50 protein-coding genes, 3 tRNA genes, 1 pseudogene and 1 riboswitch (2 of these 55 running past the window's edge) are annotated in these 57,421 nt (G+C 71.9%); of the genes and pseudogenes, 16 read left to right on the top strand and 38 right to left on the bottom strand.

The genetic code is table 11. The features are described 5' to 3' along the window. Positions 1-681, top strand: partial view of a response regulator gene (locus Q343_RS0107930; RefSeq protein WP_081829713.1) — the 3' portion only. 48 nt of this gene lie to the left of the window's left edge; the window shows 681 of its 729 coding nt (coding positions 49-729); the start codon falls outside the window, past its left edge; it ends in the stop codon at positions 679-681. A gap of 101 nt (positions 682-782) precedes the next feature. Here Q343_RS0107930 and Q343_RS0107925 read toward each other — a convergent pair whose 3' ends face one another. The 3 genes from Q343_RS0107925 to Q343_RS0107915 all read right to left on the bottom strand — a co-directional run bounded on the left by Q343_RS0107925 (position 783) and on the right by Q343_RS0107915 (position 5,339). Then, positions 783-1,493, bottom strand: coding sequence for a DUF4396 domain-containing protein (locus Q343_RS0107925; RefSeq protein ID WP_248616780.1), 711 nt, complete (start codon positions 1,491-1,493; stop codon positions 783-785). A 90-nt stretch (positions 1,494-1,583) separates the two neighbouring features. After that, positions 1,584-4,739 carry an efflux RND transporter permease subunit gene (locus Q343_RS0107920; RefSeq protein WP_029253045.1) on the bottom strand — a complete coding sequence of 1,052 codons (3,156 nt, stop codon included), beginning with the start codon at positions 4,737-4,739 and terminating at the stop codon, positions 1,584-1,586. Positions 4,740-4,862: 123 nt separating this feature from the next. Continuing rightward, positions 4,863-5,339: a GbsR/MarR family transcriptional regulator gene (locus Q343_RS0107915; RefSeq protein ID WP_052367003.1), complete on the bottom strand. Its 477-nt coding sequence runs from the start codon at positions 5,337-5,339 to the stop codon at positions 4,863-4,865. 112 nt (positions 5,340-5,451) lie between these two features. On the opposite strand from Q343_RS0107915, the gene Q343_RS14525 reads away from it, so the two are divergent. Beyond that, positions 5,452-5,967, top strand: a complete 516-nt coding sequence (locus Q343_RS14525) for a MarR family winged helix-turn-helix transcriptional regulator (RefSeq protein WP_155990680.1) — start codon at positions 5,452-5,454, stop codon at positions 5,965-5,967. 10 nt (positions 5,968-5,977) lie between these two features. After that, positions 5,978-7,189: a glycoside hydrolase family 3 N-terminal domain-containing protein gene (locus Q343_RS0107905; RefSeq protein ID WP_043109786.1), complete on the top strand. Its 1,212-nt coding sequence runs from the start codon at positions 5,978-5,980 to the stop codon at positions 7,187-7,189. Between the two features lie 2 nt (positions 7,190-7,191). On the opposite strand, the gene Q343_RS0107900 is transcribed toward Q343_RS0107905, so the two are convergent. From Q343_RS0107900 to Q343_RS0107880, 5 genes are all read right to left on the bottom strand, one after another. Continuing rightward, positions 7,192-8,064 carry an oxygenase MpaB family protein gene (locus tag Q343_RS0107900; RefSeq protein ID WP_029253041.1) on the bottom strand — a complete coding sequence of 291 codons (873 nt, stop codon included), beginning with the start codon at positions 8,062-8,064 and terminating at the stop codon, positions 7,192-7,194. A gap of 54 nt (positions 8,065-8,118) precedes the next feature. After that, complete coding sequence (gene tenA / locus Q343_RS0107895; protein ID WP_052367001.1) at positions 8,119-8,832, bottom strand: thiaminase II; 714 nt, start codon at positions 8,830-8,832, stop codon at positions 8,119-8,121. Next, positions 8,822-8,945: riboswitch (TPP riboswitch) on the bottom strand. It overlaps the preceding gene by 11 nt. Positions 8,946-9,003: 58 nt before the next feature. Next, a complete protein-coding gene (locus Q343_RS0107890; protein ID WP_248616779.1) occupies positions 9,004-9,426 on the bottom strand; it encodes an ACT domain-containing protein in 423 nt (140 codons plus the stop codon). A gap of 92 nt (positions 9,427-9,518) precedes the next feature. Continuing rightward, positions 9,519-9,592: transfer RNA gene (locus Q343_RS0107885), tRNA-Leu, on the bottom strand. Positions 9,593-9,692: 100 nt separating this feature from the next. After that, positions 9,693-11,114 (bottom strand): NAD(P)/FAD-dependent oxidoreductase, encoded by a 1,422-nt coding sequence (locus Q343_RS0107880; RefSeq protein WP_052367000.1) that lies wholly within the window; start codon positions 11,112-11,114, stop codon positions 9,693-9,695. Positions 11,115-11,293: 179 nt separating this feature from the next. Here Q343_RS0107880 and Q343_RS0107875 point away from each other — a divergent pair, with 179 nt between their 5' ends. Continuing rightward, complete coding sequence (locus Q343_RS0107875) at positions 11,294-12,220, top strand: glycoside hydrolase family 6 protein (protein WP_043109784.1); 927 nt, start codon at positions 11,294-11,296, stop codon at positions 12,218-12,220. Here Q343_RS0107875 and Q343_RS0107870 read toward each other — a convergent pair. From Q343_RS0107870 to Q343_RS14520, 3 genes are read right to left on the bottom strand one after another with little or no spacing between them, the layout of a single operon-like run. After that, positions 12,217-13,158, bottom strand: coding sequence for a Ppx/GppA phosphatase family protein (locus Q343_RS0107870; RefSeq protein ID WP_029253036.1), 942 nt, complete (start codon positions 13,156-13,158; stop codon positions 12,217-12,219). The genes Q343_RS0107875 and Q343_RS0107870 overlap by 4 nt on opposite strands. A 43-nt stretch (positions 13,159-13,201) precedes the next feature. Then, positions 13,202-13,741, bottom strand: coding sequence for a DUF501 domain-containing protein (locus Q343_RS0107865; RefSeq protein WP_029253035.1), 540 nt, complete (start codon positions 13,739-13,741; stop codon positions 13,202-13,204). A 30-nt stretch (positions 13,742-13,771) separates the two neighbouring features. Next, complete coding sequence (locus Q343_RS14520) at positions 13,772-14,260, bottom strand: FtsB family cell division protein (RefSeq protein WP_052366999.1); 489 nt, start codon at positions 14,258-14,260, stop codon at positions 13,772-13,774. Here Q343_RS14520 and Q343_RS13960 point away from each other — a divergent pair. Then, positions 14,259-14,570, top strand: a complete 312-nt coding sequence (locus Q343_RS13960; protein ID WP_043109781.1) for a hypothetical protein — start codon at positions 14,259-14,261, stop codon at positions 14,568-14,570. The genes Q343_RS14520 and Q343_RS13960 overlap by 2 nt on opposite strands. An 89-nt stretch (positions 14,571-14,659) precedes the next feature. Here Q343_RS13960 and eno read toward each other — a convergent pair whose 3' ends face one another. Next, positions 14,660-15,943: a phosphopyruvate hydratase gene (eno, locus tag Q343_RS0107855; protein WP_029253033.1), complete on the bottom strand. Its 1,284-nt coding sequence runs from the start codon at positions 15,941-15,943 to the stop codon at positions 14,660-14,662. Between the two features lie 117 nt (positions 15,944-16,060). Beyond that, positions 16,061-16,741, bottom strand: coding sequence for a nucleoside triphosphate pyrophosphohydrolase (locus Q343_RS0107850; protein WP_043109779.1), 681 nt, complete (start codon positions 16,739-16,741; stop codon positions 16,061-16,063). A 116-nt stretch (positions 16,742-16,857) separates the two neighbouring features. Here Q343_RS0107850 and Q343_RS0107845 point away from each other — a divergent pair, with 116 nt between their 5' ends. Next, the gene (locus Q343_RS0107845) at positions 16,858-18,429 is read left to right on the top strand and encodes an ABC transporter permease (protein WP_029253031.1); all 1,572 of its coding nucleotides are present in this window, start codon (positions 16,858-16,860) and stop codon (positions 18,427-18,429) included. 32 nt (positions 18,430-18,461) lie between these two features. After that, positions 18,462-19,145, top strand: coding sequence for an ABC transporter ATP-binding protein (locus Q343_RS0107840; RefSeq protein ID WP_029253030.1), 684 nt, complete (start codon positions 18,462-18,464; stop codon positions 19,143-19,145). Positions 19,146-19,157: 12 nt separating this feature from the next. Here the strand turns inward: Q343_RS0107840 and Q343_RS0107835 are convergent, their stop codons facing one another. The 8 genes from Q343_RS0107835 to Q343_RS0107800 form a co-directional block, all read right to left on the bottom strand. Continuing rightward, positions 19,158-20,879, bottom strand: coding sequence for a GAF domain-containing SpoIIE family protein phosphatase (locus Q343_RS0107835; protein WP_029253029.1), 1,722 nt, complete (start codon positions 20,877-20,879; stop codon positions 19,158-19,160). A 10-nt stretch (positions 20,880-20,889) separates the two neighbouring features. Then, positions 20,890-24,594 (bottom strand): transcription-repair coupling factor, encoded by a 3,705-nt coding sequence (gene mfd / locus Q343_RS0107830; RefSeq protein WP_029253028.1) that lies wholly within the window; start codon positions 24,592-24,594, stop codon positions 20,890-20,892. A gap of 1 nt (position 24,595) precedes the next feature. Continuing rightward, on the bottom strand, positions 24,596-25,192 hold the full coding sequence (gene pth, locus Q343_RS0107825; protein ID WP_029253027.1) for an aminoacyl-tRNA hydrolase: 597 nt from the start codon (positions 25,190-25,192) through the stop codon (positions 24,596-24,598). A gap of 94 nt (positions 25,193-25,286) precedes the next feature. Further along, on the bottom strand, positions 25,287-25,886 hold the full coding sequence (locus Q343_RS0107820) for a 50S ribosomal protein L25/general stress protein Ctc (protein ID WP_029253026.1): 600 nt from the start codon (positions 25,884-25,886) through the stop codon (positions 25,287-25,289). Positions 25,887-26,159: 273 nt separating this feature from the next. Next, positions 26,160-27,305 carry a glycosyltransferase gene (locus Q343_RS0107815; protein WP_029253025.1) on the bottom strand — a complete coding sequence of 382 codons (1,146 nt, stop codon included), beginning with the start codon at positions 27,303-27,305 and terminating at the stop codon, positions 26,160-26,162. A gap of 123 nt (positions 27,306-27,428) precedes the next feature. Continuing rightward, a complete protein-coding gene (locus Q343_RS0107810) occupies positions 27,429-28,412 on the bottom strand; it encodes a ribose-phosphate diphosphokinase (protein ID WP_029253024.1) in 984 nt (327 codons plus the stop codon). Continuing rightward, the gene (glmU, locus tag Q343_RS0107805; protein ID WP_043109777.1) at positions 28,409-30,085 is read right to left on the bottom strand and encodes a bifunctional UDP-N-acetylglucosamine diphosphorylase/glucosamine-1-phosphate N-acetyltransferase GlmU; all 1,677 of its coding nucleotides are present in this window, start codon (positions 30,083-30,085) and stop codon (positions 28,409-28,411) included. The genes Q343_RS0107810 and glmU overlap by 4 nt, the downstream gene beginning before the upstream one ends. Positions 30,086-30,103: 18 nt before the next feature. Continuing rightward, a tRNA-Gln gene (locus Q343_RS0107800) sits at positions 30,104-30,175 on the bottom strand. A gap of 130 nt (positions 30,176-30,305) precedes the next feature. On the opposite strand from Q343_RS0107800, the gene Q343_RS0107795 reads away from it, so the two are divergent. The 6 genes from Q343_RS0107795 (at position 30,306) to Q343_RS0107770 (ending at position 35,362) form a co-directional block, all read left to right on the top strand. Next, positions 30,306-30,926, top strand: coding sequence for a TetR/AcrR family transcriptional regulator (locus Q343_RS0107795; RefSeq protein ID WP_043109775.1), 621 nt, complete (start codon positions 30,306-30,308; stop codon positions 30,924-30,926). Positions 30,927-30,987: 61 nt separating this feature from the next. After that, complete coding sequence (locus Q343_RS0107790; RefSeq protein ID WP_029253021.1) at positions 30,988-31,935, top strand: ABC transporter ATP-binding protein; 948 nt, start codon at positions 30,988-30,990, stop codon at positions 31,933-31,935. Further along, positions 31,932-33,125, top strand: coding sequence for an ABC transporter permease (locus Q343_RS0107785; protein ID WP_029253020.1), 1,194 nt, complete (start codon positions 31,932-31,934; stop codon positions 33,123-33,125). The genes Q343_RS0107790 and Q343_RS0107785 overlap by 4 nt, the downstream gene beginning before the upstream one ends. Positions 33,126-33,174: 49 nt before the next feature. Next, positions 33,175-33,681: a MarR family winged helix-turn-helix transcriptional regulator gene (locus tag Q343_RS0107780; protein WP_029253019.1), complete on the top strand. Its 507-nt coding sequence runs from the start codon at positions 33,175-33,177 to the stop codon at positions 33,679-33,681. 28 nt (positions 33,682-33,709) lie between these two features. Continuing rightward, a complete protein-coding gene (locus Q343_RS0107775; protein WP_029253018.1) occupies positions 33,710-34,897 on the top strand; it encodes an MFS transporter in 1,188 nt (395 codons plus the stop codon). A 51-nt stretch (positions 34,898-34,948) separates the two neighbouring features. After that, positions 34,949-35,362, top strand: a complete 414-nt coding sequence (locus tag Q343_RS0107770) for a hypothetical protein (RefSeq protein WP_029253017.1) — start codon at positions 34,949-34,951, stop codon at positions 35,360-35,362. 34 nt (positions 35,363-35,396) lie between these two features. Here Q343_RS0107770 and Q343_RS0107765 read toward each other — a convergent pair whose 3' ends face one another. From Q343_RS0107765 to metG, 10 genes and pseudogenes are all read right to left on the bottom strand, one after another. After that, positions 35,397-35,894 carry a hypothetical protein gene (locus Q343_RS0107765; protein WP_155990679.1) on the bottom strand — a complete coding sequence of 166 codons (498 nt, stop codon included), beginning with the start codon at positions 35,892-35,894 and terminating at the stop codon, positions 35,397-35,399. A gap of 42 nt (positions 35,895-35,936) precedes the next feature. Beyond that, positions 35,937-37,283, bottom strand: a complete 1,347-nt coding sequence (locus tag Q343_RS0107760) for an ABC-F family ATP-binding cassette domain-containing protein (protein ID WP_428829344.1) — start codon at positions 37,281-37,283, stop codon at positions 35,937-35,939. Next, positions 37,284-37,775 (bottom strand): annotated as a pseudogene (locus Q343_RS15745) (ATP-binding cassette domain-containing protein); the annotation flags it as partial. A 46-nt stretch (positions 37,776-37,821) separates the two neighbouring features. Next, on the bottom strand, positions 37,822-38,754 hold the full coding sequence (locus tag Q343_RS0107755) for a 4-(cytidine 5'-diphospho)-2-C-methyl-D-erythritol kinase (RefSeq protein ID WP_029253014.1): 933 nt from the start codon (positions 38,752-38,754) through the stop codon (positions 37,822-37,824). Further along, positions 38,751-39,605 carry a 16S rRNA (adenine(1518)-N(6)/adenine(1519)-N(6))-dimethyltransferase RsmA gene (gene rsmA, locus Q343_RS0107750; protein ID WP_029253013.1) on the bottom strand — a complete coding sequence of 285 codons (855 nt, stop codon included), beginning with the start codon at positions 39,603-39,605 and terminating at the stop codon, positions 38,751-38,753. The genes Q343_RS0107755 and rsmA overlap by 4 nt, the downstream gene beginning before the upstream one ends. A 119-nt stretch (positions 39,606-39,724) precedes the next feature. After that, complete coding sequence (locus Q343_RS0107745; protein ID WP_081829708.1) at positions 39,725-41,026, bottom strand: resuscitation-promoting factor; 1,302 nt, start codon at positions 41,024-41,026, stop codon at positions 39,725-39,727. A 215-nt stretch (positions 41,027-41,241) separates the two neighbouring features. Then, entirely contained in the window at positions 41,242-42,489 is a 1,248-nt protein-coding gene (locus Q343_RS0107740) for a resuscitation-promoting factor (protein WP_052366998.1), read from the bottom strand. A 250-nt stretch (positions 42,490-42,739) separates the two neighbouring features. Continuing rightward, positions 42,740-43,957 (bottom strand): resuscitation-promoting factor, encoded by a 1,218-nt coding sequence (locus Q343_RS0107735; protein WP_248616777.1) that lies wholly within the window; start codon positions 43,955-43,957, stop codon positions 42,740-42,742. A 35-nt stretch (positions 43,958-43,992) separates the two neighbouring features. After that, the gene (locus tag Q343_RS0107730; RefSeq protein ID WP_029253009.1) at positions 43,993-45,030 is read right to left on the bottom strand and encodes a TatD family hydrolase; all 1,038 of its coding nucleotides are present in this window, start codon (positions 45,028-45,030) and stop codon (positions 43,993-43,995) included. 137 nt (positions 45,031-45,167) lie between these two features. Continuing rightward, positions 45,168-46,781, bottom strand: a complete 1,614-nt coding sequence (gene metG, locus Q343_RS0107725; protein WP_029253008.1) for a methionine--tRNA ligase — start codon at positions 46,779-46,781, stop codon at positions 45,168-45,170. Between the two features lie 106 nt (positions 46,782-46,887). Here metG and Q343_RS0107720 point away from each other — a divergent pair, with 106 nt between their 5' ends. After that, positions 46,888-47,493 (top strand): isochorismatase family protein, encoded by a 606-nt coding sequence (locus tag Q343_RS0107720; protein ID WP_029253007.1) that lies wholly within the window; start codon positions 46,888-46,890, stop codon positions 47,491-47,493. Between the two features lie 19 nt (positions 47,494-47,512). Here the strand turns inward: Q343_RS0107720 and rsmI are convergent, their stop codons facing one another. Next, positions 47,513-48,421, bottom strand: a complete 909-nt coding sequence (rsmI, locus tag Q343_RS0107715; RefSeq protein ID WP_169738966.1) for a 16S rRNA (cytidine(1402)-2'-O)-methyltransferase — start codon at positions 48,419-48,421, stop codon at positions 47,513-47,515. Positions 48,422-48,529: 108 nt separating this feature from the next. On the opposite strand from rsmI, the gene Q343_RS0107710 reads away from it, so the two are divergent. Then, positions 48,530-50,164 carry a dolichyl-phosphate-mannose--protein mannosyltransferase gene (locus Q343_RS0107710; RefSeq protein ID WP_248616776.1) on the top strand — a complete coding sequence of 545 codons (1,635 nt, stop codon included), beginning with the start codon at positions 48,530-48,532 and terminating at the stop codon, positions 50,162-50,164. A gap of 1 nt (position 50,165) precedes the next feature. On the opposite strand, the gene Q343_RS0107705 is transcribed toward Q343_RS0107710, so the two are convergent. The 5 genes from Q343_RS0107705 to Q343_RS0107685 all read right to left on the bottom strand — a co-directional run bounded on the left by Q343_RS0107705 (position 50,166) and on the right by Q343_RS0107685 (position 55,672). Then, the gene (locus Q343_RS0107705; RefSeq protein WP_043109772.1) at positions 50,166-51,677 is read right to left on the bottom strand and encodes a family 20 glycosylhydrolase; all 1,512 of its coding nucleotides are present in this window, start codon (positions 51,675-51,677) and stop codon (positions 50,166-50,168) included. 165 nt (positions 51,678-51,842) lie between these two features. Further along, positions 51,843-53,402, bottom strand: a complete 1,560-nt coding sequence (locus Q343_RS0107700; RefSeq protein WP_155990678.1) for a hypothetical protein — start codon at positions 53,400-53,402, stop codon at positions 51,843-51,845. 140 nt (positions 53,403-53,542) lie between these two features. Next, a tRNA-Ala gene (locus Q343_RS0107695) sits at positions 53,543-53,615 on the bottom strand. A 51-nt stretch (positions 53,616-53,666) separates the two neighbouring features. Continuing rightward, a complete protein-coding gene (locus Q343_RS13955) occupies positions 53,667-54,992 on the bottom strand; it encodes a hypothetical protein (protein WP_043109770.1) in 1,326 nt (441 codons plus the stop codon). 53 nt (positions 54,993-55,045) lie between these two features. After that, positions 55,046-55,672 (bottom strand): GNAT family N-acetyltransferase, encoded by a 627-nt coding sequence (locus Q343_RS0107685; RefSeq protein ID WP_029253002.1) that lies wholly within the window; start codon positions 55,670-55,672, stop codon positions 55,046-55,048. Positions 55,673-55,814: 142 nt separating this feature from the next. On the opposite strand from Q343_RS0107685, the gene Q343_RS0107680 reads away from it, so the two are divergent. Next, on the top strand, positions 55,815-56,447 hold the full coding sequence (locus tag Q343_RS0107680) for a 5-formyltetrahydrofolate cyclo-ligase (protein WP_029253001.1): 633 nt from the start codon (positions 55,815-55,817) through the stop codon (positions 56,445-56,447). Positions 56,448-56,465: 18 nt separating this feature from the next. Here the strand turns inward: Q343_RS0107680 and Q343_RS0107675 are convergent, their stop codons facing one another. Beyond that, on the bottom strand, positions 56,466-57,421 hold the 3' end of the coding sequence (locus tag Q343_RS0107675) for a penicillin acylase family protein (RefSeq protein ID WP_428829342.1). 1,702 nt of this gene lie beyond the right edge of the window; only the last 956 of its 2,658 coding nucleotides appear in the window; its start codon lies beyond the right edge, outside the window; the stop codon is at positions 56,466-56,468.

The following is a 57,421-nucleotide window of genomic DNA, read 5'->3' as shown; positions in this document are numbered from 1 at the left end:
CGGTCGACACGCGTGCTCCTGGTCGACGACCAGGCACTGCTGCGGATGGGCTTCCGGATGGTCCTGACGGCCGAGGAGGACCTCGAGGTCGTCGGCGAGGCGTCCGACGGCGCGGCCGCCCTCGCCCAGGCTGCGGCACTCTCGCCCGACGTCGTCGTCATGGACGTCCGCATGCCCGGGATGGACGGCATCGAGGCGACGACGCACCTCCTCGCGGCGCACCCCGGCCTGCGTGTCCTCGTCGTGACGACGTTCGACCTCGACGAGTACGCGTTCGCGGCGCTCAAGGCCGGGGCCAGCGGGTTCCTGCTCAAGGACGCACCGCCCGCCGAGCTGGTCAGCGCGATCCGAGCGGTCGCCGACGGCGACGCCGTGGTCGCGCCCCGGGTCACCCGCCGGATGCTCGAGATGTTCGCCGCCCGGCTCCCGGCCGAGGACGGCGCAGCCGTGGCCACAGGAGCCACGGATCCGCGCCTGTCCCCTCTGACGGCTCGCGAGCACGAGATCTTCGCCGCGCTCGGGGAAGGACTCACCAACGCGGAGATCGCCCGGCGGTTCGTCCTGTCCGAGGCCACGGTCAAGACCCACGTGGGCCGCGTGCTCGGCAAGCTCGGACTCCGCGACCGCGTCCAGGCCGTCGTCCTCGCGTACGAGACGGGCGTCGCGACCCCGGGGACCTAGCTGCCGTGGTCTCGACAGGCTCGGCCACCGTGGTCCGAGCCCGCCGGTCGAGCCCGTCGAGACCCCCGCCGGACGAGCCCGTCGGTCGAGCCCGTCGAGACCTACATCTTCTCCTTCACACCCCGGCGGATCAGCCACCAGTTGACCGGGTAGCTCGTGCAGAAGCCGGCGATCATCGCGAGCTGCATCGCGAACCAGAACTCCGGACTGTCGACCGGAGCAGTCCCGTCGTAGGCCGGGCGGAACCAGGCGAGCTGAAAGAGTGCCATGACCGCGTACATCCCCACCTGCCAGGCGAGGATCGACGCGGCATCCGCCTTGACCGCCTCGCGAAGCCCGTCACGTACCCCGAGCCCGCGCATCGGCGCGATCGTGAAGTACTGGAAGACCACGCCGAACCCGAAGGCGAGGACGAGGTCGAGGATCCAGACGGCGAACATCTCCTCGGCGAAGAGCGTCCCGTATCCCAGCCACACGGCGATCACGGGGAACCCGAACGCCAGCCACTCCGCAACGAGATCACCGAGCGCGCAGCCTGCGCCGCAGTGCGACGTGCCCTTGGCGACCGCGACCGGCATCCCTGCGTCGCCCGGACCGTCGTCCGAGCCGCGACGTGGCCCCCGCCCCCAGCGCAGGTAGCCGGCGAGCCAGAGCACGCTCCCGAAGAGTGCCGTGAGCGGCCACACGAGATTCATGATCCACATCGGCTGTGGTCGTCGGACCTGGTCGACGACCATGACGAGCGCGCAGAGGCCCGCGACGGTCAGAGACACGACAGCGATCTGGTGCAGGGCGACGGGAAACACGGGCACGGGCAGCCTCCTCGGTGACGACAGACGGCGACTCCGCCCCATCATGAGGATGACGGGGCGGAGTCGCAGGTCGAGCCGGTGCTGCGGCGATTAGTCGGCGGCCGGCTCCTCGGCCGCGTGCTTCGCCTCGTGCCCGGCCTCACGCCCACCCGCACGCTTGGCCTCGCGCTTGGCGGCACGCTTCTCCTTGCGCTGCTCCGCCAGGGTGTAGAGCACCGGGACGACGATCAGCGTCAGGGCCGTCGAGGTGACGAGCCCGCCGATCACCACGAGCGCCAACGGCTGCGAGATGAACGACCCGCCGCCGGTGATGCCGAAGGCCATCGGCGTCAGGGCGAAGATCGTCGCGAGCGCCGTCATCACGATCGGGCGAAGTCGCTTGCGCGAGCCCTCGACGACCGCGTCCTCCAACGAGCGCCCGCGTTCGCGGTACTGGTTGATCAGGTCGATCAGGACGATCGCGTTCGAGACGACGATGCCGACGAGCATCAGCATGCCGATCAGGGACGGCACACCCAGCGGCGTGGACGTGGCGAGCAGCAGGAGCAGGGCCCCCGTCGCGGCGAACGGGATCGAGACGAGCAGGATGAACGGCTGCAGCAGGCTGCGGAACGTCGCCACCATGACGAGGTAGACGATCGCGATCGCGGCGAGCAGCGCCAGACCGAGGTCGCCGAACGCGTCGGCCTGGTCGGCCGCGACGCCCCCGATCTCGACGTCCGCACCCGGCGGCAGGTCCAGCTCGTCCATGGCCGTGGTCAGCTCGGTGGTCAGCCCGCTGAGGTCCTGACCGGCAGGGGTCACCGAGACCGTCGCGGAACGCACCCCGTCGACACGGGTCACCGACGTCGGCGCCTCGACCTCCGAGATCGTGGCGACCTCGGAGAGCGGCACCGGACCGGCGGCGGACGGGAGCACGGTCTGCTCGAGGGCCTCGACCGACGCGGGCACCTCGCCGGCGCTGACGGTCACGGAGACGGGTCCGTCACCGAGGTCTACGTCCCCGATCGGTCGAGGAGACATCGTGCTGGAGACGATCCCGGCGACCTGCGTCTCTGTCAGTCCTGCGGCAGCGGCGGCGTCACGGTCGACGTCCACCTCGAGCACGCTCTGCGCGGCGGCGAGGTTGTTGGTGACCTCCTCGGCGTCGGCCGCTCCCTGGGCGGCCTCCTCCACCTGCAGGGCCGCGGCCTCGAGCGTCTCGCCATCGGGCGCGCTGACGAGCAGGTCGACCGTCGAGCTGCCGAACCCGGAGTCTCCCGCGGAGACGCTGACGTCCGTGGTGCGGTCCCCGCCGAGGTCCTCGACGGCGTCCTCGATCTCCTCGGTCGCGGCGACGCCGTCGGCGTCCTCGTCGAGGGTGAGCGCGAACGTCGCGCTCGGCGCACCGCCCCCGCCGAAGAGCGCGGCCTCGGGGCCGCCGGCCTGGCCCACGGTGGTCTGGACCGTGGCGACGTCGTCGAGGCCCATGAGGGCCTCCTCGATCTCGCGGGCGCCGGAGTCCTGCGCCGCCAAGGAGGTCCCGTTCTCGAACTCCTGGGTGACGGTGATGGTGTCCTGCCCGGAGTCGCCGATGAAGTTGGTCTCCAGGCGCGGGACGAGCGCCAGGGTTCCGGCGAGCACGGCGACGGCGATCGAGACGCTGATCACCGGATGCCGCAGGGCGGCCATCAGCGTCGGCATGTATGCACGCTGCCAGAGGCCCCGGCGTTCCTTCTCCTCGGCGGCCGCCCGCTGAGCGTCGGCCTCCTCGGGATCCTCGGCGACGTGCGGCGAGCGGATGAACCAGTACGCGAGCACCGGCACGATCGTCAGGGCGACGAAGAGGGAGGCCAGCAGGGCGATGGTGATCGTCATCGCGAAGGGCTGGAAGAGCTCCCCGACAGACCCGCCGACGAACGCGATCGGGAGGAAGACGGCGACGGTCGCGATCGTCGAGGACGTGATCGCGCCACCGACCTCACGAACCCCGCCCAGGATCGCCTGCTTCTTGTCCTCACCGTAGGAGAGGTGCCGCTTGATGTTCTCGATGACCACGATCGAGTCGTCGACGACGCGCCCGATGGCGATGGTCATCGCGCCGAGCGTCAGGATGTTCAGGGTGTAGCCGGACAGGTCCATGACAAGGAACGTCACGAAGAGCGAGAGCGGGATCGAGACCGCCGAGACCAACGTGGACCTTACGGACATGAGGAACACGAGGATGATCAGGACGGCGAAGATCAGGCCGAGCCCGCCCTCGGTCGCCAGACCCTCGATCGACTCCTCGATGAAGGGCGCCTGGTCGAACACGACCTCGACGCGGACACCGGCAGCCTCCAGGGCGTCGGCCTGCTCGTCGAGCACCTCCTGCACGGCGTGCGAGACGTCGATGGTGTTGCCCGCCGGGGTCTTGGTGATCGCGAGCGCCAGGGAGTCCTCGCCGTCGAGCCGGGAGTACGACGTCGCGGGCGCGGGCCCGGCGGTGACGGTCGCGATCTCGGAGAGGGGGACGGTCTGGCCGTCCGATGTCGCGATCGGGAGGGCCTCGATCTCGTCGACGGAGCTGATCGGCGACCCGACCTGCACGGAGAGGGTGGTCTCGCCCTCCGTGATGGTCCCTGCCGGGAGGCGTACGCCGTTGTCGTCGAGCACCGACTGGACGTCGGCGGCGCTGAGTCCGGCTGCTGCGGTCGCTGCGAGGTCGAGGTCGATCGTGATCTCGGTGTCGGCGACGCCGCTGATGGCGACCGAGCGCACGTCGTCGATCTTCTCCAGGGCGGGGACGAGCACCGTGTCGATCGTGTTGGCCAGGTCTTCCTGGCTCTCACCGCCGGCTGCCGAGAGCTGGATGACGGGGAGATCGTCGATCGAGCCGGTGACGACCTGCGGGTCGACGTCCTCGGGCAGCTGCGTCTGGACGCGCGTGACCGCGGTCTGCATCTGCTGCGCCGCGAGGTCCATGTTGGTGCCGTAGGCGAACTCGACGGTCGTCACCGACATCCCTGTCGAGGCGGTCGAGGAGATCGACTCGACCCCGTCGACGGCCTTGGCGGCCTCCTCGACGACCTCGGTGACCTGGTCCTCGACGACCTCCGGCGAGGCTCCGGGGTAGACGCCCACGACCGCGGCCGCGGGGAAGGAGATCGACGGGATGAGCTCTTGCTTGAGCGACGTCAGGCTCAGGTAGCCGAAGAGCGCGACGGCGATGGTGAACAGGGCGATCAGGGCTCTGTTCGCGAGGGAGAATCTAGCTAGGCGGTCCACGATGCCTCCGGCGATCGTCAGGCGGGGTCAGGTCGGTGCAGGTCGGTGCAGGTCAGAGCAGGTCGGAGCAGGTCCGTGCAGGGTGATGCGGCCCGGACGGGCGCGCTCCGACCGGGGACGGGATCAGGGGCTCGAGGCACCCTCTTCCTGGATGAAGCGCTCCCAGAGTTGTGGGATCTCGCGTTCGAGGAAGGCGAAGAACTGCCGGGCGCGGTGGAGCCGCGCGAGGTCGACGGGTGCGTCGTCGGCAGTGAGGCAGTCGTCCAGCAACGCGCGGAAGGACGTCACGAAGCGGAGCTGGTCACCTTCCATCGCCTCCCACGCGGTCGGCGACACCCGGTAGTAGGCGCGCCGGTCCCCCGACCGCGCGGTGCGCTCGACGAAGCCCCCGCGCTGCAGGGCGCGCAGCGTGGTGCTGATGCCTCCTGCGCTGGCCTCGAGCGCCTCGCTCAGGTCCTGGGCGCTCTGCTCCGGCGGGTCGCACGCGAGCAACCAGCCGACGAGGCGTCCACCCGTGCGCGTGAATCCTGCCTCCTCGAGAAGCAGACCGGTGTCCTCGACGAAGCGACTGACGCCGGGAGCGATCTCTGCTTCTTTCACAACTTTCACACTAGTCTGAAACTTCTATCGCACCAAAATCGCCGACATCTGTTTTCCACACCGCCAACAGATGTGACAGACAGGGCATAGCGGACTCGACTATGGTTATAGCGTGATTACTCCAGACCCGGCCGCACCGTCCGTCGACGATGCCGAACGCCGTGAATCGCTCGTGCGGGAGTACCTCGATGTCCAAGAAGCCGTGCGCGACACCCTCGTGACGCAGCGTCTCACCTCGCTCGTCAGCACGCGGCTCACCGTGCAGCAGCTACGAGCGATCGCCGTCCTCATGCTCGACGAGGGCCTCAGTGCACATCAGCTCGCCAAGGCGCTCGGGGTATCCCCCGCGACCGTCTCCGGAATCCTCGACCGCCTGGAGGCGGGGGGCCTCGTCCGACGCCGCACCGACGAGAAGGACGGTCGGGTCCGACGGATCGCCGTGACCGACCAGGGAGTCACTGCCGTCCGCCGGATCGTCGCCGACGACACCGCCCCCGGGCCGGAGACGCTGCACCAGCTCAGCACTGAGGACCTCGAGAGGTCGATCCCGTTCGCGATCTCGATGCTCCGGGCCGCGCAGGCCAATGCGACCGTGGCCTCGGCGGAAGACCTCCCGCGCAGCGAGTAACGTCGAGCACGTGAGTGTCCGAGCCTGGATCCGTGCGGCGGCCGTGTCGACCGCCGTGCTCGCGCTGACCGCCTGCTCGGGCGGCGCGTCCGAGCAGGAGCCGTCGTCGACGGATCCCTCGACGCCGTCCGGTACCGCGACGTCCGCGACGCCCGACCCCACCGGGACGCCGGAACAGACGACGGAGAACCCCCTCGAGGGGATGACGGCGGAACAACGTGCGGGCCAGCTCGTCATGGTCGGGCTGGAGGCCGACGACCCGGCCGAGGCCAGTCTCGCCGCGGTCCGGGACGACCACGTGGGCAACATCTTCCTCGCCGGACGCTCGACGGAGGGCGTCGAGGCGACGGCCGACGTCGTCGACCGGTTCACCGCACTGGTCGACGACGAGACGACCGCCGGCGTTCCGCTCCTCGTCGCGAGCGACCAGGAGGGCGGATCCGTGCAGGTGCTGCGGGGCGACGGGTTCTCCGACATCCCCTCGGCCGTCGACCAGGCGACGTGGGGCACCGAAACGCTCGTCGACCGCGCCACCACCTGGGGCCAGGAGCTGGCCGCGGCCGGCGTGAACTTCAACCTCGCCCCCGTGGTCGACGTCGTGCCGGAGGCGACCGCCGCCTCGAACGCGCCGATCGGCGCGTTCGACCGCCAGTACGGCGCGACGGCCGAGGACGCCGCCCGGGGTGCCGGTGCGTTCGCCACGGGCATGGAGGCCGCCGGCGTCGGCGTGAGCCTCAAGCACTTCCCGGGCCTCGGCCTCGTCACCCAGAACACCGACACGACGGCGGGCGTCACCGACACCGAGACCGACGCCGACTCCGCGTCGGTCGCTGCGTTCCGGGCGCTGATCGAGGAGGGCCCGGCGTCCGTGATGGTCGCGACAGCGGTCTACGAACGGCTCGACCCGGACAACCCGGCCGCGTTCTCCTCCGCCGTCGTCACGGACCTGCTCCGGGCCGACCTCGGCTACGACGGCATGGTGATCACCGACGACCTCTCCGCAGCCGCGCAGGTCCAGTCCGTCGACCCCGCGGAACGCGCGATCCGGGCGATCGAGGCCGGGTGCGACGTGGTCCTCGCCTCCGCCGTCCCCGAGGACGCGTCGATCATGGTGTCCGCGATCGCCGACCGCGCCGCCGAAGACCCGGACTTCGCCGAGCGCGTGGACGAGTCGGCTGCTCGGGTCCTGGCAGCCAAGGAGCAGATCGCCGCCACGGGCTGAGGTCAGTCGACGGGTCGAGCCGGCGGCGGGTCCCCCGCGAGCGCCCACCGGATCGCCCGGGTCGCGACGTGCCCGCCCGCCCGCACCACGGTCGGGTCGCCCCGTACGGGCCAGGGTGCCGTGATCTCCCGCTGGGCCCATCGGGGCAGCGAGCCGTACGCGGCTGCACCCAGGAGCGCGTAAGGTCCGCGCGCCGCGCGAGGCAGCGGGGGCTCCGCGAGCAAGAACCGGGCGACGTCGTCGGACTCCTGGGTCGCACCCAGCTCCGGGCCGAACTCCTGCCAGGCGATACGGACCTCCGCGCGGGACCGGGGCGGGTCGACGGCCCCCAGGCGGAGTGCGACGTCCGCGGCCTGGGCGAGGTACGCGTCGCACCCGGCGGCGTCCAACGGACGGAGCCCGAAACGTTGGTGCGCCGTGAGAAAGCTGTCGACCTCGGCCAGGTGCACCCAGCGCAGCAGCCACGGGTCGTCGGCGGCGTAGGCACGTCCGTCCGGCGCCGTGCCGCGCACCCGCGCGTGGACCGAGCGGACGACGTCGATGCTCTGCCGGGCGTACTCGACCGTGCCGAACGTCGTCGCCGCCAGGAACGTGCTCGTCCGGGCCAGGCGCCCCCACGGGTCGCCACGGTATCCGGAGTGCGCGGCGACCGCGGCCATGGCCAGCGGGTGCAGCGACTGCAGGAGCAGGGCGCGGACACCGCCGACGAACATCGAGGCGTCGCCGTGGACGCGCGCGATCTCCGAGTCCTGCGCGAACTGCCGCGGTCCGGCCGTGGCGTGGATGCGCTCGCGCTCCTCGTGGCCGTCCGGGCCGCCGACCCGGGCGAAGAGGGCGCGTCCGGAGGTCCTGCGCAGCGTCTCGACGGGGCTCATCCCCCTAGTCTGCCTCGGCGGGGACCGTTCGCGGGTCCCCGCCGAGGCACCGGGTCACCAGGTCTCGAGGGACCAGGCCATCTGCCAGAACCGGATCTCGTGGCGCACGCTCAGCTCGAAGGCGAGCTCCATGCGTGCGCGCTCCTCGGGCCCGGCCTGAGCCGCCACCGCGTCGAGCTTGGCCCGCATCTCCTCGAGCATCTGCAGGCACGAGTCGTCGGCATAGAACCGCCACCACCCGGCGAACGGGTGGTCGTCCTGGATCGGCTCCGCGTGCGCGTAGCGGTCCGCGGCCCAGATGTACGTCCACGGGCAGGGCAGCAGCGCGGCGAGGAGGGTGCCGAGCGTGTCGCGGCCCGCCTCCATCATGTGGTCGACGTAGGCCTTGGCGCTCGGCGCGAGACGCTCCACCTGCGCGTCCTCGTAGGTCACCCCGAGACGCGCGCAGAGCGCGAGGTGCGCCTCGGACTCGTCGTCCAGCAGGAATCCGGTGCGCTCGTGGAAGTAGCGCATCCACTCGCGGTCGGGAGCAAGGGTCAGCCCCAGGCCGTAGCAGCGGACGTACGCGCTCAGGTACTGGTGGTCCTGGCCCACGTAGTGCTGCACCTTCTCGGGGGCGAGCGTGCCGTCACGCAGGCCCGACAGGAAGGGATGCTGGTAGAAGTCCTCGAACAGGTGCGCGTACCGGCGCCCCAGCTCTGCGGTGAATCCGGACTCCGACGCCGCTACCGGCGTCGTCTGGTCGTTCTCAAGGGTCACGGCAGTCATGCCACGTTCCTCCGCTCGTTCTGGCGAGATCAGGTTCAACGGGTCCGGACGGTTCTCCCGCCCATCTCAGTCCCGGCCGACGGTGTCGGACAGGGATTCCCCGCGTGGTGTGTCTCGACCGTAGCAAGAGGCGCCCGTGGCGGACGCACCGGTCGCATCGTGGGACGCCGCCTACGCGTCGCCCGCGGCCAGTCGTTGGAGGAGCGTCAGTGCCCTCGGCCCGTCGCGGTGCGGGACGAGCACGTGGTCGTGGTGGAACCCGGCGAGCACGTTGCAGGGGACCCCGTGCGCGGCGAGCCGTCCCGCCACGGCCGCCGTCAGGCCGACGCCGTCGAGGGCCGAGCGGACGTGCAGCGTGATCCACGCCAGCACGAGGTCGTAGGGCAGTCCGTGCGCGTCGGCGGTCCCGCGCCGCAGGACGAGCGTGGTCCCCTCGGCCTCCCGGACCGTTGCCTCCGCGCGGACGCCCGTGGCGTCGAGATCGGCCGCGCGCTCGTCGGAGACGCAGACGAGGACGTACTCCCCGTCGCGCGCTCCCGGGCGCATCCCGGCGATCATGGCGTCGGTGTCACGGACCGGGCCGCCGTCGCTCACCGGCGACCGCCCCGGCTGCGGGAGAGATCCATCCCTCGAGTCTATGCGGGGCGGCCCGACCGGTGGCCGAGCTCTCGGGCGGAGCCTGGCGGTGCCCCCACCGGGGTTCGAACCCGGACTGGGCCGATTTTAAGTCGGCTGCCTCTGCCAGTTGGGCTACGGGGGCCTTGCTCGTCGTGAGACTAACGCACGACGGCGGGGACGGACCCGTCCAGGTCCGCCCCCGCCGTCGTGCGTGCGTGCGTGGGCGTCACGCCCACCGAGGACTACTTGCCCGCGCCGACCGCGTCCTTGTCGGACTTCGGAGCCGCGTCGTCCTTCGGCTTCGGCGGGAGCGACGCGTTGCGGAACGCCGCACGGGGGTCGTGGATCGACCCGAGCGAGACGGTCTTGCGGCGCATGACGAACTGGTCGAACCAGCCCATGAAGATGCGGATCTTACGGTTCCAGGTCGGCATCGCGTAGCCGTGGTACGTGCGGTGCACGGCCCAGGCCGGGAAGCCCTTGAACTTGAAGACGCCGAAGAGCTCGGCGACGCCCTTGTACAGGCCGAGCGACGCGACGACGCCGACGCTCTTGTGCTTGTACTGGACCAGCGGGCGGTCCTCGACCGACGCGACCAGGTTGTCACCGAGCTGGGTGGCCTGACGAATCGCGTGCTGCGCGTTGGGCGGGCAGAACGCGCCGGGGTTCAGCAGGTCGGGAACCGCGGCGCAGTCGCCGGCGCCCCAGGCGGCGGGGACGACGACGCCGTCCTCGTCGACGACCTGCAGGTTGGCGTTGACGGTCAGGCGGCCCATCTTGTCCGTCGGCAGGTCAGACTCCCCGATCACCGGGTTGGCCTTGACACCGGCCGTCCAGACGATGGTGTTGGAGTCGAACTCGACACCCGTGGACGTCACCACGTGGCCGTCGACGCAGGAGCTGAGAAAGGTCGAGAGGTGGAACTCGATGCCCCGCTCCTTCAGCTGCTCGAGGGCGTACTCCGCCATCGGCTCGCTGAGCTCGGGCAGGATCCGCCCGGCGCCCTCGATCATGACGAAGCGCAGGTCGGCCTGGTCGATGGACTCGTACTGGCTCAGCGCGGCGCGGGCCATGTCCTCGACCTCGGCGAGCGCCTCGATGCCGGCGAAGCCGCCACCGATGAAGGTGAACGTGAGCATCCGGCGCCGCTCGTCCGCGTCCCAGCAGCTTGACGCGAGGTCGAGCTGGTGCACCACGTGGTTGCGGACGGACACGGCCTCCTCGACGTTCTTGAAGCCGATCGCCTGCTCCGCGAGCCCCGGGATGGGCAGCGTGCGCGAGACCGAGCCGAGGCTCACGACGAGCTCGTCGTAGCTGATCTCGTACGCGTCGCCGATCTCGGGCGTGATCTCGACCTTGTGCTCGCCGTGCTTGATCGCGGTGACCTTGCCCTGCAGCACGTCGACGCCCTTGAGGGCGGAGCGCAGCGGGGCGACGACGTTGCGGCCGTCGATCGAGCCGGCCGCGACCTCGGGCAGGAACGGTGCGTACGTCATGTACGGACGCGGGTCGACGACGACGATCGCGGCGTCCTTCTTGCCGAGCCGCTTGCGGATCCGGCGCGCCGAGTAGAGCCCGACGGAACCGCCGCCGAGCACCACGATGCGCGGCGTCTTGCGCGGGCTCGAAACGGTCCCGGCCGTGGTCGATACATTCGAAGACATGCCGTCAGAATAGTTGGCTGCACGCGAACTCGGTACCGCGCAGGGCGTCGTGTGAACAGGCTCACGCGCATCCCGCATGGCGGACACGGACGAGCACGCCGCGTCGATCGCGTCAGATTCACCCGGCAGGCGGAACGAACCACCCGTGGAAGACCACCTCGACCGACCGAAGGAGCCCAGTGCGCCGAGCTCTGGCCGCGGCGTGCGCGGCACTCGTCCTTGCCGCGGGATGCTCCGGCCCCTCGGGCCCCGCGCCGACCACGGAGCCGTCCGAGACCGCCGACCCGGTCCCGCGCCTCGGCGATCCCGTGCTCGCCCGGACGACGTCCGCCGAGGACGACTCGCGGCTGACCGGGACGCCTCACGCCGTCTGGCTCACGGGCGAGGCGTCGGCGGCCCGGACCGTGCGCGAGACGACGAGCCGGGCGGCCGAGAACGGTCAGGTCGCCCAGCTCGTCGTCTACGCCGTCCCCGGACGCGACTGCGGCCTCCACTCCGCCGGGGGCCTGACCGTCGAGAGCTACGGGCCGTGGGTGGAGGGCCTGGCGGACGCCGTCGTCGGCTCACCCCTCGTCGTCCTTGAGCCCGACGCTCTCGCGCAGCTCGACGACTGCGGCGATCCCGCGACCCGCAGCCGCCTGCTCGCAGGCGCCGCGCGGACGCTGAGCGACGCGGGCGCACGCGTCTACGTCGACGTGGGGAACTCCGCGTGGCTCGGCCCCGAGGAGGCGGCCTCACGACTGCTGTCCCTGGGCCCGACCGGCGCCCGCGGGTTCGCGGTGAACGTCTCGAACTACCGCACGACCGAGGAGAGCGTCGCGTGGGCCGACGAGGTGTCACGCCTGACGGACGGGCTCCACTACGTCGTCGACACGTCGCGCAACGGGAACGGACCGAACGGGCAGTGGTGCAACGCCCGCGGGCGCGCGCTCGGCGACCCGCCTCGCCTCGTCGACGACGGGACGCGCCTCGACGCACTGCTGTGGGTCAAGGTGCCGGGCGAGTCGGACGGCCCGTGCGGCGGCGGCCCGCCGGCGGGCACCTGGTGGCCGGAGATCGCCGAGGAGCTCGCCGCCAACGACCCGTGGGCCGAGGCTCCCGGCTAGCCGAGCGACAGCGCGATGCCGTCCAGGATGTCGTGCTCGCTCGTCACGACGGACGTGAGGCGACCTCCGGCCGCGGCGACGTCGTCGCGGACACGCCGGACGATCTCGGACCACACCAGGGCCCCCGCGCCGATCACGTCGACCCGGCCCGGGTGCATGAATCCGAGGGCCTCCCGCTCGGCCCGTGTCCGCGCGAGCAGGTCCTCGCACGTGGCGAGTACCTCGTCGACCCCCAGCTCGGCACCGTTGATCCGCTCGCGGTCGTAGCGCTCGAGCCCGAGAGCGTGCGCCGTGACGGTGGTGACCGACCCCGCGAGCCCCACGAGGGTGCGGGTCGCGCCCAGGTCGACCGTCTCCGTGGCGACGTCGAGGGCCGCACGCACGTCGGCCCGGGCCGCGTCGATCTCGGCGACCGTCGGCGGATCCGTCACGAGGTGCCGCTCGGTCATCCGCACGCAGCCGACGTCCATCGACCGTGCGGCACGGGGCTCGTTCTCACCGAGAACGAGCTCCGTCGACCCGCCGCCGAGGTCGACGACGAGGTACGGGGCCGCGTGCGCCGCCGCGACGACGGTGGCTCCGCGGAACGACAGCGCCGCCTCCGCGTCACCGGAGACCACCTCGGGCTCGACACCCAGGATCTCGCGAATCCCGTCGACGAACTCCTGCCTGTTCTCCGCGTCGCGCGTGGCCGACGTCGCGACGAACCGGACGCGGGTCGCGCCGAGCTCGCCGATGATCGCCGCGTACCGGCGCGCGGCGTCGAACGTCCGCGCGAGCGCCTCGTCGGCCAGACGGCCCGTGCGGTCGACACCCTGGCCGAGCCTGACGACCTCCATCCGGCGGTCGATCTCGGTCAGCACCCCACCGTCGACGTCGGCGACGAGAAGGCGGATGGAGTTGGTGCCGCAGTCGATCGCGGCCACGCGTGAAGTCATGGGCACAGCGTGCCAGTCACCGCCGACACGGTGCGAGTCGAGATCAGCAGGTGCAGCGTGTGCGGTCCCACAGTCCGTCGGCGGCCATCCGGGCGATCGCCTCGTCCCCCAGCGGCTGGACCCCCGGCCCCGCGGCCAGCGCGTGCGCGACCAGGACGTGCAGGCACTTGACCCGCGTCGGCATCCCGCCGGCCGAGATGCCGTCGATCTCGTCGACGTGGCCCAGGGCCTCGCGCTCCGCCAGATAGTGCTCGTGCGCGCGCCGGTACGCGGCGGCGAGCTCCTCGTCGACGGTCAGCCGTTCCGTCATCTCGCGCATCACGCCGTTGGCCTCGAGCGTCGAGGAGGCGGCGACGACGCTCGGCCCGGTGAGGTAGAACACGGTCGGGAACGGCGTCCCGTCGTCGAGACGCGGCAGGGTCCGCACCACGAGCGGGTGACCGGCCGGGCACCGTGCGGCGATCCCCACGACGCCGCGCGGCGTTCGTCCCAGCTGCGTGGCGAGGACGGCGAGGTCGCCGTCGGTGACGGTCTCGTCGGCAGCGTCAGGGGTGTCGGGGGTGTCGGGCCGGGGGTCGTTCACGTGAGGTCCATCCGTCGGGCGAGCAGGTCGTCACCCATTGTCCTCGCTCGCGCGAGCACCTGCCTCACCCGCGATCGTCACCGAGCCCGCGAGGGACTCGTACCAGGCCACGTCCTCGGAGAATCCCGACTCGACGGCGCCCGTGCCCACCGCCTGCCCCGTCTCCGGGTTGCGGGTGTCGACCACCGTGTCCGGGTCGAGCACCCGGTAGGAACGTTCGCCCGGCAGCACGAAGCTCAGCCGCTCCCGGGCCTGCGCGACGACGTACGCGTCGTCGCTCCACCGGTCCAGCTCGACCTGCAGGTCGTCACGCGTCTGCGTCGCCGCAGAGAGCTCGTTGCGCAGCTCGCGCAGCTCCGTCGTCTGCTCGACGTACGCGCGCCCGGTCGGGATCAGGACCACGAGGGCCACGAGGACGACGCCCGCGAGCACGATCCCGCGCAGGGTGAACGCCTCGGGCAGGATCGTGCGTCCGCCGGTCGCCGGCGCGCTGCCCGTCCGGGCGGGAGCGCTGCGCATGGCCGCCGTCGTACGAGCCGTCGAGGACCGTCCGCCCGACTTCTTGGCCGCGGGCTTCGTCGAGGCGGGCTTGGCCGAGGCCGGCTTCGACGCCGTCGACCTGGCAGCCGGCTTCTTCGCGGCGGGCTTCGCGGTCCGCGGCGTCGCAGGACGTCGCGCCGCGCCCGACGCACGCCCGTTCGACCGGGGGGTCCTGCCCGGTGACGAGGGTCGGCGGTTCGTCGGCACAGGTCGATTGTGCCCCCGGCGGACGGCCGAGCACGACAGGCGTCCACGGCGAGCCGCCGCCCGATGCGTGTCGCCGGGGTGAGGAACGTCTCAGGACGACGAACGACCGAGGGCCCGGCACCAGGACGGTGCCGGACCCTCGGTCGTCGGTGCGGGTCTACCCCGCGACGATCAGGCCTTCTTCGCGCGCGGGAACGCCGACGCACCCGCGTACACGGCCGAGTCGCCGAGGTCCTCCTCGATGCGCAGCAGCTGGTTGTACTTGTTGATGCGCTCGCCACGGGCGGGCGCACCGGTCTTGATCTGACCGGAGTTCGTCGCGACGGCGAGGTCGGCGATCGTCGTGTCCTCGGTCTCGCCGGAACGGTGCGACGTCATCGTGGTGAACCCGGCACGGTGCGCCAGGTCGACGGCGTCGAGCGTCTCGGTGAGCGTGCCGATCTGGTTGAGCTTGACCAGCAGCGAGTTGGCGGACTTCTCGTCGATCCCGCGGGCGAGGCGCTCGGGGTTGGTGACGAACAGGTCGTCGCCGACGATCTGCACCTTGTCGCCGATCTCGGCGACGAGCTTGCTCCAGGCGGCCCACTCGTCCTCGGACAGCGGGTCCTCGATGGAGACGAGCGGGTAGTCCTCGACGAGCTGGGCGTAGTAGGCGACCATCTCGTCCGAGGTCTTGGTGCCACCCTCCCACTCGTAGACGCCGTCCTTGAAGAACTCGGTCGCGGCGACGTCGAGGGCGAGCGCCACGTCGACGCCCGGCGTGTAGCCGGCCTTCTCGATCGCGACGAGGATCAGGTCGAGCGCGGCGCGGTTCGACTCGAGGTTCGGGGCGAAGCCGCCCTCGTCCCCGAGGCCCGTGGCCAGGCCCTTCTCCTTCAGCACCGACTTCAGCGCGTGGTAGACCTCGGCGCCCGTGCGCAGGGCCTCCTTGAAGGTCTTCGCGCCGATCGGGGCGATCATGAACTCCTGGATGTCGACGTTCGAGTCGGCGTGGGAGCCACCGTTGAGGATGTTCATCATCGGCACGGGCAGGACGTGCGCGCCGGCACCGCCGACGTAGCGGTAGAGCTCGAGGCCGGCCGAGATGGCGGAGGCCTTCGCGACGGCGAGCGAGACGCCGAGGATGGCGTTCGCGCCGAAGTTGCCCTTGTTCGCGGTCCCGTCGAGCTCGATGAGCTTCGCGTCGATCTCGCGCTGGTCCGCGGCGTCGTAGCCGATGAGCTCCGGGGCGATGTCCTCGATCACCGAGGTCACAGCACCGACGACGCCCTTGCCGAGGTAGCGGCTCTTGTCGCCGTCACGGCGCTCGACAGCCTCGAACGCACCGGTCGACGCACCGGAGGGCACGCCTGCACGGGCGAACGTGCCGTCGTCCAGGACGATCTCGACCTCGACCGTGGGGTTTCCGCGCGAGTCGAGGATTTCACGTGCTCCGAGGGCTTCGATGATGGCCACAGGTGCTCCTTCAAGACAGGGTGATGGGCTAACCACTCCAGCGTAGTCCCGATGCCTGGTGGGTGCGGCATCGTCCGGCCAGTGACCCCCAAGCGTTCACGCCTGGTCACGAGAGGTTCACAGGGGACCCGCGGCACGGCCCGCATCTGTCCTCTCGCGCTCGCGCACGTGAGCCTCGGTCTCGCGGATCCTGGCACGCAGCGCGCCCTCGAGATCGACCCCGTCGGCCTCCGCCCGTCGGACGAGCTCCATCAGCTCGTCAGCGTACGCGGCAGCATCCGTCCGCCCGCCCGACGACGTGCGCTCCTGGTCCTCGACCGCCGTCGTGCCCAGGGGGAGTCCGGCCCGACGGGCCCGCCCCACGACCTTCTGCGCGCGCGCCAGCGCACCCTGCGCGGCCGGGATGCCGTCGAGGACGCTCGCCCGCTGCTTCTCCGTGCGCTTGATCGCGTCCCACTGCGCGTGGAGGTCCTCGACCGGCGCGTCGCCGAAGACGTGCGGGTGGCGCCGGACGAGCTTGTCCGTGAGATCGCGTGCCACGTCGTCGAACGTGAACGGGTCGTCCGCGTCGTCCGCGGCGATCCGCGCGTGGAAGACGACCTGGAGCAGGACGTCGCCCAGCTCCTCCCGCATCCCCGGCCTGTCCCCAGTCTCGATCGCCTCGGCGAGCTCGTACGACTCCTCGAGCAGGTACCGCACGAGGCTCTCGTGCGTCTGCTCGGCGTCCCAGGGGCAACCGCCCGGCGAGTAGAGGCGATCCATCGCGGCCAGCAGGTCGGGCATCCCGGTCGTCGTCATCCGCCCACGGTAGCGACGCCGGCCCCGCACGCGCCCCGCCACACCGCGGTCAGATCCACAGCGTCCGCACAGCATCGCGACAGCATGGGTTCAGGACCTCTCCCTACGTTCTGCACATGTTCTTCACCTACCTCCGGCGCGAGCTGCGCCACCGCCGTCGTCAGACGGCCGTCGTCGCGATCGGGATGGCCGTGGCTGTCGCGCTCGTCATGGTCGTCAACTCCGTGTCCACCGGCGTGAGCGACGCCCAGGACGACGTCCTCGACTCCGTGTACGGGATCGGGACCGACATCACCGTCACCCAGACCGGCGCTCCGGGCGACCGCGCGCCGGGCCGTTTCGAGGTCGGTGCCGAGGACGGCGAGGTCGGCGAGGACGGCTCGCGCGCCTTCGCCCAGAACAACGTCGCCGTCGAGCGCGGCACGGCGTCTTTCGACGACGACGCGCTGACCACCGTCGCGCAGATCGACGACGTCGCCGCCACGACCGGGACGTTGACCCTCTCCAGCACGACGTTCTCCGGGGAGGTCCCCGACACGGCCGCGCTCCCCGAGGGCGCGGACGCCGGGGAACGCGGCCCAGGTCAGGGCCAGGGAGCCGCCGGCGGCCCTGACGGCGCCGGGGGCTCGGCCTTCTCCCTCGACACGTTCTCCGTGACCGGCGTCGACCCCGGCTCCGACGCGGTCGGGCCCCTGACTACCGTCTCCCTCGTCGACGGGCGCGCGCTCGGCACCGACGACTCCGCCGCGGGCGACGACGGGACTCCCGCCACCGTCACCGTGCTGGACGCGACGTACGCCGCCTCGGCCGACCTGGCCGTCGGCGACACCGTCACGGTGGGCGACGAGGACCTCGAGGTGATCGGGACCGTGGGGTCGACGACCGGCGACGGGGTCGCGACCGGATCCGACGCATACGTGACGCTCCCACTCGCACAGTCGCTCGCCGACCTCGACGGGCAGCTCACCGACGTGTACGTGCAGGCCGACTCCGCGACCGCCATCGACGCCGTCGCCGAGGACATCTCCGCGGCACTCCCTGAGGTCACGGTCTCGACCCAGTCCGACCTCGCCTCGTCGGTGACGGGATCTCTGGCCAGCGCCTCCGACCTCGTCTCGACCCTGGGCCTCTGGCTCTCGGTCGTCGTGCTGGTCGCGGCGGTCGGCATCGCGATCCTGCTGACCGTCTCGGGCGTCACCCGCCGGACGCGCGAGCTGGGGACCCTCAAGGCGCTGGGCTGGCCCGGCCGTCGGGTGGTCGGACAGGTCGCCGGCGAGTCCCTGGTGCAGGGTCTGCTCGGCGGAGCCGTCGGCCTGGTCCTCGGGCTGGTCGCGATCGCCGTCGTCAACGCTCTCGGCATCACGCTCTCCGGCACGACCGGCGGGTTCGCGATCGGGGGGCAGGAGCGCACCGGCGGTGGCCCCGGAACGGGCGCCGCGGGCGGTGGACCCGGGGCGGGCGCCGCGGGCGGTGGATCCGGGGCGGGCGAGGCGGCCAGCGGGCCGTTCGGGAACGCCGTCGACCAGGCGGCCGGAGCCGTCGACGTCGTCCTGCACGCCCCGGTCAGCCCGACCGTCGTCGCGATCGCGATCGGCATCGCCGTCCTGGGCGGACTGCTCGCGGGGATCGTCGGTGGTGCCCGTGCCGCACGACTGCGTCCCGCCGAGGCTCTGCGGAGCGTCGCATGAGCACGCCCGCGCCCACCACCGAAAGGACCACGATGTACGAGATCACCGACCTCACCAAGACCTACGCGGCCCAGGGGAGGACCGTCCGTGCGCTGGACGGCGTCTCCCTCAGGATCGGCGCGGGCGAGCTCGTCTCCGTCCAGGGCCCGACGGGCGGTGGGAAGTCGACGCTCCTGCAGATGCTCGGCGCGATGGACCGCCCGAGCAGCGGGACCGTCGTCCTCGACGGCACCGACCTCACGACCGCCTCGGACAGGGTTCTTGCCGAGGTCCGGGCCCGCACGATCGGGTTCGTGTTCCAGGGATTCAACCTGATCCCGACGCTCACGGCCCAGGAGAACGTGGAGACCGCCCTCGTCCCGGCCCGCGTACCCGGTGCCGAGCGTGCCGAACGGGCACGGGCGGCCCTCGCGTCGGTCGGACTCGGAGATCGGGGCCACCACCTGCCCGTCGAGCTCTCGGGCGGCCAGCAGCAGAGGGTCGCGATCGCGCGCGCACTGGTGAAGAACCCGGCCGTGCTGCTCGCGGACGAGCCGACCGGAAACCTGGACGAGGAGACGCGCGACGAGATCGTCGAGCTTCTCGAGGGCCTGTGGCATGACGGCCTGACGGTCGTGATGGTGACGCACGACTCCGCCGTGGCCCGGCGCGCGGAGCGCCGCCTGCGGATAGCCGGCGGGACCGTCAGCGAGCTGACGCCGGCCGCGCGGACCTGACCGCGGTCTCCCCTACGGCTGCGGCGACCCGACCGAGACCGTGAGGACGACGACGTCGTCCCCGCGGTCCTCGGCCCGGACCATCCGGTCCAGGAGCTCGTCGGCAGAGGCGGGATCCTGGTCACCCACGGACGACCGCAGCGCCTCGAGCCGGTCCCACAGCGGGACGGTCCGCGTCTCGACGAGCCCGTCCGTGTAGAGCACCAGGCGGTCCCCCGCCTCGAGATGCGCCGCACCGTCCGGCCGCTCACGGGTCGTCTCGATGCCGACCGGGAGGCCCGGCGTGGCCGCAAGGAAGCGCGCCTCACCGGCCGCCGTGCGCAGCAGGGGTGGTGGATGGCCGGCGAGCGACCACGTGAGCTCGCGCGAGCCGTCCGGGGCGGTCGGCGACACGATCGCCAGGACGATCGTCGCGACGGCCGCCATGCCGGTGCCGACCACGACGTCGTCGAGCCGCTCGAGCACCCGGGACGGGGCGTCGTCGTGCTCCCAGAGGAGCGTGCGGAGCGTCGAGCGGACCTGACCCATCTGGGACGCGGCGTTGATGTCGTGCCCGGTCACGTCCCCGACGACGAGCGCCACGCTGCCGTCGGTCCGCTCGAGGACGTCATACCAGTCGCCGCCGACCTCCTCGGTCACCGACGCCGGGGCGTACGCAGCGTCGACGGCCAGGCCCGTGGGCGTCGGAAGGTCCGTGAGCATCGCCGCCTGCAGGACGCTGGCGACCTCTCGGCGGTGCTCGAGGAGGTACGCACGCTCCAGTGCCAGCGCCGCGTTCCCGGCGAGCGCGACCGTCACCTCCTTCAGGTCCAGGGCGATCGGGACCGCGTCGCTCCAGCGCAGGGCGAGCGCGCCGTAGACGGCCCCCGGTGTGACGAACGGCAGGATCCACAGACCCTCGGCGCCCGCACCGAACTCGGCCAGGAGCGGGAACCGCTCGACCACGGTCGGCCCGTCCTCCAGGAAGACCTGCGACCGGTCACGGACGGCGCGGACGGCCGGGTACCGGTCGTCCTCGAGGTCCATGAACTCCCAGAGCTCCGCGGGCACCCCCGCAATCGGCTCGTGGACCGGCCAGTACAGGCTCTGGCGGTCGTCGGCGAGCAGCGCGACGGACGTGTGCACGACCCCGAGGATCGACGTGGCGCACCGCGCGACGGCGTCGACCACCTCGTCCACGAGCAGGGCGTCGAGGAAGGCCTCGCCCACCTCGCGCATGAGACTGGATATCAGCGCGGAGCGTTCGGCGCGGTCCCGCTCGGCCTGGACGCGCAGTGCCTCCCCGCGCAGACGGATCTCGGCCGTGCAGGACGCGGCGAGGTCGGCGAGCACCGACAGGTCGTTCGGCGTCCACTCGCGCGGATCCCGGTCGAAGGCACACAGTGCGCCCACGGTGCGGCCGTCGACGTCGTGCAACGGGTACCCCGCGTAGGCGACGACGTCCAGCTCGGTCACGACGGGCTGGGTGCGGAAGTACTCGTGCTCGCGCGCGTCCTCGATCACGAGCGGCGCGTCGGACGCGACGACGTGCGGGCAGTACGAGTGGGTGCGGTCGATCCGGCGGTGCTCGTCGACCGGGCCGCTCAGTCCCGTGGCCCCCGGCATCCGCACGCCGGTGTCGTCGAGGAACGACACGAGGGTCGCCGGCGCACCGAGGTACGCCTGCGCGAGGCGGGCATACCGCTCGAACGTCTCGTCCGAGGCGGTCGCGGCGACCGCTGAATCTTCAGGCACACACCAAGTATCACCGCTGCGCGGGGGTGCTCCGTCCCGTCGCCCCGACCTGGCTCGCCACGGAGACGTCCCCGAGGATCACGGCATCGATCAGCTGACGCGACCACTGCAGGATCTCCGAGCCCCGCAGCGGACGTCCACCGAGCCGCGAGGTCATCGGGAACGGCACGAGCACCGCCCGGATCGCCGGCTTGAGCACCGTGCCCGGGTAGAGCCTCCGCAGCCGGAGCTGCGCCGACTCCGCGAGGTCGACGGGCGCGAACCGCACGTACTTGCCCTGGGCCGTGATGTCGGCCAGACCCGCGCGACGCGCATGGTTGCGGAAGTCCGCGACGTCGAACAACGCCTGCACCATCTCCGGCGGCTTGCCATACCGGTCGACCAGCTCGGCCCGCACCTCCGCGAGCGCCGGCTCGTCCTGGGCCGTCGCGATCTTCTTGTACGCCTCGAGCCGGAGCCGCTCGTGGGCGATGTAGCCCTCCGGGATGTGCGCGTCGACGGGGAGCTCGATGGTGACCTCGGGCGCCTCGGCCTCCGCGTCGCCCTTGAAGGAGGCGACGGCCTCCCCCACCATCCGCACGTAGAGGTCGAAACCGACGCCGGCGATGTGGCCGGACTGCTCGCCGCCGAGCAGGTTGCCGGCGCCCCGGATCTCGAGGTCCTTCATCGCGATCTGCATGCCCGCACCCAGGTCGGTGTGCGCGGCCATCGTCGCGAGCCGGTCGTGCGCCGTCTCCGTCATCGGCTTCTCGGGCGGGTACAGGAAGTACGCGTACGCGCGCTCGCGGCCACGGCCGACGCGGCCACGCAGCTGGTGGAGCTGCGAGAGCCCGAGCTGGTCGGCACGCTCCAGGATCAGGGTGTTCGCGTTGGAGATGTCCAGGCCCGTCTCGATGATCGTCGTGCAGACGAGGACGTCGAGCTCCTTCTCCCAGAAGGCACGGATCACCCGGTCGAGCTGGTGCTCGTTCATCTTGCCGTGCGCGATCCCGATCCGGGCCTCCGGCACGAGCTCGTTCAGCCGTGCGGCCGTCCGCTCGATGGACTCGACCTTGTTGTGCACGTAGAAGACCTGACCCTCGCGCAACAGCTCCCGGCGCAAGGCGGCCGAGATCTGCTTCTCCTCGTACGCACCGACGTAGGTGAGGACCGGGTGCCGCTCCTCGGGCGGGGTCGCGAGCGTCGACATCTCGCGGATCCCCGTGACCGCCATCTCCAGGGTCCGCGGGATCGGCGTCGCACTCATCGCGAGGACGTCGACGTTGGTCCGCAGCTGCGTGAGCGTCTCCTTGTGCTCGACGCCGAACCGCTGCTCCTCGTCGATGATCACCAGGCCGAGGTCCTTGAACTTCACCGACCCGGTGATGAGGCGGTGGGTCCCGATGACGACGTCGACCGATCCGTCCCGGAGCCCCTCGACCGTCGCCTCGGACTCCTTGGGCGTCTGGAACCGCGACAGCGCCGCGACGTTGACGGGGAACCCCGCGTACCGCTCGGAGAACGTGTCGAAGTGCTGCTGGACGAGCAACGTCGTCGGCACGAGGATCGCCACCTGCTTGCCGTCCTGGACGGCCTTGAACGCCGCCCGGATCGCGATCTCCGTCTTGCCGTACCCCACGTCGCCGCAGACCAGGCGGTCCATCGGCACGGACTTCTCCATGTCCGCCTTGACCTCGTCGATGGTGCTGAGCTGGTCGGGCGTCTCGACGTAGGCGAACGCGTCCTCGAGCTCACGCTGCCAGGGCGTGTCCGGACCGTACGCGTGACCCTGCGTCGCCTGCCGTGCCGAGTAGAGACGGATCAGCTCGGAGGCGATCTCCTTGACGTGCTTGCGCGCCCGCGACTTGGTCTTCTGCCAGTCGGACCCACCCATCTTGTTCAGGCTGGGCGACTCACCACCGGTGTACTTGGTCACCTGGTCGAGCTGGTCCGTGGGGACGAACAGCCGGTCGCCCGGCTGGCCCCGCTTGGAGCTCGCGTACTCGACGACCATGTACTCGCGCGTCGCCGCGTTCGCCCCCGCGCCCATCGACCGCTGCACCAGCTCGATGAAGCGTCCGACGCCGTGCTGCTCGTGGACCACGAAGTCGCCCGTCTTGAGCGCCAGCGGGTCGACGATGTTGCGCCGCCGCGAGGGCATCTTGCGCATGTCCCGGGTGCTGGTGCCCGGACGGCCCGTGAGGTCGGCCTCGGAGAAGACCGCGAGCCGGAGGTCCGGCGCGACGAAGCCCGGGCGCAGTGCGGCAGGAGTGACCGAGACGACCCCGCCGTCCGGAGCGTCGGTGAGCTGTGGGACGAGCCGTGCCGCGCAGTCCGCGCCCGAGAGCTGCTCGACCATCCGCTGCGCGGGCCCGCTGCCCTCGGTGGTCATCACCAGACGCCAGCCGTCGCGCTGCAGGCGACGGACGTCGTCGAGCGCCCGCTGCAGGTCGCCGCGGTACGACTCGACCTCGCGTGCACCGACGACGAACGTGGTGCCGGTCTCGACAGGCTCGACCTGCGGAACGGCGGTGGTACCGGTCTCGACAGGCTCGACCGACGAGCCGTCGGTCGAGCCCGTCGAGACCCCGTCGGTCGAGCCCGTCGAGACCCCGTCAGGATCCATGCCGAACGCACTGAGCGTCCACCACCCGAGCCCGCGCCGCGCCGAGACGGCACGGACGTCGGCGAAGGTGTGGAAGGACGCTGCCGAGAGGTCGATCGGCGTCGATCCGCCCGCCGCCGCACCCGTCCACGCGGCGGCGAGGAACTCCTCGGTCGTCGCGACCAGGTCGTGCGCGCGCCGCCGCACCTTCTCGGACTCGTCGAGGACGAGCAGGGCGTCGTCGGGAACGAGGTCGAGGACCGGGACCATACGGTCGACCAGCACGGGGGCGAGCGACTCCATGCCCTCGACCGCGACGCCGCCGGCGATCCGGTCGAGCATCTCCGTGGCGGAGGGCAGCCGTTCGACGAGCGCGGCGGCACGCTGCCGCACGTCCTCGGTGAGCAGGATCTCGCGGCACGGCGGGGCCCAGACCCCGTGGTCGCAGACCTCGAGCGAGCGCTGGTCGGCCACCGAGAACCAGCGGATCTCGGAGGCCTCGTCGCCCCAGAACTCGACGCGCAGCGGGTGGTCCTCCGTCGGCGGGAAGACGTCGAGGATGCCCCCGCGGACCGCGAACTCGCCGCGGCGCTCGACCATGTCGACGCGCGTGTACGCCGCGGCGGTGAGGCGCTCGGCGACGTCGGTGAGATCTGCGGTCTGTCCCACGTGCAGCTCGACGGGCTCCAGCTCTCCCAACCCGTCGACCACGGGCTGCAGCAGCGCCCGCACCGGCATCACGAGGATGCGGATCGGCCCGGCCTGACCGCGCTCGGAAGTCGGGTGCGCGAGGCGGCGGAAGACGGCGATCCGCTTGGCGACGGTGTCGCTGCGCGGCGACAGGCGCTCGTGCGGGAGGGTCTCCCAGCTGGGGAGCACCGCGACGTCGTCGTACTCGGCGTCGGGCAGAAAGCTGCGGATGTTGGCGGCCATCTCGTCCGCCTCGCGCCCGGTGGCGGTGACGACGACGAGCGGGCGGCCCGTCTCCCTGGCCGACATCGCGGCGAGCAGGGGCGGACGTACGCCGGCCGGCCCGACGACGTCGACGGCGCCCCGGGAGCGCACCTCGGCGACCGCGGCGCGGACGCCCGCGTCCTCGAGCAGTGGCGCCAGCAGTCCGGTGAGGTCCATGTCAGCCCTTCGCGTGGAACGTTCCCTGAGCCGCGAGCAGGCCCTGGGTGACGACGGTCTCGACGGCGTCGGCCGCGTCGTCGAGGAGGAACGGAAGATCCTTGCGCTCCGCCGTCCCGAAGTCCTTCAGCACGTAGTCGGCGGTGTCCTGCCGACCGGGAGGACGACCGACGCCCGCCCGCACCCGAACATACTCCCGGGTGCCGAGAGCCTTCGAGATGTCACGCAGCCCGTTGTGACCGCCCTCGCCGCCGGCAGCCTTGAGCCGGATCGTCCCGAACGGGATGTCGACCTCGTCGTGGACGACGACGACGCGCTCCGGCGGGACGTCGTAGTACTTCGAGAGCGCGGAGACCGGCCCGCCCGACGTGTTCATGTACGTCAGCGGCTTGGCGAGCACCACCCGCGGCCCGGGGGCCCCGCCGGGCAGAGTGCCCAGGCGCGTCTCGGCGACGACGGCGTTGGCCCGGTGCGCCTTGAAGCTCGCGCCGCACCGGCTCGCGAGCTCGTCCAGCACCATCTGCCCGGCGTTGTGCCGGTTGCCTGCATACGTGGGGCCCGGGTTGCCCAGACCGACGACGAGCCACCGCTCGCTCATGCGCGCTCCTTCTCGGGTGCCCGTGATCGGGCGGCGACGACGAAACGCCCGGACCGTGCGGTCCGGGCGTTCGTCAGCGTACGTGCGGCGAGGATCAGGCCTCGTCGGCTGCGGGCGCCTCGTCCGCGGCGGCGTCCTCGTTCTCGGCGGCGACCTCGGCGCGCGGCACCGAGATCGTGACGACCGTGTGGGTCGGGTCCGTGACGAGCTCGGCACCCTCGGGGAGCGTGACGTCGCCGGCGGTGACGTTCGCGCCCTCCTCGAGACCCTCGATCGAGACCTCGACGAACTCGGGCAGGTTGGTGGCGTCCGCCTCGATCGTGAGCGACTGGCTCTCGACGACGTGGATCGTGCCCGGCGCGGACTCACCCGTGATGTGCACGTCGACCTCGACCTCGACCTTCTCGCCCTTGTTCACGACGAGGAAGTCGATGTGCTTGATGAAGCCGCGGATGGCCTCGCGCTGCACGTCCTTGGCGATCGCGAGCTGGCTGCCGCCGTCGACCTGGACCGCGAAGAGCGCGTTCGAGTGCTTCATCGCCATCATGGTCTGGTGGCCCTCGAGCGTGATGTGACGAGGAGCCTCGCCGTGGCCGTAGAGGACGGCGGGGATCTTGTCGGCACGACGGATGCGGCGGGCAGCGCCCTTGCCGAACTCGGTGCGGGTCTCGGCGTCAAGCTTGATCTCAGGCATGTGGATTACTCCTGCAATATGTGCGGGCCGAGAGCGAGTGGGAGCGCTCGGCAGTCATGAACGGCTGGGGAAAGCCGCCACGACGTGGCGGTTGCGTCGGCGTGGGACGCGCGACGGACGCTCGCAGCAGAGAAAGCTGACCGCCCAGTCGATCACGGAGCCGCACGGACCGGCAGTTCTTGGCCCGTCAGACGTCCCTCGCCGAGGCAACCTAGCCACTGTACCTGGCAGAAGGCCCCGAGCGAAACCGTGCGACGGCGTCTCAGCGGCGCGCTACTCGGCTCGCCGTGCGGCCCGGACCGTGTCGTCGTGCACCGACTCGGTCGACGACAGGAGGGGACTGGTCGGGCTCGTCCGGCCCTGGCGGTAGACCACACGGGCGTGGAAGACGAACCGCAGCAGGAACGCGACGGCGATCGTGACGGCCTGGGCGAGCACCGCGGGAACCGTCGTCGCCTCGACGATCCACACGAGGAACGGCAGACGGACCGCCGCCTCGGTGGCGTTGAACGAGAACGACTCCGCGAATCGCCGCCAGACCGACCGCCCCTCGCGCAGGTCGCGGAAGACGAACCGCTCCTGCAGCAGGAAGTTCCCGGTGATGGTCACCAGTGCGGCGACCACGGCCGCCCAGACGTAGACCACGCCGAGGGACATCAGGCCGGCCATGATGGCGAGGTTGAGGACCGCGCCGGTCGCACCGATGACGGCGAAGCGCGACATCCGGCCGAACCGCAGCGACGCGAGCTGGTGCAGGTAGTCCATGCCCTGGCGGACGTTCGCCTTCGAGTCACCGGCGTGCCGCTCGCCGAAGACGAACGGCTCCTCGACCACCTTGAGCCGGTTGCGCGTCAGCAGCTCGAGCAGGATCTTGAACCCGCGGGGTCGGAGCGCATCCATGTCGATCGAGGACCGGCGGATCGCGAAGAACCCGGTCATCGGGTCCGTGCAGTCGCGCAGGCGCACGGGGAACATCGACCGGGCGAGGGCGATCGAGCCGCGGGAGACGAGGTGGCGCACCCAGCCGCTCAGCCCGTCGGCCCTGCCGCCGCCGACGTAGCGGGAGGCCACCACGACGTCCGCCTGCGTCTGAGCACCTGTCTCGAGCAGCACCGGGATCATCTCCGGCGGGTGCTGCAGGTCCCCGTCCATCACCAGGCACCAGTCGGCCGTCGAGCTCTGGAAGCCCGCGACCACCGCGCCGCTCAGCCCGCCGACGGGGTCGTCCCGGTGGATCATCCGCACCGGGATCGACGACGTGGCCGCGACCCGTTCGATCTCCTCAGGGGTTCCGTCCGTCGAGTCGTCCACGAAGACGATCTCGGCGTCGTCGACGGGGACGACGTCCTCCACACGGCGCACCAGCGCCTCGACGTTCGGCTCTTCGTTGAACGTCGGGACGATCACGCTGACGCGCATGTGTCCTCCTCCGTCGACAGGCATGCCCCACTGTCACCCGTCGGCGCGACGAGGGTCAATGCGTGAGAACACCTACGTAGCATCCTCCACCCGATCGGCGGAGGCTTCCACCGGCGGGTGCGGTCAGGAGTTGCCGTCGAACAGCGAGGTCACGGAACCGTCGTCGAAGACCTCGCGGATCGCGCGGGCGATCAGCGGGGCGATGGACAGGACGGTCAGCTGGGAGAAGCGCTTCTCCGGTGCGATCGGCAGCGTGTCGGTGATGACGACCTCGCTCGCCCCGCACTCCGACAGCCGCTGAGCGGCCGGGTCGGAGAGCACGCCGTGGGTGGCGGCGACGATCACCGAGTTCGCGCCGGCAGCCTTGCAGACCTTCACGGCCTCCGAGATGGTGCCGCCGGTGTCGATCAGGTCGTCGACGAGCACGCAGTCGCGGCCCTCGACGTCGCCGACGACGCGGTTGGCGACCGACTGGTTCGGCCGGGTCACGTCGCGGGTCTTGTGCACGAACGCCAGCGGCCCGCCGCCGAGACGCGCGGCCCACTGCTCGGCCACACGGATACGGCCGGCGTCCGGGGAGACGACGGTGACGTTGTTGGTGTCGACCCGGGTACGGACGTAGTCCGTCAGGATCGGCATCGCCCACAGATGGTCGACCGGCCCGTCGAAGAACCCCTGGGTCTGCGCGGCGTGCAGGTCGACGCTCATCAGACGGTCCGCACCGGCGGTGGTGAAGAGGTCGGACATGAGGCGGGCCGAGATCGGCTCGCGCCCGCGGTGCTTCTTGTCCTGGCGGCCGTACCCGTAGAACGGCTGCACCACGGTCACGGTCTTCGCCGAGGCACGCTTGGCGGCGTCGACCATGAGCAGCTGCTCCATGATCCACTGGTTGATCGGCGACGTGTGGCTCTGCAGCACGAACACGTCCGCGCCGCGCACCGACTCGCCGAACCGCACGTAGATCTCGCCGTTGGCGAAGTCGTAGGCGCTGGTGGGCAGCAGCTCGATGCCGAGCTCCTGAGCGACGTCCTGCGCCAGCTCGAGGTGTGCACGGCCGGAGACGAGGACGAGCGAGCGTTCGCTCGTACCGGGGAGCATGGTGGTCATCGTGCGTCAGGCCCTTCGCTGAGTCCGTCAAGGGTGGCGACACCGGGGCTGGGGGGCGGGGGTGTCGGCTTGTCCGCGGCGGCGGCCGCCGCTGCGGTGCGTCCAGCGTGCTCGGCCTGCGCCTGTGCGCCCAGGACCGACGTCGCGCCGTCTTCCGTGTCTCCCGCGAGAGCCGCGGTGGCGGCCTCGGCGGCGGCAGTTCCGGGGCGGCGGCGTGCCACCCACCCCTCGATGTTGCGCTGCGAGCCGGCGCTGACGCCGAGCGCGCCGGAGGGGACGTCGCGGCGGATCACGGAGCCTGCTGCCGTGTAGGCACCGTCTCCGACCGTGACGGGGGCGACGAACATGTTGTCCGCACCCGTGCGGGCGTGCGAGCCGATCACCGTGCGGTGCTTCTTCACGCCGTCGTAGTTGACCGTGATCGACGCGGCACCGACGTTCGTGTGCTCGCCGATCGTGGCGTCCCCGACGTACGAGAGGTGCGGAACCTTGGACCCCTCGCCGATCTCGGCGTTCTTCGTCTCGACGAACGTCCCGATCTTGCCGTTCTTGCCGAGGTCGGTCCCGGGGCGCAGGAAGGCGAAAGGCCCGACGCTGGCACCCTCGCGGATCACCGCGAGCGACCCGTGGGTCCGCACGACGGTGGCGTTCAGGCCGACCTCGACGTCGGTGAGCGTCGTGTCCGGGCCGATGACGGCGCCCGTGGCGACCTTGGTGGCCCCGTGCAGCTGGGTGCCGGGCAGGATCGTGACGTCCTGGGCCAGGTCGACGTCGACGTCGATCCAGGTGGTGGCCGGGTCGACGACGGTGACGCCGGCCGCCATCCAGCGGTCCAGCACCCGACGGTTCATCTCGGCGCCGAGTGCCGCCAGCTGGCGGCGGTCGTTGACGCCCTCGACCGTCATCGGGTCCGGGGCGACGACGGCGCGCACGGCACCGCCGGCGTCGCGGGCGATCTCGAGGACGTCGGGCAGGTAGACCTCGCCCTGCGCGTTGTCGCTGCCGAGGCTGCCCAGGGCGTCGCGGAGCACCGCGGCGTCGAAGACGTAGATCGACGAGTTGATCTCGCGGATCTCGCGCTCGACCTCGGTGGCGTCCTTGTGCTCGACGATCCGCACGACGTCGCCCGTCGAGTGGTCGCGCACGATCCGTCCGTAGCCGGTCGAGTCCTCGACGACGGTGGTGAGGACGGTCACGGCGCTCGACTCGGCGTGGTGGGCGGCGAGAAGGTCCGCGAGGACGTCGCCGTCGACGAGCGGCGTGTCACCGGCGACCACGACGACCGCCCCGGCGAGCCCTCGGCCCGCGCCGCGACCCTCCTGGCCCTCCGGAATCCCCTCGGCGGCCGCAGCCGCGAGGGCGCGGGCGTCGAGCTCGGCCATCGCGCACTGCACGGCCCGCCCGGTGCCCGGTATCTCGTCCTGGTCGACGATCACCGTCTCCGGTGCGAGCGCGAGGACGTGGTCGGCCACGGCCTCGCCCTGGTGGCGGACGACGACGGCGAGCCGCTCCGGGTCGAGGCTCCGAGATGCTGCGACGACGTGCCCGACGAGGGAACGACCGCCCACCTCGTGAAGCATCTTCGGGACGGCGGACCGCATCCGGGTTCCCTGGCCTGCAGCAAGTACGACGACCGCTGCGGGGGGTGGTGCGCTGGTCACATGAGCTCCCATCGACGACTGTGATGCACGCTCCGCCCCCAGGACTCGAACCTGGACCATGGGCACCAAAAACCCGTGTGCTGCCGATTACACCAAGGCGGACCGGACGGCGAACGTCCTCCCCTAGTCTGCCAGGTCTCGACGAGTGCGCCGGACAACCCCGGCCCCCACCAGGCTCCTACGGCATCATGGGGACGTGGCATCCGAATCGAAGCGTCCCGTCCGCTCCCGCATGACTGCCAGTCAACGCCGTGAACAGCTGATCTCGGTCAGCCGCGTGCTGTTCGCGGAGAAGGGTTTCGACGGGACGAGCGTCGAGGAGATCGCCTCGCGCGCCGGGGTCTCCAAGCCGGTCGTCTACGAGCACTTCGGGGGCAAGGAGGGGATCTACGCCGTCGTGGTCGACCGCGAGGTGCAGGCCCTGACGGGTGTCCTCACGGGTGCTCTCGAGGCGGGCGGGCACCCCAAGATCCTGCTGGAGCGCACGGCGCTCGCGCTCCTGGAGTACATCGAGACGTCCGAGGACGGGTTCCGGATCCTCGTCCGCGACTCCCCCGTGGCGCAGGCGACCGGCACGTTCTCGAGCCTGATCGGCGACGTCGCGACACAGGTCGAGCATCTGCTCGCGGACCAGTTCAAACGGCGCGGGCTGAGCCCGGCCAGCTCGCCCCTCTACGCACAGATGCTCGTGGGCATGGTCGCCCTCACGGGGCAGTACTGGTTGGACGTGCGTAAGCCGAAGAAGACCGAGGTGGCGGCACACCTCGTCAACCTGGCGTGGAACGGACTGTCGGGGATGGAGCGGAAACCGACGCTGACCGGCGAGCCGCTCGGGCCCGAGGTCCGCGGCTGACGGTCCACAGGCGCCGGACGACGGGTTTGCCTCACCACCGGCACATGGTTGGATCCGTGGCATGGGCACCCTCGAGATCGACGGCCTCACCAAGAGCTACGGCAGCCGGAAGGCGCTGAGAGGGACGTCGTTCGACGTCCGCTCGGGCGAGATCTTCGGCTTCGTCGGCTCGAACGGCGCCGGGAAGTCGACCACCATGCGGATCGTGCTCGGCGTCCTGATGCCCGACGCGGGCGAGGTCCGCTGGGCGGGCCGTCCCGTGGACCACGCCCTCCGACGTCGCATCGGCTACATGCCGGAGGAGCGGGGCCTCTACCCCAAGATGAAGGTGGGCGAGCAGCTCGTCTACCTCGCCCGGCTGCACGGCCTGTCCAAGGCCGAGTCCGTCGCCTCGATGGAGCGCTGGACCAGCACGCTGGGTGTCGACGAGCGCCGCGACGACGAGGTGCAGAAGCTCTCCCTCGGCAACCAGCAGCGCGTGCAGCTCGCGGCCGCCCTCGTGCACGACCCCGAGATCCTGGTGCTCGACGAGCCGTTCTCCGGTCTCGACCCGGTGGCGGTCGACGTGATGAGCGGCGTCCTGCGCGAGCGCGCCCACGCGGGCGTCCCGGTGCTGTTCTCCTCCCACCAGCTCGAACTCGTCGAGGCGCTGTGCGACCGCGTCGGCATCATCGCCGCCGGCGCGATGGACGCCGTCGGCACCGTCGAGGAGCTCCGCAGCATCGGAAACCCTCAGTGGGTGGTCGACGTGCCGGGCACGGGCGACGCGTCGACGCCGGCCTGGGTCCCCGACGACGTCCGCGTCGTCGGGCGGTCGGGGTCGCGGATCACGTTCGAGCCCCGCACGCCCGGCTCGGAGCAGACCGTGCTGCGCGCCGCACTCGCCCAGGGTGACGTCACCGAGTTCGCCCGCGTGCGCCGCCCGCTGACCGAGCTGTACCGCGACGTCGTGCGCGTGGACGCCGACCGCCCGACCGACCCGACCACCGCCACGGAGGCCTCCGCATGAGCGACCGCACCTGGCCCGCGATCCGACTCGTCGCGAGCCGTGAGATCCAGCGCCTGCTGCACTCCAAGGCGTACATCGTCACCACCGTGCTCCTCGTGGCAGCCGTGGTGCTCGGGCCGGTCGCGCTCTCGCTCGTCGGCGGGGACGACGAGGGCCAGCAGGTCGGGTTCACGCCGGCGGCGTCGTCGCTGACGGCGGGCGTCGAGTCCGCGAGCGCCGCCGGCGGCACGGACATGACGACGAGCGCGGTCGAGGACCGAGCCGCCGGGGAGCAGGCGGTGACCGACGGTGACCTCGACGCCCTGGTCGACGTCACGGGCGCGGGCACGGAGATCGTCGTCGACTCGTCCGTCGACCCGGCCCTCGAGGCGACGGTCGCGGCGGTCTCGCAGCAGCAGACCCTCACGGCCGCGATCGAGGAGCTGGGCGGGGACCCGGCGGCCGTGACCGGCAGCGTCGCGGAGTCGGCGCCGACCGTGACCGCGCTCGACGCCGAGGACGAGTTCGACCCCGCAGGTTTCATCTCGGCGCTGGCCACGGGGATCCTCATCTTCGTCGCGATCATGACCTCCGGGCAGCTGATCGCGCAGGGTGTGGTCGAGGAGAAGCAGAGTCGCGTCGTCGAGATCCTGCTCTCCACGCTCAGGCCGTGGCAGCTCATGGTGGGCAAGGTCGCGGGCATCGGGCTGGTGGCCCTCGTCCAGGTGGTGCTCGTCGTCGGCGCCGGTGCGGGCACGGCGGTCGCGCTCGATCTCGTCGACCCCGACGTGGTGGACCTCGGGGCGACCGCCGCGTGGGCCGTCGTGTGGTTCCTCATCGGGTTCGTCACGTACGCGTTCGCGCTGGGCGGCGCCGCCTCGCTGGTCTCGCGCCAGGAGGACGTCGGCGCCGTGCTGGCCCCGTTCACCGCACTGATGATGGTGCCGTACATCGTGGGCGTCTCGATCGCCCCCTACGCCCCGGACAGCCCCGTCGTCACCTGGCTCTCCCTGGTGCCGTTCTGCTCGCCCCTGCTGATGCCGGTACGGATGGCCGTCGGAGGCGTCGCTGGCTGGGAGGTCGCCGTCTCGGTCGGGCTCGCGCTCGCGACGATCCCGGTCGTGATCTGGCTGGCGAGCCGGATCTACGCGGGCGCGGTGCTCAGCAGCGGCGCTCGGATCAAGGTGAAGGACGCCCTGCGCGCCGCATAGGCACTGTCAAGACTCTTGACATCAAGAGACCTGGGTTAGGCTCACCCGCATGGACACGCACGCAGCGGGGGCCGACGAGGTCGACCGCATCGTCGACGCCTGGCAGCGCGAACGCCCGGACCTGGACGTCGAACCCCTGACCGTGTTCTCGCGCGTCTCTCGCCTCGCGCGCCACCTCGACCTCGCACGACGCAGCGCGTTTGCCCGCGAGCAGCTCGAGACGTGGGAGTTCGACGTCCTGTCGGCCCTGCGCCGGTCGGGCGACCCGTACCGGCTCTCCCCCGGGGCGCTGATCACCCAGACCCTCGTGACCAGCGGCACCATGACCAACCGCATCGACCGGCTCGAGGCGCGTCGCTTCGTCGAACGCCACCGGTCCCCCGACGACCGCCGCGGGGTGCTCGTCCAGCTCACGCCCGAGGGGCGCGCCCGCGTCGATGCCGCTATGAGCGACCTCCTCGACGTCGAGTCCCGGATCCTCGACGCCCTGGACCCGGCCGAGCGCCCGCGGCTCGCGGACCTGCTGCGCACCGTCGTCGGACAGTTCGACGGCTGACCCGCCCACCACCGGTCGATCCCCACGACTGCCGCCCGGCGGCGTCCATGGGCTCCTCCTGGCTGCCGTCCTCCTCTACGCCCTCAACCTGCGCGCACCCATCACTGCGCTCGCCCCGGTGGTCGACGACGTCGCGGCGGGCCTGGGTCTGTCCGCCGCCGGGGTCGGGGTCCTGACGGGGCTGCCCGTCCTCTGCTTCGCGGTCGCCGCTCCCGCGGCCTCGGCCCTGATCGAGCGCCTCGGCATCGAGAAGGTCGTCTCCCTCTCGCTCCTGACGATCCTGCTCGGCACGATCCTGCGGTCGTCGGGCTCGTTCGCGGGAGCGGTCGTCGGTACCACCCTCATCGGCGTGGCGATCACGGCGGGCAACATCGCGGTCCCGACCGTCATCCGCCGCGACTTCCCCGGGTCCGCGAGCACCGTCACGGGCATGTACACGTCCGCGCTCAACATCGGCTCCGTGTTCGCGACGGCGCTCACGGCACCGCTGGCCGAGGCCGTCGGCTGGCAGTGGGCACTCGTCGCCTGGACCGTGCTGGTCCCGGTCGCCTGGATCCCCTGGCGGCTCGCCGCACGGCAGCGTGCCGAGCAGGTCGGGGCCGTGCAGCCCCCACGCCTCGCCCCGGTCGACGCGGAGACCGGGTCGGTGCTGCGTCGGCCGATGACGTGGATCCTCGCGGTGATGTTCGGCGGCCAGTCCTTCGGGTACTTCGCGGCGACCGCGTGGATGCCGTCCCTGCTGCAGGACGTCCTCGGCATCGGGGCCGGCGCTGCCGGGGGCGCGGCGTCGCTCTTCCAGCTCTTCGCGGTGGCCGGGGCTCTCGGTGTCCCCCTGGCCCTCGGGCGCGGGGTCGGTGCACGGCCCGTGTTCGTGGTGATCGCCGCCGCATGGGTCGCGCTCCCTGTCGGCCTGCTGGTCGCCCCGGCCTTCTGGCCCCTCTGGGTCGGGCTCGCCGGCGCCGCCCAGGGCGGCAACTTCACGGTGATCTTCACGGTGATCGTGCAGCGCGCCCGGACCGTCGGCGAGGCTCGGCAGACCTCCGCCGTCGTGCAGACCGTCGGCTACGCGATCGCCGCGACGGGGCCGTCGCTCTTCGGTGCCGCGCACGAGGCCTCGGGAGGCTGGACGGCGTCCCTGCTCCTGCTGCTCGGCGTGCTCCTGGTCATGACGGCCGCCGGCCTGCTCGCCACCCCGCGCGAGGGCACGAGTCGATGACGATGTCGGTCACGCCGGGACAGCGGCACCGCGCCTCGCTACGTTGAGCGCATGACACGGATCGTCGCGGTCGCGAGCGTCCTGGCCGTCGTGGCCGTCGTGGCGTGCACGCTGACGGCCTGCAGCGCCTCCCCCGGTGACTGCCTGCCCGAGCCGCTCGAGGTCTCGTCGACGACCGTGGCCCCGGGCGAGGGCGTGATCGTCAGCAGCCCCGCCGCGGCGTGTGCGACGGGCACCGACCGCACGTACACCCTGGTGCTGCACAGCGAGGTCCTGACCGACACGTCGACCGAGCCCGTCGTCACCGACGTCGCGGCGGACGGCAGCTTCTCGACGGAGATTCCCGTCCCGAGCGCCTTCCCCGGCGGACCGGCGTCCTTGGTCGTCTCCGGCAGCACGTTCGACGAGTGCAGCGACGAGGGCTCGTGCGCCGCCTACCAGACCGAGGTCGAGATCAGGCCATAGCGCGTTCCGGTCCGAGCGGGGTCGGCGACGAGGTTCATGACGGGGGCCGAGCGTCGGCGCTCTCGCCCGCGCGAGCCAGGTCGGCTGCTCGCTCGCGCAGCAGGACGACCACGACCGAGGCCACGAAGCCGACGATCCCGGCGAGCAGCAGCCCGTAGGCGAGGACCGACCAGTGCTCCTCGGTCCCCGGGGGCCGGCCGGGAAGGTGGTCGTTGTCGATGATCACTCCGAACGCCCACCACTGGTAGAGCACGGCCAGACAGACCACCAGGCCGGAGCCGATCAGCACGCACCGGGTGGTCACCGTATGTGCGTCCGACCGCAGCAGGATCCGGCCGACGCCGGTGACCGAACCGACGAAGAGCAACGGGAACAGCACGCCGGAGACGAACGCGGCCACCGCGAGCACGGCGACGACCGTCCACGCGAGCACCGCGCCGCTCGTCCCGCGCTCCCCCGACAGCACGAGCCAGACCGCCGCGGGACGACGTCGAGGCTCCGGCTTCGGACTTTGCGGTTCGTCGGCGGTCACGGCGCAACTCTAGTGGTAGATCACAGTTGTCTGCCGAAGATCTCAGCCCGCGACGTCGGCCGCGAGCATCCACTCCTCCTCGAGCGACTCCTTCTCGGTGGCCAGCGCGCGCAGCTCCTCGTTCAGCGCCGTCACGGCGGCGTGGTCCGTCGCCTGCTCGGCCATCTTCGTGTGCAGCTTGGCCTCGGCCTCCGAGATCCGCTGCAGACGACGCTCGATCCGGGCGATCTCCTTCTTCGCCGCACGGACCTCCGCCGGTGTCGGGCCCGCGGCCTCGGCGGGCTCGGAGGCGGACGCGGCGGGCGCGGCGGCTGCCGCCGTGGACGCGTCCCCCGACGCCCCCACCCCGTCGGCGCGCATCTGCAGGTACTGCTCGACGCCCCCGGGCAGGTCACGGATCGAGCCGTCCCCGAAGAGGGCCACCTGACGGTCGGCCACGCGTTCCAGCAGGTACCGGTCGTGCGAGACCACGATCAGCGTCCCCGGGTACCCGTCGAGCAGGTCCTCGAGCGCGGCGAGCGTGTCGGTGTCGAGGTCGTTCGTCGGCTCGTCGAGCAGCAGCACGTTGGGCTCCGCGACCAGCAGTCGCAGCAGCTGCAGCCGGCGGCGCTCCCCTCCGGAGAGCTCGCGGACGGCGGTGTGCGCGCGGTCGCGCGTGAACCCGAGCTTTTCGGTCAGCTGCCCCGCGGTGAGCTCCTTGCCGTCGACGACGACCGTCCCCTGCTCCCGCTCGAGCACCTCGACAGGCTTGAGGTGCCCGACGTCGTCCAGCTCGGCGACGTCCTGCGTCAGCTCGGCCACGACGACGGTCTTGCCCCGCTTCACCCTGCCCTCGTCCGGCTGTCGACGCCCCGCGAGAAGCGCGAGGAGCGTCGTCTTGCCCGCGCCGTTGACCCCGACGACGCCGTACCGGTCCCCAGGCCCGAGGCGCCACGTCACGTCGTCGAGGAGCGTCCGCTCGCGCTCGGCCTCGGTGCGCGGCTGGACGCGGACGGTGACGTCCTCGAGGTCCAGCACGTCCTTGCCGAGCCGCTTGGTCGCCGTCCGGGTCAGCTCCATCGAGTCGCGCGGCGGCGGCTCGTCGTCGATCAGGGCGGCCGCGGCGTCGAGCCGGAACTTCGGCTTCGACGTCCGGGCCGGGGCGCCGCGCTTGAGCCAGGCGAGCTCCTTGCGCAGCAGGTTGTTGCGCTTCTCCGCGACGACGGCGGCCGCCCGGGCACGCTCGGCGCGCGCCAGGATGTAGGCGGCGTACCCGCCGTCGTAGGCGTCGATCTCGCCGTCGCCGCGCACCTCCCAGGTGCGCTCGCACACGGCGTCGAGGAACCAGCGGTCGTGGGTGACGACGACGAGCGCCCCGCGGGCACCGGGGCGGCCGTAGCGGCGTGCCAGGTGGTCGGCGAGCCAGGCGACCCCCTCGACGTCGAGGTGGTTGGTCGGCTCGTCCAGCAGCAGCACGTCGGGGTCGTCGACGAGCAGCGCCGCGAGCGCCACCCGACGCCGCTGCCCGCCGGACAGGTGCGTGGCCGGTGCGTCGAGGTCGAGGTCGGCCAGCAGCCCCTCGTGCACCGAGCGGATCCCGGCGTCCGAGGCCCACTCGTGGGTCTGGGCAGATCCGTGGACGAGGTCGCGGATGGTGGCGCCGGCGGGCGACTCGTCACGCTGGACGAGCATCGAGACGCGGGTTCCCCCGGCGGTCGTGACACGGCCCGCGTCCGGCGCCTGGGTGCCGCCGAGGAGACGGAGCAGCGTCGACTTGCCGGCACCGTTGGGTCCGACGACGCCGATCCGGTCGCCGTCGTCGAGCCCGAGGGAGATGCCGTCGAGCAGGGTGCGGGTGCCGACGGTCAGTGAGATGCCGTCGGCGCCGAGCAGGTGAGCCATGCGTGTCCGTCCTGGTGGTGGTGAGTGGTCGGCGCGGGCGGTCGCGTCAGGGGTGACGCTCGGGGCCGACGTGCGTGACGATACGCGCTCCGTGGACCGGGCCGGTGGCCAGGTGCACCTGGTCGGCGACGCCCGCGGCGTTCCAGGCGGCGGCGATCGCGTGCGCGTGCCGCAGGTCCCCGGCGAGTGCCGCGACCGTGGGCCCGGACCCGGAGATCAGTGCGCCGAGCGCCCCGGCCTCGGTCGCGAGCTCGAGGGTGCGCCGCAGGTGCGGCGCGAGCGCGAGCGACGCGGCCTGCAGGTCGTTGTGCAGGGCGGCGCCGACGGCGGCCGCGTCCCCGGAGCGCAGTGCTGAGAGCAGGGCCGCGTCGTCGTCGGGGCTCACGTGCGCGGGTCCGCCGACGTGCTCGTCGTACGCTCTGTAGACGGCGCCGGTGGACAGGCCCTCGTCCCGGACCGCGAACACCCAGTGCAGGTCGGCGCGAGACATCGCGGGTGTCAGCAGGTGCCCGCGCCCGGTGCCGACGGCGGTGTTCCCGACGAGCCCGAACGGCACGTCGGAGCCGAGGCGTGCGGCGAGGTCAGACAGGTCGGTCTGGGACAGGCCCGCGGACCACAGGGCGTTGCACGCCACGAGCGTCGCGGCACCGTCAGCCGACCCGCCGGCCATCCCGCCGCCGACGGGGACGCCCTTGGTGATCTCGATGTGCACGTCGGGGTCCACCCCCGCTGCCGCGGCGACGAGCTCGGCCGCCTGCCAGGCGAGGTTGCTGCTGTCGGTCGGGACGACGTCGGCATGGGGCCCGGTGACGGAGATCGAGATCCCCGCGCCCGGCTCGGTGTCGCCGACCTCCACGTCCTCGAACAGCGAGACGGCCTGGAAGGTCGTCACGAGCGGGTGGTAGCCGTCGTCCTGCAGCGCCGCGACCCGGAGGGAGAGGTTGACCTTGCCGGGCGCGCGCACGTGCACCCGCGTCATCCGAGGGCCTCGGCGATGCGGGCGAACCCGGTGATGTCGAGCCGCTCCCCACGCAGGCCGGGGTCGACGCCCGCCTTCTCGCAGGCCTCCTGCGCGGCGGCGGGCGACCCGGCGATCCCCGCCAGCGCGGACCGGAGGGTCTTGCGGCGCTGGGCGAAGGCGGCGTCGACGACGGCGAAGACCTGTTCACGCGTCGCGGTCGTCTCGGGCGGGTCCCGGCGTTCGAGGGCGACGAGCGCGGAGTCGACGTTGGGCACAGGCCAGAAGACGTTGCGGCCGACGGTCGCGGCGCGACGTGCGGAGGCGTACCACGCCGCCTTGGCCGACGGGATGCCGTAGGTCCGGCTGCCGGGAGGCGCCGCGAGCCGGTCGGCGACCTCGGCCTGCACCATGACGAGCACCGTCTCCAGGGACGGGAACCGCTCGAGGGCGGTGAGCAGCACGGGGACGGCGACGTTGTACGGCAGGTTCGCGACGAGCGCCGTGGGCGGTTCGCCCGGCAGCTCCGTCACGTCCATCGCGTCGGAGAGGATCACCGTCAGCCGGTCCGCCAGGTCGGGCCGACGCTCCGCGACCGTCTGCGGCAGCCGGCCCGCCAGCACGGGGTCGATCTCGACGGCGACGACGCTCGCCCCGGCGTCGAGCAGGCCGAGGGTCAACGACCCGAGCCCGGGGCCGACCTCGATCACCCGGTCGCCCGCCTCGACGCGGGCTGCGCGCACGATCTTGCGGACGGTACCGCCGTCGTGCACGAAGTTCTGCCCCAGCGTCTTGGTGGGGCGCACGCCGAGGCGCTCCGCGAGGGCGCGGATCTCGGCGGGGCCCAGCAGGCCCGGGGAGGTGTCGGTCATGCCCTGAGCCTACCGATGCGTCTCGGGGTACGACGACGGGGTGGGACTCCCGCAGGAGTCCCACCCCGTCGTCGTGCGTCCGTCCCCAGAACGGATGCCCCAGTGAGGGTGCGGGTCTGTCAGAGAAGACCCAGCTTCGCGGCGCACCCGGGCCACTGGCCCCAGCCCGACTGAGCCTGCAGCGCCTGTGCGCGCTGCGTCTGCTCGGCGGCGGATGCGTCGCTCGGGAGGCCGGAGCCACCCATCGCCTGCCAGGTCGGCAGGGAGAACTGGTAGAGGCCGTAGTAGCCGTTGCCCGTGTTGGTCGCGGGGTTGCCACCGGACTCGCACTGGGCGAGCTGGGACCAGACACCGGCCGGTGCCGAACCCTGCGACGCGGAGGACGACGAGCTGGAGGAGCTGGACGAGCTCGAGGACGTCGTCGCCTCGGGCTCGGGCTCCGGCTCGGGCTCCGGACGAACCTTGGTGCCCTCGACGAGGACGCGGTCCTGCGGCTCGGTGGTGACCTCGTCCGAGATCAGCTCCTCGGACTGGACCTCGCCGTCACGGTAGGTGACCTCGGTCTTGATGGTGCGCTCACCCTTCGTGCCCTCGGACTCGACGGCCGTGCCCTCGTCCGTGTACCGGTCCGGGTCCTCGACCGTCTTCGTCTCGAAGTCGATCTCCTCGGTCTCGGTCTCGGTCTTGACCTCGACGCGCTCGACCAGCACGGAGACGGCGGGGACGCCCTCTGCCGCGGCGGCCTCATCGTCGCGCACGACGGAGACGAGGTCGTCCTCGCCCAGATCGACGTCGTTCTCGTCGAGAATGGCCTCGACACCGACCGAGCCGTCGTCGACCACGGTGGTCTCGCCGCCGACGACCAGGTTCACCGGGCCGTCCACGTCGAGCCGCAGCGGGATGTCGGCGCGACCCTCGGCGTCGGAGCGCGACGCGACGAGGCGGACGTCGTCACCGCGCGAGGCGTAGGCGTCGAGCGCCTCGTCCGCGTCGAGCGCCGTCGTCCAGACGTCCTCGTGCTCGCCGTCGGCCTGCACGCCGACCTGGTTGGCGTAGCGCACGACGACGTCGCCGCCCTCCTCGAGGGAGGTGTCGGCCGCGGGGGCCACCAGGTCACGGTTGTCGACGTCGACGCCCTGCTCCTCGAGCAGTCCGTCGACGGAGCCGGCCATCGTCGTCACGGTGGTGACCTCGCCGTCGACGTCGAGCTCGATCGTCTTGCGGGCGTCGGCGTAGGCGATGGCGCCACCGGAGGTGACGACCACGGCGGCCAGGCCGGCCACGAGGGGCCAGCGGCGGCGACGGCGCGCTGCCGGTGCCGCCTCGGCCTCGGACTCGGCGGGCGCGACGGCGCTCAGGTCCAGGGGTGCGGTTTCGGGTGCGTCGGGGTTGCCGGCGTCGTTGATGTTGTTCACATTCATCCAGTCATCCGTAGGTAGGCGCGTGGTTCCACGACTGTGGTCAGCGGCCGTGCGGCCGAACGGTGGATGCCCGCTCGGTGTCCGCCTGAAGATGCGGCGGCATTCGACCGTAACCGATTCGTTACACGCTGCCAAGCCCGATAGGGCTAAGGTGGGAAGTTTCGGACTTCACGTCCGATAATTCCGTTGCGAGCGGTCTGCCCGGAATAGAGTGATCAGTACCAGCCGACGGACTCGGAGTGGGCCCACGCGGAGCAGGGCGTCCCGTAGGAGCCGGCGATGTAGTCCAGACCCCACGCGATCTGCGTCGCGGGGTTGGTGGCCCAGTCAGAACCGGCCGAGGCCATCTTCGAGCCGGGCAGCGCCTGCGGGATCCCGAACGCGCTCGACGTCGGGTTCGCTGCGTTCTCGTCCCAGCCGGACTCGCGCGTCCACAGACTGTCGAGGCACGTGGCCTCGGACCCGGTCCAGCCACGCTCGGCCGCCATCTGGAGGCCCAGCTCCTTGTTCGACGCCGGGGTCCCGCCCGGAAGCTCCTTGGACCCCTCGGCGATCACCTCGTCGACCGGCTCCGTCGTGACCTCGTTCGAGACCTCCTCGCGGGAGATCTCCTCGCCGTCGCGGGTGACGACGTCCTCGACGATCGTCCGCTCGCCGGCCTCGCCCTCGGTGCGGACCTCCGACTCGCCGACATACATGTCCGGGTCCTCGACGGTCGTCGACTCGAAGTCGACGGTCTCCGTGCGCTCCTCCTCGCTCGACTCCACCCGCTCCACGACCACCGAGACCGGGGTCTCGGCGTCGGAGTCGTCGTGCTCGACGACGACGCGGTCGGCGTCACCGAGCTCGACGCCGGCCTCGTCCAGCACCGTGTCGACGTCCTGGGAGTCGTCGACCTCGACGGAGTCCCCGTCGGCCTCGACCGTCACCGGCGCGTCGGTGTCGAGCTCGATCGGCAGCTCGGCACGGCCGTCGGCGTCGGAGCGCGACGCGACCAGACGGACGTCCTCGCCCGCACGCTCGGAGTAGCGCTCGATGGTCTCGTCGGCGTCGACCGACGTCGTCAGGATCGAGCGCTCGTCGCCGTCCTGCTCGATCGTGACCTCGTCCGCCGTCCGCACGACGATCTCGTCGCCGTCCTCCAGCGCGGTGTCCACGCCGGGGGCGACGAGGTCACGGGTGTCGACGTCGATGCCCTCCGAGGCGAGGACGCCACCGACGCTCCCGGCCGCCGTCGTGACCGTGGTGGTCTTGCCGTCGACGTCGAGGTCGACCGTCTTCACCGTCGAGGCGTAGGCGGCGGTGCCGCCGCCGGCCAGGACGAAGGCGGAGGCGACGAGCGCGACCGCCTTGCGGCGACGCGGGTGCCGGGGCGCAGGCTCAGTGCCGTCGATCGTGATCGATTCGGTGTGCGCGTCCTTCGGCCGGGCAGAGTTCTGCCTGTGCGCAGGGATGTGCTTCACGAGGATTCCAGTCAGTCAGGGGGGGAGCCCCTCAGCCCTCGGGATCGTCCGGGGCATCGTCGGGTGGCGTCGTGCGCCGATCGCGGGGCCGTGCCACCGCTCCGAGCGACCCTAGGTGACGCCTCCACCGCTGCGGGGCCGATTCACGATTGCTTCACGAGGTCCTCGTCACCCGTGCGCCGCGTCTTCGATCCCCCGGACCGCAATGTCCGGGTCCTCCGGTTCTGACGCCGGGTGACGGTGATGCGGGTCAGTACCAGCCGACCGAGACGGAGTGCGCCCAGGCGTCGCACGGGGTGCCGTACCGACCGGAGATGTACCCGAGGCCCCACTCGATCTGTGTCGCGGCGTTCGTCCGCCAGTCGTCGCCGGCCGAGGCCATCTTCGACCCCGGCAGAGCCTGCGGGATCCCGTACGCCGACGACGACGGGTTCGCCGCGTCGACGCGCCAGCCGCTCTCCTTCTGCCACAGCTTGTCGAGGCACTGGAACTGGTCCGAGCCCCAGCCCCGGTCCGCGACCTTCGCCTTCGCGACGGCTCGGGCCGAGCCGGGGTCCACCACGACGTCCGCGATCGTCATCGTCCCCACGTGCACGATCTCCTCGCGCGCCTCCTGCGTGATCCGCTGGGCCACGACCGCGCGGGAGACCTCCTGGCCGTCCAGGATCTTGACCGCGTACGACGTCACGGCCTCCCCCACGTAGCCCTGCTGCACGACGACGCGGTGTCCCTCGGGCAGAGACGGGTCCTCGACCTCGGTGACGTCGAACGGGACGACCTCGGTCACCGTGTCGGCGTCGCTGTCTCCGCGCGAGACGACGACGATCATCCCGTCCACCGCCGCGGCACCCTGAGGGACCGACGTCTCGTCCAGGGGCGCGAGCGTGATGCCGGCCTCGGCGAGCACGTCCCCGACGGACTCGGCCGACGTCGTGATCGCCTGCATCGCACCGTCGACCGAGATGTGGACGTCCTTCATCGTGGTGACGCGCAGCAGGTCACGGCCGATGGGGTCCGAGCGCGAGCCTGAGGTCACCGCCCCGTTGCCCCGCTCCCCCAGGGTCGCGAGGAACTCACCGACGGTCTTCGCCGTCGTGCGGACCGTCTTGGCCTCCCCGTCGATCTCGACCTCGACGTCGTGGGCGGAGCGCACGACGATCAGCGAGCCGGTGGACGGAACGGCGTCGAGCCCCGGCTGCACCAGGTCGTCCGGGCCGGCGTCGACGCCCTGGCTCGCCAGCAGCTCGTCCACCGTGTGCCCGTACGCCCCGACCGTCTCGATGCGACCGTCGTAGTCGATCGTCACCGCCTTGTGCATCGAGGCGAACGTCGCCGACACCGCGAGCATCCCGACGATCACCAACGACCGTGCACCGAGACGCACCGCTGCGTTCTGCGGGTGACGACGAGACATCGACAGGAATCCTCTGGAGACGGGGGCGGAGGACGCGGCGGAGGCGTCGCGCACGACCGTAGTCGAGACACGCCGTCGGCGGTAGTGCCCTACCAGTCGCCGTAGACCCGCTGGGCGGTCGAGCTCGTCACGCGACAGACCTCGTCGAGCGGCACACCACGGACCTCGGCGACGGTCCGCACCGTATGCGGCAGCAGGTACGGGGCGTTGGGCCGACCACGATACGGATGCGGGGTGAGGAACGGCGCGTCGGTCTCGACCATGACGTGGTCGAGCGGCATGACACGCAGCGCCGCCCGCAGGTCGTCGTTCGCCGCGAAGCTCACGGGACCGGCGAAGGAGAGGTACCAGCCCTGCTCGCGCGCGATCCGCGCCATCTCGGCGTCGCCGGAGAAGCAGTGGAAGACCGTGCGTTCCGGGGCCCCGTCGGCGAGCAGCACGTCGATGACCTCCTGGTGCGCGTCGCGGTCGTGGATCTGGAGCGCGAGATCGAGCTCTTTGGCGAGCGCGACGTGCGCACGGAAGGACGCTCGCTGGATCTCGACGCCGCGCGGCCCGGTCCGGAAGAGGTCCATCCCGGTCTCGCCGATCGCCCGGATGCGCGGGTTGGCGCGGACGACGGCCGCGACCTGCGCGATCGCGTCGTCGAGGGACGTCGCGTGCCGCGGCTCGAGCGTCGGGAGCAGCCCGTCGGGGCCGATCTCGAGGCGATCCTCCGCCGCATCCGGGCCGAGGCCGTGCAGCGGGGCCTCGTTCGGGTGGATCGCGACCGCGCCGAGCAGTGCGCCGCCGACCGCGGTACCGGCCGTCTCGTTCAGGAGGTCGTCGGTCCACCGGACCGCGTCCAGGTCGCACCCGACCTGCACCATGCGGGTCACACCGACCGAGGCGGCGTCCGCCACGACGTCGGCGACCGACGGCACCCGGATCGGCACCTCGACCAGGTCCATGTCGTCGGCGCCGGCCGGAACCTCGTACCCGCGACGTCGGGCCTCGGCGACCCGCAGGCGGTCGCGGACGCCCTGCGCGTACGGCGCGATCGCGTCGAGGTGGGTGTGGTTGTCGACGGCGACGGCGGGCAGCGCCTCGGGCGCCGCCGGCCAGCCGCGCTCACGAGGCTTGGGCATCGGGCGGTCCTCTCAGTCTCGAACGTGCGGGGTCTCGACAGGCTCGACCAGCGTGATGGCTCGACCGGCGTGATGGCTCGACCAACGTGATGGCTCGACCGGCGTGATGGCTCGACCGGCGCGATGCCCAGCGTGACTCAGGCCTCGGGGTCCTCGAGACGCGGGAACAACGACTCGCCCTTGGTGACGACCGTGCCCGCGGGCAACGCCCCGAAGGTGCCGGCCGACGCGACGGGCTGCTCCGCGAGCGCCCCGAGCGCGGACTCGGCACCGAGCAGGTCCCAGAGCTTGGCCGACGCCTGCGGCATCACGGGGTTGAGCAGCACGGCGAGAGAGCGCAGCGCCTCGGCGGCCGTACCCAGGACCGTGGCGACACGACCGTCGTCGGGCAGCGCGCCGTCGTCGTCCTTCTCGGTCTTGACGACCTTCCACGGCTCCTGGAGGGTCAGGTACCCGTTGGTCTCCTCGACCAGCGTCCAGACGGCGGCGAGCGCCTCGTGGATCGCGAACCGGTCGATGGCGGCCTCGGCGTCGGCGACCGCGCGGGCCGCGACGGCCTCGAGGGCGGTCTCCGCGTCGGTCCGCGCGCCGCCGGCGGGGAGCGCTCCGCCGAAGTTCTTGCCGATCATGGCGGCGACGCGCGAGGCGAGGTTGCCCAGGCCGTTCGCGAGCTCGGACGTGTACCGGGCGCTGATGTCCTCCCAGGAGAACGACCCGTCCTGACCGAACGCGATCGCGCGCATGAAGTAGTAGCGGAAGGCGTCCGAGCCGAAGTGGTCGGTGATCTGCGCGGGCGCGATTCCGGTGAGCTTGGACTTGCTCATCTTCTCGCCGCCCACGAGCAGCCACCCGTGCGCGAAGACCGTCGTCGGCAGCGGCAGGCCGGCGGCCATCAGCATGGCGGGCCAGATGACGGCGTGGAACCGCAGGATGTCCTTGCCGACGAAGTGCACGTCGGCGGGCCACGTGCGCGCGAACAGCTCCTGGTCGGCGGAGTCCTCGCTGCCGTAGCCGACGGCCGTCATGTAGTTGAGCAGGGCGTCGAACCACACGTAGAGGACGTGCTTGTCGTCCCACGGGATCGGGACGCCCCAGTCGAAGGTCGAGCGCGAGATCGACAGGTCCTGCAGACCCTGCCTGACGAACCCGACGACCTCGTTGCGCGCCGACGCCGGCTGGACGAACTCGGGGTGCTCCTCGTAGAGGGCGAGCAGGCGGTCGGCGTACGCGCTCATCCGGAAGAAGTAGTTCTGCTCCGCGAGCATCTCGACCGGCTTGCCGTGGATCGGGCAGAGCTGCTCGCCCGCGTGCTCGCCGGTGCCCTCGACCAGGTCGCCGGGCAGCTTGTACTCCTCGCACCCGACGCAGTACGGGCCCTCGTACGACCCGGCGTAGATCTCACCCTTGTCGTGCAGGTCGCTGATGAACGCCTGGACGCGCGTGGTGTGACGCTCCTGCGTGGTGCGGATGAAGTCGTCGTTCGACGCGTCGATGGTGTCGAGGACGGGCTCCCACTCGGCCTCGACCAGGCGGTCGGCCCACGCCTGGGGGCTCACGCCGTTCGCCTCGGCGGTGCGCAGCACCTTCTGCCCGTGCTCGTCCGTGCCCGTGAGGAACCAGACGTCCTCCTGGCGCTGCCGGTGCCAGCGCGCGACGACGTCGGCCGCGACGGTCGTGTACGCGTGCCCGATGTGCGGGGCGTCGTTGACGTAGTAGATCGGCGTGGTGGCGTAAAAGGCAGACTCGGGCATGGGCACATCCTAGGACGGCGCACGCGGTCGACGTCGCCGCATGTCATCCGGACGCCGCGGAGGGCTGGACGGTCGAGAACCGGACGCCCGTGGCAGAGTGTCGAGCATGGACACCGGAACGGGTCAGCCCCGCGCATTGATCGTCGTCGACGTCCAGCCCACGTTCTGCGAGGGCGGCGCACTCCCTGTCGAGGGCGGCAACGACGTCGCCCAGGACGTCGCCGACTTCGTCCGCTACCGGCAGGACGAGTACGCCCTGGTCGTGACGACCCAGGACTGGCACATCGACCCCGGCCCCCACTTCGCGACGCCGCCCGAGGAGCCCGACTTCGTGGACACCTGGCCCCCGCACGGCATCGCCGGGACCGTCGAGGCGGCCCTGCACCCGGCGCTCGACGGCATCGAGTTCGACGCGAGCGTCAAGAAGGGCGAGTTCCAGGCGGCCTACTCGGGCTTCGAGGGGGCCGACGCCGCGGGCAAGCCCCTGGAGGAGATCCTCGCCGCCGCGGGCGTCTCGGCCGTCGACATCGTCGGCCTGGCCGAGTCGCACTGCGTCAAGGACACCGCGATCGACGCCACCCAGCTCGGGCTCGACACGCGCGTGCTCCGCGACCTCACCGCGCCCGTCTCGGAAGAGCTCGGCGTCGCCGCCCGTGAGGCGATGCGCGAGGCGGGCGTGACGTTCCTCGACTCCGCCGACGTCGACCTCTAGCGAGGAGGCGGTCGCGCGCCTACGCCTTGCGGGCCGCGAGCGCCGCCGCGTACAGGTCCCGCTTGGGCAGGCCTGCGGTCTCGGCCACGTCGGCGACGACGGTCTTGAGCCGCTCCCCCGCGTCGACCCGCGCGAGCACCTCGGGCACGAGGTCCACGGGGTCGGCGGACCTCTCGGCCGGGGCCCCCTCGACCACGATGCAGATCTCGCCGCGGAACGGGTCGTCCTGCGCCCGCCCGACGAGCTCGCCCAGGGGACCGCGCACCACTTCCTCGTAGGTCTTCGTCAGCTCCCGGCAGACGGCGGCCCGCCGGTCTGACCCGAACGCGTCGGCCATCGCGGCGAGCACGTCGACCACGCGGTGCGGGGCCTCGAAGTAGATCGTCGTCCGGCGCTCGCGGGCCAGACCCGCCAGGACGCGCGAGCGCTCCCCCGGCTTGCGCGGCAGGAAGCCCTCGAACGCGAAGCGGTCGGTCGGCAGCCCGGAGAGCGCGAGCGCGGTCAGGACCGCGCTGGGCCCGGGCGCGGCGGTCACTCGCAGGCCCCGGTCCACGGCTCGCGCCACGATCCGGTACCCGGGGTCGGAGACGGCCGGCATGCCGGCGTCGGTGACCACGACGACGGTGCCACCCTCCGCGACGACGTCGAGCACGTCGTCGGACCTCTCCGCCTCGTTGTGCTCGTGCAGGCTGACCACACGTCCGCCGACGTGGACGCCCGCACGCTGCGCGAGCCCGTGCAGGCGACGGGTGTCCTCGGCCGCGACGACGTCGGCGGTCTCGAGCAGCCGGAGCAGCCGGGCGGAGGCGTCGTCGGTGTTCCCGATCGGGGTGCCCGCAAGCACCAGCGCGCCGGCCCCGTCGCGCTCCGACAGGGGCCGGGCGGCGTCGTCGGGGCGGTCTGCGGGGTCGGTCGTCTCGGTGCTCACCGTGCGAGCCTACGCGGGCACGAGGGGCGAGAGCCGGGCGTACGGGTTTCCCCGCACTTCGTCGTGGGGACGGGGGCGGAAGCCGTCGGTGGCTCTAGGCTTGCGCCCGTGACCGCCGACGTCGACGTGACCGAACCGCCCGCCCGTGCCGGCGAACTTCCGCGCGCCGCGGGGCCGACCAACCGGGAGGCGCTGCTCGTCAAGCTGTTCGGGGCGCGCCGTCTGACGCTCGGGATGACGGCGCACGACCGGATGTGGGGTTGGCTGGGCCCGCTGATCGTGGCGGTGGCCGCCGGGCTGCTGCGGTTCTGGAACCTCGCCCACCCGCACGAGCTGGTCTTCGACGAGACGTACTACGTCAAGGACTCCTGGACGCTGCTGAACCTCGGGTACTCCTCGGAGTGGCCCGAGGAGCCCAACGACCGGTTCGAGGCCGGCGAGGTCGACATCTACACGACGGACCCCGCGTTCGTCGTGCACCCGCTGGTCGGCAAGATGCTGATCGCGCTCGGGATGGCGGTCGGCGGCGCGGAGAGCTCCTTCTTCTGGCGGCTGGTGCCCGCGCTCGCCGGAACCCTCATGGTGTTCCTCCTGGCGCGCGTGGCGCGGCGCCTGTTCGCCTCGACGGCGATGGGCATCGTCGCCGGGGCGCTGCTCGCCGTCGACGGGGCCGGGATCGTGCACGCGCGCACGGCCCTGCTCGACGAGTTCATCATGGTCTTCGCGCTCATCGCGTTCTGGTGCCTGCTGCGCGACCGAGAACAGGCCCGCCTGCGCCTGGCGGACAAGGTCTCGGCGATCCTCGACGCCGGAGGGCAGGTGGGACGCTACGGGCCGCGGCTCGGCTGGCGCTGGTGGCGGTTCGCGGCCGCGGTCAGCCTCGGGCTCGCCGTCGGCGTCAAGTGGTCCGGCCTCTACTTCCTGGCGGCCTTCGCCCTGCTGTCCGTGCTCTGGGACGCGAGCGCACGACAGCGGGTCGGGATCAAGCGCTGGTGGGAGGACGCCTTCCTCGTCGACGCCGTCCCCGCCGCGCTGATCATGCTCCCGACGGCACTGATCACCTACGTCGCGTCCTGGGGACCGTGGTTCGCGACCCAGGGCGGGTACCTGCGTCAGTGGGCGGTCGAGAACCCGGGCGAGGGCGTGACCTGGCTGCCCGCACCCCTGCGCTCGCTGTGGGAGTACCACGTCAAGATGTGGAACTTCCACACCGGGCTCGACTCCGAGCACACGTACGCGTCGAACCCGTGGGGCTGGCTGGTCCAGGCCCGGCCCACGTCGTTCTACTACCGCTCGTTCACCGAGGGAGAGAACGGGTGCACCACCACCAAGTGCGCCGAGGCGATCACGTCGCTCGGCAACCCGGTGCTGTGGTGGCTCGCGACGGCGGCCCTCGTCGCCACCGTCGTCTGGCTCGTGGTCGCCAAGGACTGGCGGGCCACCGCCGTCCTCGTCGGCCTCGTCGGCGGATGGGTGCCGTGGCTCGTCACCGACAGGACGATCTTCACGTTCTACACGATCGCGTTCCTGCCCTGGATGATCCTCGCGATCGTCTACGTCATGACCGTGCTGCTCGAACGCACCGAGGGCCGCCCTGATGCCCGTGCCTGGGTGCAGTGGGCGATCATGGCGACCCTCGTCGTGATCGGCGGCGTCAGCGCCTTCTTCTACCCGATCTGGACCGGGTGGAACGTGCCGTACTGGTTCTGGCACTCGCACATGTGGTTCCAGAGCTGGATCTAGATCACTCCCACGTGACCTGCGGGGTGCGGTGGAACGCCACGCCGTCGCGCTCCCAGCCCGGGATGTGCCGGACGAGGCGCTCGCGGAACCCGCCCCAGTCCTTGGCGTCCTGAGGGGTCCAGGCGACCTCGGCGACCGCCGGCAGGCGCGGCATCAGCATGTCGTTGAGCTCGTCGAGGGTCGTCAGCGTCTCGGTCCAGACCGCCGCCTCGACGCCGACGATCGAGTCACCGCTGATCCCCTCGACGGCCTCGTCCGGGTTCCAGACGTAGGCGTCGGAGAGCTCGACGAGCCCGGCCCAGTCCTGCCCCAGCGCGTAGTCGGCCGTGTACTTCATGTCCAGGTAGACGTGGTTGCCCGGCGACATGATGAAGCGCGTGCCGTTCGCCGCGGCACGCTGCAGCGGCTCGAGCTGGACGTGATTGGTGTCCCAGAACTGCACCAGGGTCTCGGGCCGCACCTGAGCGTGGGCAGCCTCGTGCCAGGCGGCGACCTTCTTGCCGGTGTCCAGCACGACGCGCTCGAGCAGGTCGACGAACCTGCCGAACTCGCCGTCCTGCATCTGCTTCACCTCGTCACCGCCGATGTGCAGGTAGTCCCCGTGCGTCGCGGCCGCGAGGTCACCGAAGACGTCGCGCAGGAACGGCTCGGTGGCCGGCAGGTCGATCGACAGCTTGGAGAACCCGACCTCCATCCCCTCGTAGGCGTCGGTGGCCCGGCCGTCGGGCATCAGCTCGCCGTAGGCGTGGGTCGCGGCGTTGACGTGGCCCGGCACGTCGATCTCGGGCACGATCACGATCCCGCGGTCCTCGGCGTAGACCTGCAGCTCCTCGTACTCGTCGAGGGTGAGGAAGCCGCCCGGGTTGCCGTTCATCGCGGTCTTGGAGCTGATGTCCGTCAGCAGCGGGCGCGAGGGCGTGTCGATGCGCCAGCCCTGGTCGTCCGTCAGGTGCAGGTGCAGCCGGTTGAGCTTGTACGACGACGCGAGGTCGAGCACCCGCTGCAGCGACTCGGGCCCGAAGAAGTTCCGCGCGATGTCCACCGACAGGCCGCGCCAGGCGTAGCGCGGTTCGTCCTCGACGACGACGGCGGGCACGTGCGCGGGCGTCTCGCCCGACGCGGGACGGACCAGCTGCGCGATCGTGGCGACGGCCAGGTGCAGCCCCGGGACCGCGGCCGCGCGGGCGACGATGCCGTCGGCGGTCACCTCGACGACGTACCGGTCGTCCGACGTCGGCCGGTCCGTGGCAAGGGCGAGGTCGAGCCGCAGCTCGATCGTCGAGCCCGCCGAGACGGAGGTCGAGCCTGTCGAGACGGAGGTCGAGCCGGTCGAGACGGAGGTCGAGCCCGTCGAGACCGCGACCCCCGCGGCACGGGTGAGGGTCTGCGCGGCCCGGCGCGCGAGGCGCTGCTCCGGTTCGGTGGCGCCGCCCCGGATCACGGCTCCGGCGAGGGCGAACGGTGCGCCGTCGCCTGCCTGGAGGCTGAGGGGCTGGGGAATGAGTGAGAACACGTGAACTCCGCTGTCGCTGGTTCCAGCCGCAGTGCGGCCTCGCGGTCGAATCGTTTCGATTCGATCGGACAGAGGAAACAGTAGCCAATCTCGACAGCGTCGCCAACCCCTTGTCACGGACCGGTCAGCAGGACCCGGAACAACCGGTCCGCGCCCCGCAGACCCCTACCGGTACACGACGTACGTCGGCTGTTCCTCGTCACCCAGCTCGGCCGCCGGGACGTCGGCACCCTGCAGCCAGCGGGTCGCGCCCCACATCGGCTCGACGCCCGTCTCGGCGCCCCACTCTTCAAGGTCCGGCTCCCGCCCGGCCGGTCCCGCGATCACGACGCCGACCTCGGTCGCGTTCGGCAGCTGCGCGGGGTCCACGACGGCGGACGGCGCGCTGTCCCGGATCACGAGGAGCTTCTGCGGCAGCGCCCCCGTACGCACGACGTCGCGCAGATGGTCGACGACGTCGCTCACCTCGCCGGTCGGGATCGTCCCGCTCAGCGCCGGGGAGGAGCTGTCCACGAATCTCCACTCGGTCTCGAGCGAGACCCCCACGTTGGGAAGTGCGAGTGCGTCGTCGTAGGCACGGAGCTGCTCGACGAACGTGGCGCTGCCCGGCTGGACCGCGAGCACCACGTACTGCCCGGCCTCCCGGGCCGCCTCGGCGAACTCGAGCACGGCCTGCGGGTCCTGCTCGTTGGCGTGGTTGCCGTCGGCCCCCGGGGCGGGCGAGGCCACGGTGACGAGCAGCTCGAGGGTCGGCACGACGTCGTCGGCGCCGGGGACCGTCGCCTCAGCCACCCGCTGCGCACGGTCGACCGACGCGTCGGTGTCCTGCTGTCCGAGCGCTCCGAGGCTCGGGCTGATCCGCGTGCCGTAGAGCCCGACGAACCGGCGCCCGTCGGTCAGCACCATGCCGCCTCCGGGCAGCTCGACTCCGGTCGACGCCGCACGCACCTGCTCGGCCAGGTCGTCCGAGTCGGCGAACGAGTCGCCCAGCGCCACCACCGAGAGCGCCTGCGCCTGGCGCAGCACGCCGATGGTCTCGTCCGAGGCGCGCGGGTCGCCCCCCGGGACGTCGAGCGGCACCGCGCCTGCAGCACGCGCGGTCGCGAGCGCCGCCCGGTGGTCGACGTCGTCCTCGGGGTCCGTCAGCACCAGCGACTCGTCCGCGAGCGTCGGCTCGCCGGTGTCGGGGACCTCGCTCAGCAGGCGCGCGACCTCGGCGACCCCGGTCGGGACCCCGGCCGCGTCGGTGGCCCGCACCGAGATCACCTCGAGCTCGCCCGCGGACCCGTCGACCACCTCGGCGGGGTCGACCGCACCGACCACGACGGCCGTGCGCGCGCCCAGACGTTCCAGCTCGGTCCGGACCGCGGACGAGCCGATCGCCCCGTCGAGCACGAGGACCGGCCCGGCGACCTCGGTCGCGACGGCGCCGACGAGCTCCAGCGCGTCGTCGTCCTCCGCCCCGACGAGGACGACGGTGGGCGCCGACTCGAAGAGCTGCTGGGAGGCCATGAGCGCGAGCTCGGCCGGGGCGTCGGAGCTGAGTGTCGCGGCGTCCGGGAGCGCGGCGGCGACAGCCGTCTCCTGCGCGGCAGCGGGCTCCGCGGTGGTCGTGGCGTCGGTGGACGCGCCGTCCTGCGTGCAGCCACCGAGCGTCAGCGCGACCGCGACGAGCGCACCGGCGGTCTGGACGAATGGGGCTTTCAGGGCAAGTCGGTGATCCACGATGCCCCAGTCTGCCACCTTTCGCGACGAGGGATCACCCTCGCCCGACGCCGCCGTCGATCCCGGCGACGACCCTGAGCGCCGGACGAACGACGAAGGGCCCGGCCGCGTGGCCGGGCCCTTCGTCGTACTTCGCCGGGTGGAGCTAGGGGGATTCGAACCCCCGACCTTCTCATTGCGAACGAGACGCGCTACCAACTGCGCCATAGCCCCAGAAGCAAAAACTAGGTTAGCACCTGATCGCGACCGGCCGTGAATCCGGCGTCACTGCCCCGCGGCACGGCGGCGAGCCAGGATCTCGTTGAGGTTCAGGCCGAGCGTGTCGGTCGGAGGATCGTCCTGCGTGGCGCCGGCGTCGGCCGTCGGTGTCGACTCCGGGGCAGGCGTCGACGCGGACTCGTCGGGCCGCTCCGCGACCGGGGGGCTGGACGGCGTCGGCAGCGGAGCGGGCTCCCGACGCGGCGCGGCCGCCTTCATCGTGTACGTCGGACGCGGCACCGGGACGGGCTCCCACGGAGCAGCAGGGACGGACTCGGCGTCCGACGAGGACGGCACGGACGGCGCATCGGTCGTCGTGGCGCCGGTCGCCGACGTCGACGGCACGTCCGCATCGCCCGGGGCGGGCGACGGCGGGGCCGTGGGGGCGCCGAGGCGGAAGGAGCCGTACGAGGGACGCTCGTCGCCTCGGGCAGGCTCCTCGTCGGCGGGCTGGGCCGCGCCGCCGCTCGTCTCGGGCGCAGACGCCGCACCGCGGCTCGCCCCCGCCCGCTCGCTCGAGGCAGTGCTCGCGCGCAGCATGTCCGGCGTCACGCGCGGGATCATCTGCGTGGCGACGCCTGACCCGTAGACGGCACGTCCGGTCACGCGGCCCGTGTTGCGAGGCTCGACCGGCCCTCCGGTCACTCCGCGGGCGGCACGCACCGCGGCACGCTCCCGACGTTCGGCGGCCCAGGCGGCGTCGGCGGCGCGGGCCGAGAGGACGGCCCTGCGCCCGAGTACCAGCACACCGGCGAGCAGCACCGTCGGGACGACCCCGGCGACGACGCTCCAGCCGGCGATCCCGACACCGACCCACGTGCCGATCGTGGCCAGGAGCAGGACGACGGTGATCGTCAGACGGCGGCGCGCGGCCGCGGCGCGGCGCTCCAGGAGCGCGATCCGCGAAGGCGACTGAGGCAGCGCCCGCGCACGGCGCGGGTGCGCGGCGGACGACGACGTCGCACCGTGCGGCCGGACGGTGCGTGCGGGTGTCGTGCGGTCCGCGCTCTCTGACATGAGGATGTTCCCGTGGCGAGTGGTGGTGGGCAGGTCTTCGCCGAGCGTACTGCCCGTGATCATCGCCCGGGGTGACCCGGACGCCAGTGCGGGGGCCACGACGGACGCCCCTGCCGGGTCGATCCGCGGAAGCCGCGCACCACCGCCGACCGCGAGCACGCGCAGCGAGCCGGAGAACCGGTCCGAGAGGCTGGCGTCGAGAGCGTCCTGACGCGTCGAGAGCCGCTGAGGCACGTAGTAGGCAAGCCACAGCACCACGATGGCGAGTGCGACGAGCCCTGACGTGATCACCTCACCGACGGTAGGCGAGGCCACGTCCGCTCATCGGGATGTGTCGCGGCGTGTCGGACGCGCTCGTCGCGGATTGCTCACACGTCGCGCGACCGCAGGCGTGCGAGGAGCCCGTCAGGTACCTCGTCGGCGGTGATCGCGAAGGTCCGGTGGTCACGCCAGTCGCCACGGATGTGCAGGTAGCGCTCGCGGAGTCCCTCGTCGCGGAGCCCGAGCTTCTCGACGACGCGCAGGCTCGGCCTGTTCTCGGGCCGGATGTTGACCTCCACGCGGTGCAGCCCGAGCACCGTGAACATGTAGTCGACCGACATCGCCACGGCCGTGGGGATCACACCGCGCCCGGCGACGTGCTCCCCGATCCAGTAGCCGAGCGCCGCTCCGCGCAACGACCCGTAGGTGATGCCCGAGACCGTGAGCTGCCCGACGAGCTCACCCTCGAGCTCGACGGCGAACGGCAGCGCGGTCCCGGCACGAGCCTGGGCGGTCAGGAGCCGGACGTACTCACCGAAGGTCGGGGCGGGGCCCGGTCCGGTCGGCGACGTCGCCTCCCACTCGTCGAGCCACGCGGCGTTGCGCTCGCGCAGCGCGCTCCACTCGATACCGTCGCGACGACGCAGGGGCCGGAGGACGACACCGCTCGGCTCGTCCGTGAGCGTCACCGGCCAGGGGCGCGAGAGTCCCCACCCACGCGCACCTGCGGTCATCGGTCCACCCTTCTCCCCGGCCCGCGTGTCGGACCGAGAAGGGTGTACCACGTCACACCGCGCCCGCACCACTCGGGGCCGGTCGGTCGCTCCCTGTGGAACCGTTCGCGGTGACCGTGCTCCGTTTGCGATGATGGAACGCATGAGCGGCCCGGCCCAGCCCTATCCCATCCTCCCCGGCAGCGACGTCGAGGAGTCGAAGATCGCGATGCGCCAGGCTGTCCGCGCCGCGCGCGAGATGCGCTCCGACCGGCTTCGGGGCGAGGCGGCGCAGGCGGTGGCGGAGGTCGTCGCCCAGATCCCCGAGGTCGCGGCCGCCCGGTGCGTCGCCAGCTACGCGGCCCGACCGGCCGAGGTCGGGACGGCTCCGTTGCTCGACCTGCTCGCCGCCCGCGGCACGCGGGTCCTGCTGCCCGTCCTCGGGGCCGGGCTCAGCCGGGAGTGGGCCGAGTACGCGGGCCAGGAGGATCTCGCCGTCCGGGCCCCTGGCAGGCCGCCGGAACCGAGCGGTCCGAGCATGCCCCCCGAGGTTCTCGCCGAGGCGGACGTCGTGCTGGCGCCCGCGCTGGCGGTGGACACCCGGGGGGTCCGGCTGGGCCAGGGCGGCGGCTGGTACGACCGCGCGCTGGAGTATGTGCGACCCGGCGTCAAGACGTTCGCGCTCGTCTACCCCGAGGAGATCTACGACGCCTCCGAGCACCCGCTGCCCGTCGAGGAGCACGACGTCGGCGTCAGCGGCGTCGCCACCCCGCTGGGGTGGCGAGAGCTCGGCTGACGCCTCGACGCGCTCCGCCTACGGGCGGAGGACGAGCGTGTCCTCCGCGCTCTCGTCCCGCGCCTCGGCACTGAACGGCCACGCGAACGTCTCACCGGTCGCCCATGCGTCGAGCTGGTCGTCGTAGTGCGACGACGCCGGGTGCCCCGACGTTCCCGTGACGGTCACCCACGTCGAGCGGTCGAGGTCGTCGAGGTCGACCACCATCCGCATCGACGGTCCCGTCGTGACGTCGAACGACCCCGCGGACGCGTCCCAGCCGATGGCGTTGACGATCGACGTGCCGCCCGGCAGCTCGACGGCGCCCGGGTTGAAGACGCCGGAGATCACGCCGGGGATGTCCTCGCCGCCGAGCACCGGGTGCTGGAGTCGGAGCTGGTGAACCTTGCCCCACTCCCAGTCGTCGGTCCTCTTGCTGAGCTCGGACGTCAGCTCCAGACGCGCGTTCTCGAGGGACTGGCTCAGCACCTCGTCGCGCGTCTCGACGACGCCGAGCGTGGTCCGGTTGTCCCAGAGGGGGTTGGTCGGGTCGTCGAGCAGACCGATCACGACCTGGAGCCACTGGCTCCCGCCCGACGGACGCATCGACGGTGGCACGTCGTCCCAGAAGGCGAGCTCCAGGACGTCGCTCCACACGGCGTTGAAGTACGCCGCCGCAGCAGAGTCCGTGCCGGTGTGGAAGTCCCAGTCGGCGAGCAGCTCCTGGCCGTCGTCGACGAAGTCGTCGTCGAGCTCCTGCTCCAGGAGCACCGGCACCAGGGTGGCCCCGAACGCGGACCAGTCGTCGAGCTGGATCTCGCTCATCGTCGCCGTGTCGATCTGCCGGCCGGCGTCGATCTCGTTCTGCAGCAAGGTGCGGATCCGCTCGGACCGGTAGCCGTAGGCCCAGTCGTTGGTCAGGAACGGCCCGACGCCTGCGGGCAGGACGGCCTGGTTCGCGGCCACGATGATGCCGTCCTCGGGGTCGAGGACGA

Source organism: Paraoerskovia marina DSM 21750, from assembly GCF_000701465.1.
GTDB lineage: Bacteria > Actinomycetota > Actinomycetes > Actinomycetales > Cellulomonadaceae > Paraoerskovia > Paraoerskovia marina.
This window is presented reverse-complemented; position numbering and strand designations above follow the sequence as displayed.

What these genes read in the sequence shown, in the direction of transcription:
- Q343_RS0107815 (WP_029253025.1), bottom strand. Translation starts at nt 27,305, where the DNA reads ATGCGCGTCAGCGTGATCGTCCCGACGTTCAACGAAGAGCCGAACGTC.
- Q343_RS0107745 (WP_081829708.1), bottom strand. Translation starts at nt 41,026, where the DNA reads ATGAATGTGAACAACATCAACGACGCCGGCAACCCCGACGCACCCGAA.
- Q343_RS0107755 (WP_029253014.1), bottom strand. Translation starts at nt 38,754, where the DNA reads ATGACGCGGGTGCACGTGCGCGCGCCCGGCAAGGTCAACCTCTCCCTC.
- Q343_RS0107880 (WP_052367000.1), bottom strand. Translation starts at nt 11,114, where the DNA reads ATGTCTTCGAATGTATCGACCACGGCCGGGACCGTTTCGAGCCCGCGC.
- Q343_RS0107790 (WP_029253021.1), top strand. Translation starts at nt 30,988, where the DNA reads ATGGGCACCCTCGAGATCGACGGCCTCACCAAGAGCTACGGCAGCCGG.
- Q343_RS14520 (WP_052366999.1), bottom strand. Translation starts at nt 14,260, where the DNA reads ATGCGCAGCGCTCCCGCCCGGACGGGCAGCGCGCCGGCGACCGGCGGA.
- Q343_RS0107870 (WP_029253036.1), bottom strand. Translation starts at nt 13,158, where the DNA reads ATGACTTCACGCGTGGCCGCGATCGACTGCGGCACCAACTCCATCCGC.
- Q343_RS0107900 (WP_029253041.1), bottom strand. Translation starts at nt 8,064, where the DNA reads ATGAGCCCCGTCGAGACGCTGCGCAGGACCTCCGGACGCGCCCTCTTC.
- Q343_RS0107820 (WP_029253026.1), bottom strand. Translation starts at nt 25,886, where the DNA reads ATGCCTGAGATCAAGCTTGACGCCGAGACCCGCACCGAGTTCGGCAAG.
- Q343_RS0107680 (WP_029253001.1), top strand. Translation starts at nt 55,815, where the DNA reads ATGAGCGGCCCGGCCCAGCCCTATCCCATCCTCCCCGGCAGCGACGTC.
- Q343_RS0107840 (WP_029253030.1), top strand. Translation starts at nt 18,462, where the DNA reads ATGTACGAGATCACCGACCTCACCAAGACCTACGCGGCCCAGGGGAGG.
- Q343_RS0107720 (WP_029253007.1), top strand. Translation starts at nt 46,888, where the DNA reads ATGGACACCGGAACGGGTCAGCCCCGCGCATTGATCGTCGTCGACGTC.
- metG (WP_029253008.1), bottom strand. Translation starts at nt 46,781, where the DNA reads ATGCCCGAGTCTGCCTTTTACGCCACCACGCCGATCTACTACGTCAAC.
- Q343_RS0107795 (WP_043109775.1), top strand. Translation starts at nt 30,306, where the DNA reads ATGACTGCCAGTCAACGCCGTGAACAGCTGATCTCGGTCAGCCGCGTG.
- Q343_RS0107850 (WP_043109779.1), bottom strand. Translation starts at nt 16,741, where the DNA reads ATGACGACGACCGGGATGCCCGACCTGCTGGCCGCGATGGATCGCCTC.
- Q343_RS0107810 (WP_029253024.1), bottom strand. Translation starts at nt 28,412, where the DNA reads ATGACCACCATGCTCCCCGGTACGAGCGAACGCTCGCTCGTCCTCGTC.
- Q343_RS0107845 (WP_029253031.1), top strand. Translation starts at nt 16,858, where the DNA reads ATGTTCTTCACCTACCTCCGGCGCGAGCTGCGCCACCGCCGTCGTCAG.
- mfd (WP_029253028.1), bottom strand. Translation starts at nt 24,594, where the DNA reads ATGGACCTCACCGGACTGCTGGCGCCACTGCTCGAGGACGCGGGCGTC.
- rsmA (WP_029253013.1), bottom strand. Translation starts at nt 39,605, where the DNA reads ATGACCGACACCTCCCCGGGCCTGCTGGGCCCCGCCGAGATCCGCGCC.
- Q343_RS13960 (WP_043109781.1), top strand. Translation starts at nt 14,259, where the DNA reads ATGGCCGCCGTCGTACGAGCCGTCGAGGACCGTCCGCCCGACTTCTTG.
- Q343_RS0107730 (WP_029253009.1), bottom strand. Translation starts at nt 45,030, where the DNA reads ATGCCCAAGCCTCGTGAGCGCGGCTGGCCGGCGGCGCCCGAGGCGCTG.
- Q343_RS0107785 (WP_029253020.1), top strand. Translation starts at nt 31,932, where the DNA reads ATGAGCGACCGCACCTGGCCCGCGATCCGACTCGTCGCGAGCCGTGAG.
- Q343_RS0107685 (WP_029253002.1), bottom strand. Translation starts at nt 55,672, where the DNA reads ATGACCGCAGGTGCGCGTGGGTGGGGACTCTCGCGCCCCTGGCCGGTG.
- Q343_RS0107770 (WP_029253017.1), top strand. Translation starts at nt 34,949, where the DNA reads ATGACACGGATCGTCGCGGTCGCGAGCGTCCTGGCCGTCGTGGCCGTC.
- glmU (WP_043109777.1), bottom strand. Translation starts at nt 30,085, where the DNA reads ATGGGAGCTCATGTGACCAGCGCACCACCCCCCGCAGCGGTCGTCGTA.
- Q343_RS0107780 (WP_029253019.1), top strand. Translation starts at nt 33,175, where the DNA reads ATGGACACGCACGCAGCGGGGGCCGACGAGGTCGACCGCATCGTCGAC.
- pth (WP_029253027.1), bottom strand. Translation starts at nt 25,192, where the DNA reads ATGAGCGAGCGGTGGCTCGTCGTCGGTCTGGGCAACCCGGGCCCCACG.
- tenA (WP_052367001.1), bottom strand. Translation starts at nt 8,832, where the DNA reads ATGACTGCCGTGACCCTTGAGAACGACCAGACGACGCCGGTAGCGGCG.